Below are 57,671 nucleotides of genomic sequence, written 5' to 3' on the forward strand. Positions count from 1 at the left end.
TTCGTCGTCGACGAGGACGTCGTCGTCGAACGCATGCTCGCGCGTGGACGCGAGGACGACAAGGAAGACGTCATTCGGAACCGACTCAAGGTGTATCGGGACGAGACCGCGCCACTGCTCGATTACTACGAGGGCCAACTCGTGACGGTCGACGCGATCGGTGAGGTGGACGAGGTCAACGCTCGCGCGCTGAAGTCCATCGAGGACCACGGCAAGTAATGGCATTCGGCCGTAAACGGAAGGTCGTGCCGTTTCGCAGTGCCGGCGAACTCGACGCCATGGCTGCGGCCGGCGCGGTCGTCGGCGCTGCTCTGGTGGCAGTGCGGGCAGCGGCGGTTCCCGGTGTCTCGACGCTCGAGCTCGACAGAGTTGCCGAGGCCGTCATCCGTGACGCCGGTGCGGTGCCGTCGTTCCTCGGTTACCACGGCTTCACCGGCAGTATCTGTTCGTCGGTCAACGACCGTGTGGTGCACGGCATTCCGTCGGCGGACGAGCTCCTGGTCGCAGGCGATCTGGTGTCCATCGACTGTGGGGCGGTTCTCGACGGTTGGCACGGAGACTCGGCGTGGACATTCGGTGTCGGCGACATCATCGAAGCCGATGCGATGCTGAGCGAGGCGACGAGGCTGTCGATGGAGGCAGGTATCGCCGCGATGCTTCCCGGCAATCGGCTCACCGACGTCTCGCACGCCATCGAATCCGGAACCCACGCGGCCGAGCAGGCGCACGGCCGCAAGTACGGGATCGTCGACGGATACGGCGGTCATGGCATCGGTCGTGAGATGCACATGGACCCGTTCCTCGCGAACGAGGGTGCGCCGGGTAAGGGACCGGAGTTGGTCGTCGGATCCACTCTGGCAATCGAGCCCATGCTGACCCTCGGCACGTACGACACCGACATTCTCGACGACGGCTGGACGGTCGTGACCACCGACGGATCCCGATCGGCGCACTGGGAACACACCGTTGCCGTCACCGAGGACGGGCCGCGGATCCTGACACTACGACCCAGCTAGGGTCACCAGGCCAGTGATCCGTAGCGTCGGCCGCCGCGGACCAGTCCGAGATGCGCAGCCACCAGACGAAGCCAGAGTCGAGTCGGCATCCTGGTCACTGCAGTGGGAAGCAATGGGTTTCGTACGCCGAGCATCAGCAGGGCGACGGAGATCGTGCGAGCCCGGAAGGGCGGGCAGCCGTGTGCTCGGTGGAGTCCGCGTACGTGAGCCGATCCGTACCCGAGCGCGCCTGCCTGCTTCCAGTTCTCCCGACGTCCGGTGCGAAGTCGGTACGACACCAGTGGTTCGGCGATGAAATGCAGTCGATACCCCGCGTGCTGTGCGCGCCACGAGAACTCCATGTCCTCGCTGGCGTGAACGTACTCGAGCATGCCGTCGAGCTCGACGTAGGTCGATCTGCGGCACGCCATGCTGGCACCGATGGCGAACGGTAGGAATGTCGACTTGCCCTGATCCGAGGGCGGTGCGAACGGTGTCGATGCGCGCGTGGCAGCGGAGTTCAGGGTCTCCGTCTCCAGGCCGGTACCCACGATGTCGTACTCGTCGAGGCCGGCGACGATGCGCCGGAGCCAGTTCGGGTGGACCGCGTCGTCGGCGTCGCAGAAGGCGAGCAGGTCGCTGGGGGCGGCGTCTGCACCTCTGTTACGTGCGAACGATGCGCCCGGGGATCCTGCAGCGTCGACGTACTGCAGGTCGAGCGCTCCACGGAGGCAATGGTTCTCGATGTGTTCGCGAAGGCCGTCGGTCGAGCCGTTGTCGCTGACGATCACCGTGAAGGGATGCTCGTAATCCTGTCGAGCGAGAGCTCGCAGTTGATCGTCGAGAACATCCTTGGAGTTGTGAACCGGAATGATGACGGATACGCCCGGGTTGCCGGCGCGCGTGTCTGAGCTCAAGAGGGGTGCCTCGTGGTCGTCGTCGCGGACACGGCCGCCGCTGCGAGGGCAGGCGGGACGGCCCGTGTTGTGCGGCTGGGATACAGCCGGGCAGAACGCTAGCTCAGGAAATCGAACTGGGGCAACCGTTGACCCGGAGCATGGATGCGGAACGCATTTGGCCAGACGTGCATTACCCGGTAACATGGATCGACGGTGCGCCCTGCGTACCGGATGTTCGCGTGCCCTGGTGGCCTGCGAACCGTTCCGGCGACACGTCGGCCCGTCGATTCGGGTCGGTCAGTGGGCACCACGGTAACGGAAACAGATGCAATCAACCAGGTGTGAGAGCCAGGATCGCGGAGGATATGGCCAAGAAAGACGGTGCTATCGAGGTAGAGGGCCGAGTTGTCGAACCGCTGCCCAATGCGATGTTTCGCATTGAGCTCGAAAACGGCCACAAGGTACTCGCTCACATCAGCGGAAAGATGCGTCAGCACTACATTCGCATCCTTCCCGAGGATCGCGTCGTGGTAGAGCTCTCGCCCTACGACCTCACGCGTGGACGCATCGTTTACCGCTACAAGTAAGAGCTTCCCCGGCCACGTCCGGTCGGGGGGAACCATGCTCGGAGCCGCTGCCTGCAGTGGGGCCGAGCTACACACAGGAGATCAACGACGTGAAGGTTCAGCCGAGCGTCAAGAAGATCTGCGAAAAGTGCAAGGTGATTCGTCGTAACGGGCGCGTCATGGTGATCTGCGACAACCTGCGTCACAAGCAGCGTCAGGGATAACCACCGAGCATTTCGCACGTCGGCTTGGCAACAGCTAGAAGATGACCTCCCAGCACCAACCGCGACACACGCGTTGCGGCATACCCCCGGCACGGAGGCCGGGGCCCCACTGAGTTTGTTGAAAGACGCTTCACACCCCAGCGGTGAGAAGGACACAGGGGACGGACTGGGAGCAGACCTCCGGACAAGAAAAGGAAATGCCACATGGCACGTCTCGCAGGTGTGGATCTGCCGCGCGAAAAGCGCATGGAGATCGCACTGACTTACATCTACGGCGTCGGCCGTACCCGCTCGAAGGAAATCCTCACAGCGACGGGCGTCAGCCCCGACCTGCGAAGCAAGGATCTCGGCGACGACGATCTGCGCAAGCTCAGCGATTACATCAACGAGTCCCTCAAGGTCGAGGGCGACCTGCGCCGCGAGGTTCAGGCCGACATCCGCCGCAAGATCGAAATCGGCTGCTACCAGGGTCTTCGCCACCGTCGTGGTCTGCCCGTCCGTGGACAGCGCACCAAGACCAATGCGCGTACCCGTAAGGGACCCAAGCGCACCATTGCCGGCAAGAAGAAGGCGAAGTAATGCCCCCCAAAGCACGCGGTACCGGTCCGAAGAAGGCGCAGAAGACGCGTCGCAGGGACAAGAAGAACGTCCCGCACGGATCTGCGCACATCAAGAGCACGTTCAACAACACGATCGTGTCGATCACCGACCCCGCCGGAAACGTCATCTCGTGGGCGTCCTCGGGACACGTGGGCTTCAAGGGCTCGCGCAAGTCGACTCCGTTCGCCGCACAGCTCGCAGCCGAGAACGCTGCGCGCAAGGCACAGGAGCACGGCGTCAAGAAGGTCGACGTGTTCGTCAAGGGTCCCGGCTCCGGCCGTGAGACCGCGATCCGCTCGCTTCAGGCCGCTGGCCTCGAGGTCGGCACCATCTCCGATGTCACCCCTCAGCCGCACAACGGCTGCCGTCCGCCCAAGCGGCGTCGGGTCTAGCGGGAAGGAAAGGTTTAGAAAATGGCACGTTATACCGGTCCTATCACCCGCAAGTCGCGTCGTCTGCGCGTCGACCTCGTCGGAGGCGACCAGGCGTTCGAGCGTCGTCCCTACCCGCCCGGCCAGCACGGCCGCGCGCGGATCAAGGAGAGCGAGTACCTGCTCCAGCTGCAGGAGAAGCAGAAGGCTCGCTTCACCTACGGCGTCATGGAGAAGCAGTTCCGTCTGTACTACAAGGAAGCCAACAGGACCGTCGGCAAGACCGGCGAGAACCTGCTGACCATCCTCGAGAGTCGTCTCGACAACGTCGTCTACCGCGCCGGACTGGCACGTACGCGTCGTCAGGCCCGTCAGCTGGTCACGCACGGTCACTTCCTGGTGAACAACAAGCGCGTCGACATCCCCAGCTACCGCGTCTCGCAGTACGACATCATCGACGTCCGTGAGAAGTCGGCTCAGACACTGCCGATCCAGATCGCCCGCGAAAGCTACGGCGACCGTCCCGTCGCCCCGTGGCTGCAGGTCGTTCCCAACCGTCTTCGCATCCTGGTTCACAGGTTGCCGGAGCGCGCACAGATCGACGTGCCGCTCCAGGAGCAGCTCATCGTCGAGTACTACTCGAAGTAAGGCGCGGCACGCATGTGAGTCTCCCCGCGAGGCTCACATGCGTCTTCGCCTCCACACGTGGGCGTCAAATAGCGGACGCCCGTACAGGAGGAACACACAATGCTCATTTCACAGCGCCCGACGCTGACCGAAGAGGTCATCGCCGACAACCGCTCGAAATTCGTCATCGAGCCGCTCGAGCCCGGCTTCGGTTACACACTCGGCAACTCGCTCCGCCGCACCCTGCTGTCGTCGATCCCCGGCGCTGCTGTCACCAGCATCCGTATCGACGGCGTCCTCCACGAATTCACCACCGTCCCCGGAGTCAAGGAAGATGTCACCGACATCATCCTGAACCTCAAGGGCCTCGTGGTGAGCTCCGAAGAAGACGAACCGGTCACCATGTACGTCCGCAAGCAGGGCCCAGGCGCCGTGACCGCAGGCGACATCGTGCCTCCGGCCGGCGTCACGGTGAACAACCCCGATCTGCACATCGCGACCCTGAACGACAAGGGCAAGTTGGAGATCGAGCTCGTCGTCGAGCGCGGTCGCGGCTACGTCCCCGCCGTTCAGAACAAGGCATCGGGTGCCGAGATCGGCCGTATTCCGGTCGACTCGATCTACTCGCCCGTGCTCAAGGTCACCTACAAGGTGGAGGCCACCCGCGTCGAACAGCGCACCGACTTCGATCGGCTCGTTCTCGATGTGGAGACCAAGAATTCCATCACCGCGCGGGACGCGCTCGCTTCGGCGGGCAAGACCCTGGTTGAGCTCTTCGGCCTCGCCCGTGAGCTGAACGTCGAAGCAGAAGGCATCGAGATCGGACCCTCGCCCGCCGAGGCCGATCACATCGCTTCCTTCGGACTCCCCATCGAGGATCTGGACCTCACCGTCCGGTCCTACAACTGCCTCAAGCGCGAGGGTGTTCACACCGTCGGCGAGCTGGTTGGTCGTACCGAGTCCGATCTGCTCGACATCCGTAACTTCGGGCAGAAGTCCATCGACGAGGTGAAGGTCAAGCTGCATTCGCTCGGCCTCTCCCTCAAGGACAGCCCCGCGTCGTTCGATCCGAGCACCGTGCCTGGCTACGACGCCACCACGGGCACGTGGAGTGACACCGACGCCGGCTCCTTCAGCGACACCGAAGGTGCCGAGCAGGACTACGCCGAGACAGAACAGCTGTAATCAGCTCGCTGGAGCTCTTACTAGGAGATTCATCATGCCCAAGCCCACCAAGGGCCGCCGTCTCGGCGGGTCGGCGTCGCACCAGAAGGCCATCCTGGCCAACCTGGCGACGTCACTCTTCGAGCACGGCCGCATCACCACCACCGAGTCGAAGGCCAAGCGCCTTCGTCCGCACGCCGAGAAGCTCGTCACCCACGCCAAAAAGGGTGACCTGGCGCATCGTCGTGAGGTTCTCAAGACGATCAACAACAAAGATGTCGTGCACAAGCTGTTCGCCGAGATCGGGCCTTTCTTCGCCGATCGCGACGGTGGCTACACACGCATCATCAAGACCGTCCCCCGCAAGGGTGACAACTCGCCGATGGCCATCATCGAGCTCGTCAACGAGCAGACGGTGTCCAACGAGGCAGATCGCGCACGCCGCGTGAAGGCTTCGCAGGCTGCTCCCGCCGCAACCGAGGCTCCGGCCGAGGACGCGACCGACGAGAACGTCGTCGAGGCTGTCGAAGCCGACGCGACCGACGCCGAGGTGGCCAACGCCGACGCAGTCATCGACGGCATCGAGGACAACGACGCACACGCGTCGGACGCCCCCGAGGCCGAGGAAGCAAAGAAGGACTAGTCCTTTTGAGCTCCGAGCACGATCGAAGCGGGCCCGCCATTCCCTCAGGGGAAGGCGGGCCCGCTTTTTCGGTACCGACCAGATTTCGGCTCGACATCTCCTACGACGGCACGCACTTCTCCGGGTGGGCGCGTCAACCGGGCATCCGCACCGTCTGCGGAGTGCTCGAGGAAGCCTTCACCACGGTGTTGCGGCAGCCGATCGAGCTGACCGTGGCGGGCCGAACCGACGCGGGAGTCCACGCAACGGGTCAGGTGGCGCACTTCGATGCCGTCGACGTTTCGGACGATCACGACAGGCTGGTCCGGCGAATGGCCCGGTTTCTGCCCACCGATGTTCGAGTGCGAGCCATCAGCACCGTCTCCTCTGATTTCGACGCGCGGTTCTCGGCGTACCGCAGGCACTACGAGTACCGATTCGGCACGGCGCTCTACGGCGTCGACCCCCTCGACGTGGCCGGTGTCGTCTCGTGGCCGAGGCCCATCGATCTCGGTGCGGTGCAGGAGGCATCCGCGAGATTGATCGGTCTGCACGATTTCGCCGCGTTCTGCAAGCGACGTGACGGGGCGACCACCGTTCGAGAACTGCAGCGGTTCGACTGGGAGCGCGACGGCGATCGACTCACCGCGTACGTCAGTGCCGACGCATTCTGCTGGTCGATGGTCCGCAGTCTCGTCGGTGCCATGCAGGCCGTGGGGGAAGGTCGGCGAACTCCCGACTGGGCGCAGTCGCTGTTGACGCGCCGCGAGAGAGCGAGCGAGGTGGCCGTGGCTCCGGCGCACGGCTTGTCCTTGGTTCGAGTCGACTATCCACCGGCCGACGAACTGGCCGCCCGGAACGCGGCCACCCGCGAGGTGAGATCGGCGATCACCGGTTGCTGTGGGGGAGAGGGCTGACCGAACGCCCCCGGGTCTACTGTCGGAGCGATGAAGCCGATACAGCTCGCCGTCGTCGTCGGTAGTGTGCGCGCCGGTCGAGTGGGCCCGACCGTCGCTTCCTGGGTTCGAGGTGTTGCCGCCGAACGCGCCACCGTCGAGGTGGTCGAGGTCGACTTGGCCGATTTCGATCTGCCGAACTCGCTCGTTCCGTGCGAGGACTCCGAGCGCTTCACCAGGACCGTCGGCGGCGCCGACGCCTTCGTGTTCGTCACCCCCGAGTACAACCACGGCGTGCCCGGTGCGTTGAAGACCGCCCTGGACACGGTGAAGTACGAGTGGCGTGGCAAGCCGGTGGGATTCGTCTCGTACGGTGGGCTCGGCGGGGGAATTCGAGCCACCGAACAGCTACGCCAGATCACCGCCGAACTGCACATGGTCTCCGTCCGAGACGTCGTGTCGCTGCATCGGGTGCGCAAGCGGTTCGACGAGTCGGGACGGATCGACGACGCAGCCGCCGTCGACGGCCTCGGGCGTCTTCTCGACCAGCTCGAGTGGTGGGCGGACGCGGTGGCAGGCGCTCGTGGGCGGGCCGACTACCCCGGTTGAGAATCGGTCAAGCACGCACGGCGGGGCGCAGGCTCCGGGGCCGGCCGATGAACGCCGTCTCCTGAGGAATCGTGACAAGCGTCAACTCGACGTCGAGTGGACCGGACCGGACTCGAATTCGATCACCCGACGCATGGGGCTGGACGATCGTCAGATCCGGTTCCGGTCGCGGGGTGCTTCGCTCCTGCTCGGTGTGGCCGATCCGCGGCACGTGCTCGGACAACGAGATCACGGTGACGCCCGAAAGTTCCTGTTGCGCAAGGGGTGCCGAACCGTCGGCGAAGTCGGTGAGGATTACGTCGTACGACGGGCGGGAACGGAACGTGGTGCCGTCGACCAGTAGTCGATCGGGAGCACCGATGGCGTCGAGGAGCGCTCGCCAGGCATGGGGGCGGTCGGTGCGGACGAGGATTCTGGCGCCGGTGGCGATGGCGCGGAAGAGCAGTTGCTGAGCGAGGTAGAGCTCTCCGACGACCCGAACCCGACTCAGACCCGGTCCGAACAGCCGGACCGCGACGCCGTGTCCGCCGGCGTCGGATCCCAGCAGCTGGCCGCAGCCACTCACCGGTAGCAACAACTCGTCGACCGACGAGATATCGAGAACTCGGCTGGGAGACAACGACTTCGGTACGGGTATGGCCAACGGAAGCTGTGCGAGGATGCCGTCGCGTTGACTTGCGCTCATCGAGGTCAACGCGTGTACACGAGGCTTCGTGATCGGTGTCCGGGCGGAGAAACTGCACGACCCACGCACGCGCACCTTCCCGGTGTCGCGGGTCGGCTGCAGGTGGAACGACATCGTCGTTCCGAGTGACGGTGTTGCCCACAGGGTGGCGATGTCCTCGGCAGTGATTGCGCTGCAATCGATTCCGAACACCGTGCTCGACGCACCCGGCAGGGGTGCTGTCGACCATGTCTGGGTCAGATCGTCGATACCGACCCCTCGGCACAGGTGCAACACGGCCGACCGAAGCTCGGAACCCGTCAACAGTCGCGAGGACAGACCGTGGGCGTGCAGAGCGCGAAGGACCCGCGTGGTCGCAACGACAGCGGTACGGGCGGCTCCGGCTCTCCCTCCACCTCTGACCTCGATCGCCCGAGCATTCGCGCGCAGGTCGAGAGTCACTGCGACCCAGACGGTTCGCACCGCTACCGCAGGCAGCGGACCGACGAGTCCCTCGTAGACCTCGGTGGCGACCGAACCTGCCGAGCTGCGGCAGCCGAGTGCGACGACGTCGATCGCGCGGACCTCGATGTCGTGCTGCCGCAGACACGACGCCAAAGCATCGACGGGAAGTGCGTGCTGCGTAGCGGCGCTCGCCCTGCCGAGGACCGTGGTGGAGTGCCGGGGCGGGACGATCTCGAGGGTGCAGGTGACGGTGTCGCGCTGCCAATGGACCCCGACCGGGCCGTCTGCGGTGCCGGTGTGTTCCGTGGTGACGCCGACAGCGGGGGAACGATCGGCGAGGAGCCGCCAGATGGACCGAACCCAGTCGACGACCGATCTGCGCCGGATCGCCACGAACGGAACGAGCGCCACCGCCGCAGCGACGAGCAGCACCGCCCAGGGCCGCATCTGCGCCGCGAACAGCGGCAGACCGATCGCCACGGCCGCGGTCTCGGCCACGATCACCCGCCGAACCGTCGGTGCGACGAAAGGAACGGCGGCTCGCCTACGCCCTGCCGAATCGGTACGCCTCATCGAAACCCTCCCCCCGAAGGTCACAGAGCCATCGACGACCGCAACACGGTCGCCGAGGTGTGCGGACGAACTGTACTGTGTCGCGTGACCCGAATGGGGATCGGGTCGTCTGCACAGTCCTGGGGAGGAATCGTGGCGTCGACGCCGACAACGAAGTGGCAGGTCGGCGGTTACCGCTTCCTCGTTCGCAGGATGGAACACGCGTTGATCAGGCGCGACGCTCGAATGCTGCACGATCCGATGAGGTCGCAGACGCGAGCGCTGCTGGTGGGTGTCGTCATCGCCTGCATCGGTTTGGCGGGATGCGCTGCCCTGGCACTGTTTCGGCCACAGGACAAGATCGGCGACGCATCGATCGTGGTCGGCAAGGACTCGGGCGCGATGTTCGTGAAAGTGGACGACGTGTTCCATCCGGTGCTCAATCTCGCATCGGCTCGATTGATCGTCGGCAAGCCGGACGATCCGTCGACGGTCCAGGAATCCGAGTTGTCGTCACGACCTCGCGGCGCACTGGTGGGTATTCCCGGTGCACCGTCTGCGCTGCCGCACGACGGCGACGGCAACGCGCAGTCGTGGACCGTCTGCGACACCGTCGACCCGATCGCAGGAGTCACCTCGACGACGGTGCTGGTGGGCGATCCTCGCTACGGTGACAGCACAGCTGCGCTCGCCGAGTCCGAGGCGTTCCTCTGGACATCCAACGGCACTGCGTATCTCGTGCACGACGGCACCAGATCGCCGGTCGACCTGAACAACAGGGCGGTGGTCCGCGCACTCGGACTCGAGGACGCGACACCGTCCCCGGTCAGTACGGGTCTGCTCAACTCCGTGCCCGAATCACCACCCATCGCAGCACCGTTCGTTCCCCGAGCAGGTGAGGCTCCCGCGTTCCCGTTCGACGGGCGGACGATCGGTTCGGTCGTCAAGGTCGCCGGGCGCGACGTCCAGTACTACGTGGTACTCGAGGACGGAATCCAGGCGATCGACGAAACAGCGGCCCTGCTCATCAAATTCACCGATTCGCAGGGCAGTCCGGATATCGCAGCCGTCAATCCCGACCTGCTCGCTGACGCACCCACAACCTCGTCCGGACTGGAGGTGTCGACGTTCCCGGCGACCACTCCCGAGATAGTCGATACCGGTGAGCGTCCTGTGGGCTGCCTGACGTGGGAGCCGCTCGCAGTGGCGGACGGCGGACCGTCTGCTCGACTGGTCGAGTCCGCCGGCCGTGGGTTGCCGCTCGAGACCGGTGCACTACCGGTTGCGTTGGCTCAGGCCGATGGGGGCGGTGACGCCGTCGACCAGGTCTATCTGGCACCCGGTAGCGGCGGGTTCGTACGCAGTACCGGCATCTCGACGTCGAGTACACGCCAGGGCAGCGTCTTCTTCGTGGCCGACACCGGAGTGCGCTACGGCGTCGATGGTCCCGAGGCCGCGTCGGCGCTGGGGTTCGGACCGCCGGCACCCGCACCATGGCAGATCCTCCAATTGCTCGGCAGCGGGCCCACTCTGGGGCGCGGACAGGCATTGACGATGCACGACGGAGTCGGCCCCGACCCGCGGGCCGCCGCACTTCCGACGAAGTAGCGCCGGTTCAATCGGATCCACCGCGGCGCAGTGGCACCGACAGGGCGAGCCCGAGCGCCAGGATCACCGCCACCAGCACCGAACCGGTGACCGCTGCGGTCCGCGGGCGATTATCCGGCGCAGGCGGTGGCAACGGAGCAGTCATCGCGACACTGTCCGCAGGCACCGACAGGGGAGCAGGCGTCACCGAATCGGTCACCGCGGCAAGCGGATCGACGATGCCGTGGCCGACGAGGGGGTTCCACCCCTCGGCCGGCGCATGCGCCGTTCGTTGGATCCGGTCCACCACCTCCAGCGCCGACAACTCGGGGCGGTAGGCGCGCACCAGCGCCGCCACCGCAGCAACGAGCGGTGCGGCAAAGCTCGTTCCGGTCATGGGAACGACGCCATCGGTGCCCCGGGTGCCGTTCGCCAGTCCGCTGCCCGTCGGCGACAGTGAGGTCATATTCGAACCAGGAGCCGCGACGTCGACCCATGGACCGCCCAGACTGAACGAAGACGGTGTGCCATCCGATTCGACCGAACCGACGGTCAACACGTCGTCGAACCACGCCGGAGTCGCGATGGTCGCGAAGGAGGCCCACGGGTCCGCGGCGGGCCGAAGCGGGTCCGTCATCGGGTTCTGGGCCCGGCAGGCCGCGCTGCCGAGATTACCGGCTGCTGCAACGACGACGACGTTCTTCTCTCGGACGGCGTACTGCACGGCCGCACCGAGCGGACCGTCGGGCACACCGCCTCCGGCGGGCACGCAGGCGACCTCGGAGATGTTGATGACCGAGGCCCCCGCGTCCACCGCAGTTCGGATGGCCATGGCCATCGTGCGTACGTTGCCGTAGCCGGCGGCGTTCTCCGGCTCGCCCGCCTGCTCCTCCTCCGACCTGTTGTCGACGATCTGAAAGACATTGCTGGACTGACGAATCGACAGAATTCGTGCATCGGGTGCGCCTCCGGCGAATCCGCTGCCCGGTGCGGTCTGTGCGGCGATCAGGCCGGCGACCATCGTCCCGTGCGCATCGCAGTCGAACAACCCGTCACCTGCGCTGACGTAGTCACCGCCGGCGATCAGACCCGGTAGGCGTGGATGAGCGGTGACTCCGGTGTCGATGACGGCGACCACTTGACCTGCCCCACGGGTGATCGGCCAGACCGATGCGAAGTCGAGCGCCTCCAGCGCGGTCGGCACGTCCTGGGCGTCGATCGCCGCGGACGGAAGGGCGCAGGCATTCTTCTGTTCCGTGGGTTCGAGAGGGCCGGGAGGACTCGGCGGAGGCAGCTGGAACGGGTCGATCACCGGACGTTCGGCACCTGCCGGATACACCCCGATGACCGCGTTCGAAAACAGGGCGAGAGCAGTGAACGTCGCGATGACGATCGTTCGCTGCCGGCGCGGTGTCACAGCCCGCGGACGACGCTGTACAGACCGCACACCCACACTGCGATCGGAATGACCAGGGCGATGGCCGCGTATTCCAGCAGTTCGGCCGACCGCCGCATCACCGGCGAGTACGTGCGTGTGGGCACGAAAGCTCCGAAGATCGATGCCGTCACCGCGCCGGCCAGTGCCGCACCGAACAGGGCGAGCGCGTGTTCGGGCAACGCAACGAGCGCACCGATCGACAGCGCCAGCAGAATCGTCGTTCCCCCTGCAACCAACGGAACTGCGTGCGTCACCACCGCATAGGTGCGTCCGCGCAGAAGCAGGACGAGCGCACACAATGCCGCGAGCGCGACCCCCGGCCACCGCACGCCGCCGTCGGAATCGGCTGCTGCCGCAACCAGCACGCCCGCCACGACAGCGACAGTGAACGCCGACAGCAGGCCGGACAGACAGCTACGCGCCACAGCTGCGGAGGCCTGCAGATCCGCGAACGAGATCGCGTCGAGCTCGGCTTCCTCGACCGTGTCCAGCGGTGCTCCCGCGGTGGGAACCGGTGGAAGCGGCAACTTGGCCTGCATCATCGACACCCGGGCAGAGAGCGCAATTCCCGCCAGGCCGGTGAGAGCGACCGCGGTGCCGATCGACGGTTGGGGCACGGTGGTGAAAAGCGCGCACACCGACGCGGCGAACGTCAGAACTGCGAGCACGATCGCAGCGGTGAACAGTGCGAACCCGGTCCCGCCGATGCGAAGGGACAGCAGAGCCACAGCGCCCGCCATGGCCGAACCCAGCATCAGCTGAGCCGCACCGAACTGCCCGGGTACCAGCACAGTTCCGCCGGTGAAGATCAGCGCTACGGCACATCCGCCGAAGACGACAGCGACGGCGTACTGGTCGTACACCCGCCCCAGAATCACCCCCGCGATCGCGAAGAGAATCGACGCAGTGACGGCAGCGAATCCCTCGACGACACTGCCGACATGCTCGGCTCCCGCACGGATCGGCTCCCGCACCAGGACCGCGCATGCCACCAACACCGACAGACCGGTGACGACCGAACCCACCGTGCGCGCCGTACGCGCAGTCCACTGCCGAACATCGTCACTACCCGACCGTGCAACCGAATACATGAGGTCGTCGAACAGGGGAACCGGAGCGGGCCGCTCGGCCACACCCAGCACGAGCAACTCCCCGTCGCGCACCGACAGCTCGGCCAACGTCGCAGTCGGCGACAACGGTGGAAACCCGATCCGCGCAAGCGTCCACGCCACCGGCAACCCGTCCGACACGGGATCCCCGTCGCTCGGCACACCGCCTCCCGAACCAGGCCGCACTCCCGCTCTCCCGGGTCGTTCCGCAGGCTCCACTCCCGCTCTCCCGGGTCGTTCCGCGGGCTCCACTCCTGCTCTCCCGGGTCGTTCCGCGGGCTCCACTCCCGCTCTCCCGGGTCGTTCCGCAGGCTCCACTCCCGCCGCCGCAATCATGTCGACGATTCCCGGAACGAGAAGGGAGACAGGAACGTCGATCGGCAGCGCCATGTCCACCTGCGTGGACCTGGCCAACACCGTCACCCGACAGACGTCCTGCGCGAAGACGGACTGTGCGCCCGATGCCCGCCGACTCGCGTCCGGCGCGGTGGGCGATTGTGTCGGATCGGCAGGTGCCGTGCGCGGTGGCACAATGCCGGCCGATGGACGGCTGTCGGCGTGTGTCATGAAGATCCCCCCGGATACGTACGATTCGCGTGCCGATGCCCGCCCCAGTGGGCATCGGTGTCCAAACCTTACGACATCGCTGCGACAATCAACCGGTCGTCGGAATCCACCTGCGACGTGCGCAGCTCTCAGGCAGGAACCAGATCGCTGACCTGTGCGAGCAACTCGAACGAGCGAAGCCACGACGCGCGGTCGGACACACCGGACGCGACGATCAGCTCGTCCGCCCCTGTGCGTTCGGCGAATCGATCGAGATAGTCCTTCACCATGTCAGGAGTGCCCACCGCCGAGTACTTGGTCATGTTCGCGATCTGTTGGCCCGCAGGCGCTTCGAGGACCATGTCGGCTTCCTCGTCGGTGAAGGTTCGGCCGCGGCCGAGCAGCAGGCTGACGCGACTGCGCTTGGTGCGCAGGAACTGAGCCTGTGCCTCGGCCATCGAATCGGCCGCGATCACGTTCACACCCACGATCAGGTGCGGCTCCGACAGTTGCGCGGACGGTCGGAAGTCTCGCCGATAGATCTCGACGGCCTGCTCGAGGGCGTCGGGTGCGAAGTGCGACGCGAAAGCATAGGGCAGGCCGAGTGCGGCCGCGAGCTGCGCGCCGAACAGCGAGGACCCGAGGATGTACAGCGGTACCTCGGTACCCGCGCCGGGAGTCGCGCTCACTCCGGGAATCAGGGACTCCGCCGACAGGTAGCCCTGCAGTTCCTGGACATCCTGGGGAAAGCGATCTGCCGACGCGGGATCTCGCCGCATCGCCCGCATCGTCACCTGGTCGCTGCCGGGGGCGCGGCCGAGACCCAGATCGATCCGTCCCGGGTGCAGCGTCGCCAGAGTGCCGAACTGCTCGGCGATGGTCAGCGGCGCGTGGTTGGGAAGCATGATCCCGCCGGATCCGAGCCGGATTCGCTCGGTGTTGGCAGCGACATGCGCGATGAGCACCGACGTGGCCGACGACGCGATCGTCTTCATGTTGTGGTGCTCGGCGTACCAGATGCGTCGGTATCCCCAGTTCTCGGCATGCTGAGCGAGAGTGACGCTTGCATCGAAGCTGTCGCGGACTGTTTCGCCCTCGCCCACATGAGCGAGATCGAGGATGGACAAGGGTACGGACACGGTTGGGGCCAGCCTTTCGTTCGTCGAGCACGCGGCAGAAGAGCCACATCGATGTGCAACGGCGTCGGGCAGCGTTCTATTTCTCGACTGTCCGACGGGCGTGACGGCAGCTGTGGACCGGCCGGTCTTCGATGCGTTAGCCTGTCGTCCTGCGGCCTCGGGGGGAGGCCGCCGCGATGGGGTTCTGGGGGCGTGGCCGTGGGGGCGGATCGATGAGTACCGTGCGCTTCGTTCGCGGTGCCAGACGGGAAGTGCCTCGATCTCCCGGCGGTGAAGTCACCCTGCAGTCGCCACCCGAGATCCCGCGCGCGGTGCCGGGCAATCTGCTGATGAAGCTGATGCCGCTGGTGATGGTGGCCGCGATGGTGGGGATGGTCGCGCTGATGTTCACCTCCGGGGCAGCGGCGAACCCGATGATGTTGATGTTCCCGGCCATGATGTTGATGTCCATGGTGGGGATGTTGGCAGGCGGCGGGAAGTCGGGCGGAGCGCGTGCGGCCGAGGCGAACGAGGATCGCAAGGACTACCTCCGCTATCTGGATCAGCTCCGCCGCGACGTCGCCGAGACCGAGCGCGCACAACGCAGAGCCCTCGAATGGAGTCACCCGGCACCCGAGACGTTGTGGTCGATCGCCGGAACCGAGCGCATGTGGGAACGGCGACTGTCGGATCCGGATTTCGCGCACGTACGAGTCGGCTGTGGGGATCAGCGGCTCGCCACTCGACTGGTTCCGCCGGAGACCGGGCCGGTGGAAGAACTCGAACCCGTCTCGGCAGTGTCTCTGCGCCGCTTCGTGCGAGCTCGTTCGGTGGTGGCCGCGCTGCCGACCGCGGTGTCACTGAGAGGATTCGCGGCGCTGTCCGTATCGGGAGATCGCGACGCGGCCCGGGCGATGGTGCGCGCGATGTTGGCCTCGCTGTGCAGCTTTCACGGACCCGACCATGTCGCTGTCGCGATCGTCTGCGGGCCGGACACCGTGCAGCAATGGGAGTGGGCCAAGTGGCTCCCGCACACTCAGCACGACGCTCTGCGCGACGGTGCCGGGTCCGCTCGGATGATCTTCGGCAGCTTCCTCGAACTCGAGGGAGCGCTCGGCGACGTGCTGTCCATGCGCAATCGGTTTGCGCGCGGAGCTGTTCCCGTCGCAGGCGTCGTGCAGTTGGTGATCGTGGTGGACGGCGGGCTTCTGGACAACCGATCGACCGATCTCACCGACACGGGCCTCGATTCCGTCACGATCATCGATCTGTCCGGCCTGTGTCCCGGACTCGCCGCATCGCGTGGCCTTCGGCTGTTCGCCGAGAACGGATCCATCGGAGCGGTCAGCGGAACCACGGTCGAGGTGTTCGCCGTCGCGGATTCGATGAGCACCACCCAGGCGCACACCGTGGCTCGACGCCTGTCGCCGTATCGTGCGCCGTCGTCCTCGTCCGTCGTCGATGTCGTCGACGACGGCGGAGTCCCGATCTCGGGATGGAACAGCCTGGTCGGTATCGCCGATGTCGGTGCACTCGACACGGACCGAGCGTGGACGACGCGGCGCGGACGCGAGAGGCTGCGGGTACCGATCGGTGTCGCCCCCGACGGCAGCGCCGTCGAGATCGATCTGAAGGAATCCGCCGAGAACGGTATGGGACCTCACGGATTGTGCATCGGGGCAACGGGTTCGGGAAAATCGGAGTTCCTACGCACGCTCGTGCTGGGCTTGGTGTCGACTCACTCGCCGGACCAGCTGAACCTGGTGCTCGTCGACTTCAAAGGCGGTGCGACGTTCGCAGGCCTGGAGTCGGCACCGCACGTGGCCGCGGTCATCACCAACCTGTCCGAGGACCTGGCGTTGGTGGATCGAATGCGCGATGCGCTGGCCGGTGAGATGAACCGTCGGCAGGAATCGCTGCGTTCGGCCGGCAACTTCGCGAACGTCTCCGACTACGATAGGGCACGAGCCGCGGGAGCGGATCTGGCACCGATGCCCGCCTTGTTCGTGGTGGTCGACGAATTCTCGGAATTGCTCAGCCAGCAACCGGAATTCGCCGAGTTGTTCGTCGCGATCGGTCGGCTCGGACGTTCTCTGCACATGCATCTGCTGCTCGCCAGTCAGCGCCTCGAAGAAGGAAAGTTACGCGGTCTCGACAGTCACCTGTCCTACCGAATAGGCCTGAAGACGTTCTCCGCGAACGAGTCTCGATCGGTGCTCGGAGTTCCCGACGCCTATCATCTGCCTGCACAACCGGGTGCGGGCTACCTCAAGTGCGATTCGGCCGAGATCGTCAGGTTTGCCGCGGCGTACGTCTCCGGCCCGTACTCGCCGCCGCGTTCCGGTCCTGGCGTTCGGCCCTCGCTCGGAGGCGACATCGGGCCGAAACCCTTCACCGCCTACGCCGTACCGCTCGACTCGGTCGATCTCGGCCGCATCGAGGCTGCCACTGCGCCCGAGGCAGAACCGGATCCGGTCGACTCCCGGAGCACCGGCCCGACGGTGCTGGATGTGGTCGTCGGACGAATTCGGGGTCGCGGAACGCCGGCCCACGAGGTGTGGTTGCCGCCGCTGGACACCGCACCGACGTTGAACCGGTTGCTGCCCGACTCGGTTCTGACCGAGCGCATCGGTCCGCTCGCCGCCCTGCGTGCCCCGATCGGCATCATCGACCGGCCTTTCGATCAGCGCCGTGATCTGCTGACCGTCGATCTGTCCGGTGCTGCGGGCCACGTCGCCATCGTCGGTGCCCCGCAATCGGGTAAGTCGACGGCGCTTCGGTCGTTGATCCTGGCGCTCGCGATGACGCATTCGCCGGCGCAGGTCCAGTTCTACTGCCTGGATTTCGGCGGCGGAACGCTGGCCGGGCTGGCCGATCTGCCGCACGTCGGATCGGTGGCCAACCGGCTCGATGTCGACCGGGTTCGGCGGACCGTGGCCGAGGTCGCCGGCGTCGTTCGGCAGCGAGAGAAGACCTTCCGTGATCGCGGGATCGACTCGATGGCGGAGTTCCGACGGCGTCGTGCAGCGCACCCCGTCGACCCCGAGGATCGGTTCGGTGACGTCTTTCTCGTCATCGACGGCTGGCCGTCCATCAGGTCCGATTTCGAGAGTCTCGAACAGCAGATCGCAACCTTGACGACGCAGGGCCTCGCCTTCGGTCTGCATCTGATCCTCACCGCCTCTCGGTGGGCGGAAGTTCGGCCCGCGACCAAGGACCTGATCGGTACTCGACTGGAACTGCGGCTGGGAGATCCGTCGGATTCGGACATGGGCCGAGCCAAGGCCGCGAGCGTTCCCGAGGGGCGTCCGGGCCGGGGTATGACCAGGGACGGACTGCATCTGCTGATCGCACTTCCACGAGTGGACGACGTCTGTTCCGTCGACGGACTCTCTCGCGCGGTCGGTGAGTCGGTCGCCGCGATCTCGGCTGCATCTGCGGGAACCCCGGCACCGCCGGTGCGCATGCTGCCCGAGCTGCTCGAACGATCCGCGATCGTCGATCGGCTCGGTGATACGTGGCCACGAATCCGCGGCGGTATCCCCGAGCTCGGAGTTCCCATCGGCATCGACGAAGCCGAGTTGGCACCGGTCGTGGTCGATTTCGCGGAGAATCCACACTTCGTCGTGTTCGGCGACAGCGAGTGCGGCAAGACCTCTCTGTTGCGCGGAATCTGTCGATCGCTCGTCGAGGCCAACTCGTCCGACACCGTCAAACTCGTCGTCGCGGACTACCGCCGAACTCTTCTCGGCGCAGTCGATTCCGAGCATCTGGCCGGGTACGCGGCCTCCCAGGCGACGCTGACGGCCATGCTCGTCGACCTCGCGGGCCGCATGGCCGACCGCATGCCGGGGGCGGACGTGACCCAGCAGCAGCTTCGCGAGCGGTCGTGGTGGAACGGCCCCGAGGTGTTCGTCGTCGTCGACGATTACGATCTGGTCGCCACGTCGTCGAGAAATCCGTTGGCCCCGTTGGTGGAACACCTTCCCCATGCACGAGACATCGGGCTGCATCTCATCGTGGCGCGTCGTTCCGGCGGGGCAGGCCGGGCGCTGTTCGACCCGGTGATCGGACGGTTGCGCGATCTGGTCACGCCGGGACTGGTCATGAGCGGAAGCCGCGACGAAGGGAATCTGCTCGGGACGGTACGTCCCAGTGCCATGCCGCCCGGACGTGGGGTGTTCGTCGACCGCTCGGGCCAGGCACTCGTTCAGCTCGGACTTTCGAGTTGACGAGCCCCTCGTGGCGTTATGCCGCAGTGCATCTGGGCTACACGCAGATCTCCGTCGTCGCCACGGCCGGAGCCTTCGAGGGTCCGAGAGAGAGCGTCGGATCGGCGTTCGCCACGGCCGAGGGTGGTCGTCTTGTGTTCGGCCGGGGCACGGAGGGAGACGAGATTTCGCCCCTGCTCTGTATCGACGATGCGTCGGTCCCGGTGGGGAGCTCGGTGTGGGACCGGGAGGCGGTACTGCACGGAATCGTGTGGTCGGCCCTGAACGGTGCCGGGGTGCACGACCGACTCGATGTGCTCGAGATCGCGTATCCGTCGACCTGGGGCGAGCAACGGACGAGCATCCTTCGTGCACTGTTTGCGACCTCGGCGAACGAGGTGGTGCTCGTGGAGACGGCCGAGGCGGCCCTGTCGTGGTCGGGTGAACGCGCTCCGTCCGCCGCGGTCGTCGTCGAAGTCGGGCCTCTCGACACGTCCGTCGTCGTTCTCGACGAATCGGGGGCGCACGGCGGAGACACCGGCGCGATCCTGCCCTTCGGTACGGGTGACGACGACGGTTGGCGACGAGCGGTCGGGGAGTACGTCCGGTCGTCGGTCACGAACTGCCCCGACGAGGTGTACGTGGTGGCGGCGCCCCGCGCCGGAGAGGATCCCGTCGTCGATCACCCCACTCGATGGTTGACCGGACTCGATGTCGCCCGGTCGCTGTATCGGCGAGCCGGGGCGGATCTCGTCCCCGCGCCATCGGTCCGTGCTGCGACGACACGATCGGCGGCATGGCTCGACGACGTGGCCGCCCCGCCGCGGCCGCGGGACAAGCGGCGTCCCCAGCTGCTCGCGGCCGTGAGTGCGGCAGCAGCGGTCATCGTATTCGTCTGCGCAGCTGTGTATTTCACCGGACGTCCTCCCGTTGCTTCCGATAGCGTTGCAGCGCAACCGTTGTCGCCTACCGAGGCCCCGAGTGCTGTGTCGTCCCTCGTCGAACCGCTACCGACCACGACGACCGACCCGCCGACGCCGGTCGAGACGGTGACGTTCGTGTCCGGGCGGGTGTCGATGCGGTTGCCGGACACCTGGACGAAGGTGGACGAAGCGGACCGCATGGTGCTGATTCCGCCGACCCCACCCGAGCGTCGGATCGTCGTCACCGTGGCAGAGCTGTCACCGGGTTCGACGCAGCAGCAGGTCGCCGACGAGCTTCGATCGGCCATCGATGCCCGTGGGCCGGATTCCACCATCGGATCCCTCGAATCCACCCGCGATTTCGGCGGCCGCGTCGGGATCGCCTACACCGAGAGGCCGATCGACGACTCGACGGTGCTGTGGCGCGTGTTCGTCGAGTCCGACCTTCAGGTCAGCATCGGCTGCCAGTTCGAGGGAGACGACGCGACGGTGATCGACGCCGAATGCGGTCAGGCAACGCAGACGTTGGACATCGTTGCGCCGTCGTGAGAGCGGCCCACAGTTTTTCGTGCACGGCCGGAACCGAATCGAGGGGTCGTTGCGTCCAAGGAGATGTAGGGGAGTGAGCGGGCCGACAGTGGCCTCTCGGTCGATCGGCACGTGCGCCGCGGGTGCATGTGAATCGAGTATCGGAGACAAGGAGTCGAAGTGGGATATCCAGGGGGACCGGAAGTTACGGGTTCGTCGAACGGCGTCACGGTCACACCGCAGGAGCTCGTGGCCGCCGGTGCCACGATCGAAGGCCTGAGTGTGTCGATCAACGCGTCCAATTCGGCCGTTCGGTCGATCGTCGAGCAGACCGCCGAGGCGTGGGTCGGCAAGGCAGGCAAGTCTTTTCAGGACGTCATGGCTCAGTGGGACACCAGTGCGCAGAAGATGCGGAGCGCGCTCGAGCAAATCTCCGCGGACATCAAGACGAACGGCCACGGCTACTCGGACGCCGACGACGACAACGTGTCGGCCGTGAACCAGGTGGCCGGATCGCTGAATTCGGGACTGTCCTCGTTCAGGTGAACGTGCATCCGGTGACCACACGACAATCCACACGACCACGCTCGACCAAGGAGACCGATCCGACATGAAATACGACTTCGCGCAGATCGCGGCGCTGACCGAGGCGATGAACAAGCAGGCGAACGTGACCAAGGACCTTCTCGGGGACGTGGACAGCACCGGGAAGCGGCTCTACCAGTCGTGGGAGGGCGACGCGATGACGTCCTACTACGAGCTGCAGCGTCAGTGGAGCTCTGCATCCGACGAGCTCAACCTCATTCTGTCGAGCCTCGTCGCGGCCGCCCGCACCGGTGGCGAGACGATGCACGGCGTCGAGATGGCCAACAAGGCGCGGATGGCTCGCTGACCCGTCGTCACGAAGAGCGGAAGCCCCGACCGAGACCTCGGTCGGGGCTTCCGTCTTCCTCCAGCTCGGTTCTCGTGAGCCGGAGACACTGGTCACGACGGCGGTCCGGGTGTCTACTGGTTCGGTGACGGACGTCGGAGCAGTACTGGGGGCCGAGCGGTCTCGTGCCGACCGTCGACTGGCGTCGCTTCGGGCCGAACTGGCGTCGGTGATCGAAGGATCGCGGCTGACCACCGACGACGACGAGCACGATCCCGAGGGGTCGACGATCGCGTTCGAGCGAGCGAAGATCGCCGCGCTGATCACCGACACCGAGTCGGAGATCCGCGAGATCGACGCGGCGGTCTCGCGGCTCACGGCCGGGACCTACGGTTCCTGCGAGCGGTGCGGAAGCGAGATCCCGGCGATCAGGCTCGAGGCTCTTCCCGCTGCCCGTCGATGCATGCAGTGTGTGCGCCTGCGCTGACGAGGTCGACGAGTCGAGGCGTCGACGAGCGGAGGTGTTTTGACCTGGGCGTCCGCTCCCGGTATCGTTCCCCGTTGGCGTGTATGGGCTCGCCGCGTACTTCTGTGCGTATCGAGCTCTTGTCCTCGGGTCTCAACTGGCCGCCGAGGGCATCCACTCGTCTTGGCCAGCAGCGACATCATGAAGACAGGAATTTTCTGTGTCTACTTACGCCCCGAAGGCCGGGGACACCACCCGGACGTGGCATGTGATCGACGCCACGGACGTCGTGCTCGGACGCCTCGCCGTCCAGGCCGCGACTCTGCTCCGCGGTAAGCACAAGCCCACCTACGCACCCAACGTCGACGGTGGCGACTTCGTCGTCATCATCAACGCCGAGAAGGTTGCCATCAGCGGCAACAAGCTCGACGGCAAGTTCCACCACCACCACTCCGGCCATCCGGGCGGTCTGAAGTCGCGCTCGACCCGTCAGGTCCTCGAGAGCAACCCCGATCGTCTCGTGGAGAAGGCCGTCGTCGGCATGATCCCCAAGAACAAGCTCGGTAATGCCATCGCGAGCAAGCTGAAGGTCTACGCGGGACCGAACCACCCGCATGCCGCTCAGCAGCCCGTTCCGTTCGAGATCAAGCAGGTGTCCCAGTGACGGCGCCGGAGGGAAATGACGTGACGTCGCAGGAGAACATCGAAGAGATCGCCGCCGACGAGTTCGTGGCAGTCGAAGATCCCGAGGTCGTCTCGGACATCGAAGCCGCAGCCGCTCCGGCCCCGATCGTGTTCGATCGCCCGATCCAGACCGTCGGTCGCCGTAAGGAAGCCGTCGCTCGCGTTCGGCTGTCCTCGGGCACCGGCGGATTCAAGCTCAACGGCCGCACCCTCGAGGATTACTTCCCCAACAAGGTGCACCAGCAGCTGATCAAGGCTCCGCTCGTTCTGGTGGACCGCGCAGAGTCCTTCGACATCGTCGCGCTGCTGCACGGCGGCGGACCGTCGGGACAGGCAGGCGCACTGCGTCTGGCCATCTCGCGTGCACTGATCGAGCTCGCACCCGACGATCGCCCGCCGCTCAAGGCCGCGGGCTACCTCACGCGTGACGCGCGTGCAGTCGAGCGCAAGAAGTACGGCCTGAAGAAGGCCCGTAAGGCGTCGCAGTACTCCAAGCGCTGACGCGTCTTACCCGTTTCATCCTCGAGGGCAGGCATCCAGCAGTATCGGACGCCTGCCCTCGAGGCATTTTCCACCACATTCTCTCCGCTCGAAGGGGTCTTGGTTCATGGCGCGATTGTTCGGCACCGACGGAGTTCGGGGACTTGCGGGCGGGGTTCTGACCGCTGAGCTGGCGTTGAGGATCGCGCGAGCCGCAGCCGCCGTGTTGGCACCGAACGTCGACGGCGTCAGGGCCGTCGCAGTGGTCGGTCGTGATCCGCGGGTGAGTGGGGCGATGCTGAGCGCAGCCGTGTCCGCCGGACTCACCGCATCGGGTGTCGACGTGATCGACGTCGGCGTACTGCCCACACCCGCAGTCGCCTACCTCACCGCCGAATACGACGCGGCGCTCGGCGTGATGATCTCGGCGTCCCACAATGCGATGCCCGACAACGGAATCAAGATCTTCGCTGCCGGTGGACACAAGCTGGACGACGACGTCGAAGACCGGATAGAAGCTGCCCTCGATCCCGAGGGGCGCTCCCGGAACGACGAACAGCCCTACGACGCCACCGGTGCAGCGATCGGCCGTATCGAACTCGCGCACGACGCCGCGGCGCGCTACATCGAACATCTGGCCGGATCGGTATCGCATCGACTCGACGGCGTGACCGTCGTGGTCGATTGCTCGCACGGTGCCGCCTCGCTCGTCGGGCCCGAGATCTACCGGCGGGCCGGTGCGACGGTCGTGGCGATCAATGCAGAACCCGACGGTCTGAACATCAACGACGGGTGCGGATCGACGCACCTGGAGGGCTTGCAGAAGGCCGTCGTCGAGCACGGAGCCGACCTCGGGATCGCGCACGACGGCGACGCGGACCGATGCCTCGCCGTCGATGCGTCGGGTTCCGTGGTGGACGGCGACGCGATCATGACGGTACTGGCCATCGCGATGCACGACGCGGGCCACTTGACCGACGACACGTTGGTCGCGACGGTGATGAGCAACCTCGGTCTGCACATTGCGATGGGCGAGGCCGGAATCACGTTGCGCACCACCGCGGTCGGAGATCGGTACGTGCTCGAGGAGTTGCGCCGCGGCGGCTTCGCGCTCGGTGGCGAGCAGAGTGGACACGTGGTGCTGCCCGCGGTCGGAACGACCGGAGACGGGATCGCCACGGCGCTGCGACTGATGGAGCGGATGGCGGAGACCGGGCGTTCGCTCGCGGATCTGGCGTCGGCCATGCGGACCCTGCCGCAGGTGCTGATCAACGTGCGCGTGTCCGACAAAGCAGCGGTGGCGTCGGCACCGTCGGTGTCGGACGCGGTGGCGTCGGCCGAACGGGAACTCGGGGAATCGGGTCGAGTTCTGTTGCGCCCCAGCGGTACCGAGCAGTTGGTGCGTGTGATGGTCGAAGCGTCCGAACTCGACGTCGCGACCCGGCTCGCCGAAGAGCTGGCGGGCCGGGTCGCGTCGGTCTGACGTCTCAGGCGGTGAGTTCGCGCAGTGCGGTCAGCTGCGCGACGCGTCCTGCGGTGTTCTCGGCGAGCGGCGCGACGTTGAGAGTGCTCACACCGGCCTCGGCGAAAGCTGCCACTCGCTCCTTGACGAAGCTTTCCGGGCCGATGAGGTTGACCGCGCGAGCGAGCTCGTCGGGCACTGCCGCGGCGGCCTCCTCCTTCTTGCCTGCCAGGTACAGGTCCTGGATCTTCTCGGCCTCGGCCTCGTACCCGTATCGCTGGGCCAAGGAGTTGTAGAAGTTCTTGCCCTTGGCTCCCATGCCGCCGATGTACAGCGCCAGGTGTGGCTTGACCCAGGGGAGATACTTCTCTGCATCCTCGCCGATGGCGAGGGTGGGACTTGCGAAGACCTGCAGTTCGCCGAGTGACGGGTCACGCTTGGCCTTGCCTGCGGCGAGCGAATCGCCCCACACGTCGGCGGCCTTCTCCGGGAAGTAGAAGATGGGCTGCCAACCTTCGGCGATCTCGGCGGTGAGCTCGACATTCTTGGGTCCGAGTGCGGCGATGACGACCGGAATGCGATCGCGCACAGGGTGATTGATCAGCTTCAGGGGCTTGCCCAGGCCGGTTCCCCGGTCGGCGGGCAATGGAATCTGGTAGTACTTGCCCTGGTGCTGCACCTTCTCGCGGCGCCAGACCTGGCGGCAGATCTCGATGACCTCGCGGGTTCGGGCGATGGGTGCGTCGTACTTGACGCCGTGGAAGCCCTCGACGACCTGCGGTCCCGACGCGCCCAGTCCGAGTACGAACCGGCCGTCGGAGACGTAGTCGAGACCGGCGGCGGTCATGGCGGTCAGTGACGGAGTCCTGGTGTAGATCTGGAAGATGCCGGAGGCGATCTTGATCGTGCTCGTCTTGGCCGCGAGGAACCCGAGCTGGCTGACGGCGTCGAACGAGTAGGCCTCGGGCACGAAAATGATGTCGAGACCCGCCTTCTCGAGCTCGGCCACCTCGGCGACGGTCTCGTTGAAACCACCGCTGTAGTTCAGCATCGTTCCGATGTGCATGGGACTCCTCGTTCGGTGAGCAGCTGGTGCAGCCACTTCAGGTACCTGTTACTGACATTTCACATCGGGACGTTACCGCTCTCTGCGGAACCGATGTGAGTCGGCGCACGTCATAGTGAGATAGGGGCACTGCGAGGGGGGACGGGAACGTATGAGCGATGGGGTTCGGGTGGACGTGGACCGAGTTCGCGGCGTGGCGGATGCATTGGCGTTGTCGGCGGAGGCGCTCGGCGACGCCGCCGATACCGTGGCGGACGCAGGCTTCGGTACCGCGGGGGCAGGACGGATCTACGGTGACCTCGGCGCTGCCTATTCCCAGGCGCACCTCGGGCTCGGGCGTGCAGTCAGGGCCTGGAGGTCCTCGGTCGAGGACATTTCCGAAGCCCTCACCACCGCGATGAACGAGTACGAGCAACAGGACGACGCCGCCTCGTACGCGATCGAGTCACACCGGTGACACTTCCGTCGGCCTCGTCCGGTGACGGGGCGTCCATCGACGACATTCTCGATGCCAACGCACAAGGACTGCTGTACTTCGAGCGCTTCCTGCCGCTGGCGAGCCGCGTTCCGGGCGTCGACATCCCGCGATATCAGGACGTGTGCGCCAGGTACGACGAGCAGCGCGGACTGAACCTGGGCGCGCTCGGAGCCGATGCCGACGCCGTCGGGACGGTGTCCGCCGTACTCACCGATCAACTCGAGGAGCAGGTGCAACTTCGCAGGGTCCTTCAGTTGCGCTGGCACGGTGATGCGGGGGAGGCGGTTCGGACCTACCTCTCGGCCGAACAGGAGAAGGCTTCTCAGTTCCTGGCGTCGATCGAGGACTCTCATCAAACGATGTGTGCGGCCGTCGACGTTCTCCGTGACGCCGTGACCGACAAGGCCGAGCTCGTCGGCGGCATCGACATCGAGCTGGTGGACGGCAAAGATGTCGACCAGATCGACGCGATCGTCGTTGCGTCGGGAATCGAGTGCCTCCCGGTAGATCGAGAGGCGGTGTTCCCGCGATTGGCGTCTGCGTTCGAGGATCTGAAGGACAGGGCGCTCGGCGGTGATGTCTCCGACGAGTTCGCCGCCGAGGTGACCGAACGCTGCAGGCGATGGATCGACACCGAGTTCGTACCGCGGGTGCAGGGTACGTGCGAGGCAGTCCTCGCAGCATGTACTGCCACGGACATCGCCGTCGAAAGATGTCTGGCATTGGTGGTGGACGTTCTGGGAAGTGTTCACGAGCCATCGTTCGGCGAAGTCGACGAGAGCAGTTGGGCGATGGAACCCGGGGCGTCGGCGCTGTGGCCGCGGCCCGACGGCTCGTCCGTCGACCTGGGTCCGGCCGAGATCGGTTCTGCACCGGCCGTTTCCGGAGCCGAACTTGCAGCCGTCGGTTCGGCCGCGGTCGGACCTGCGGCGGTCGGACCTGCTGCGGTCGGACCTGCGGCGGTCGGACCTGCGGCGGTCGGACCTGCTGCGGTCGGACCGGCGGCGTCACTGCCGGGCGGCCACGGACCGGCCGGCGCAGACACCGTGCTTTCGGCCGGATATACGACCGCTGACAACCCCGCCGGTGACGAGGTGGGGGATTCTCTGGACGGGCTCGTGGATCGAGTCGTCGCCGGCATCGTCGACCGGATCGACGATGCTCTGACCGAGACGATCGACGGTCGAGATCTCGACGGTTCCGGCGACACCGCAGTCGAGAGCCGGGCCGGTGAGAACGACACGAAGGACGCTGCTCCGGACGGGACTGGCGACCGGCGACCCGAGCCGGCTCCGCTGCCGCCGCCCGGGCAGGCGTCGCCCACGCCCGGCGACGAGCGTGGTCATCTCGAGGCCGAGCTCGATGGGCATCGGGCCCGCATCGCGCTCGAACACGACGGTGTGGTGTCCCTCGAACTCGAGACTCCCGGACTCGGAACACGCTCGTTCGAGATCAGAATAGGACCGTTCGGCCTACCCGAGATCGTCGAGATTCCCGGAGTCGCCGACGCGGTGGACGTACCGGCTCCGGCTTCGGCGTTGCCGTCCGAACCCGTGCTCTCGTCCGAACCGGTGCCTGCGACCGAGCCGGTCCCTGCGGCGGAATCGGTGCTCCCATCCGAGCCGGTGCCCGCGACCGAGCCGGTGCCCAACCCCGAGCCGGTCCCTGCGACCGAGCCGGTGCTTCCGTCCGAGGCCGATTCGGATGTGCAGGCGCAGTGCTCACCCGAATCGCCCGACCTCGAGCAGCCCGCCGAACAACACCCGGTGGCTGCCGACAGACCAGGGGCCGATGCACAGCCCGCCGCCCCGAGCACGGGTGCGGGCCTGAGCGAAGCAGGGGCGCTGTGAGCACCGACACTGGGTGGCGACCGGAGCTGCATCGAATACGCGACGAGCACCGGGCCGCGATGTCGCGGGCGGCCGAGGCGTTGAGCCGGGCGCAGGCTCCTTCAGTCGACCGAGACGACCGACGTTCGGCCGAGGTGAGCGGAGCGGACTCCGACGTCGAGCCGAGGTCGGGCTCGGTGCTGCAACCGGCTCACCTGGACCGGCGAGAACCCCCACCGCGTGTCGAGACCGACCCCGACGACGGGCCGCGATCGTGGCTGGTGTGACACCGTTCGGTGACGATGGGGGCTAGCCCCGTCCGAGCAACGCCTTGATCGAAGCCGTGGCCTTGGGCTTGGGCTGCTCGTCCAGTGGTGCATGTGGATCGACCGCTCGGGTGCCGTCGATGTCTCCTGCGGTTCCGGCCAGTTCTTCGTAGTCGGAGTCGCCGGTCAGATGAAACAGCAGGAAGGCGGTCAGGACGGCGCGGGTGCGTTGCTGAGTCTTGCGGTCGGGCTTGTTGATGCCGAGTGCGCCGAGGATCCGGCGGCCTTCGACGAATCCGTCCGCCGTCGAGCCGTCGACTCGCCGCAGAATGGACGGTCCGTTCCAGGCCTGGGCGAGCGCGAGTGAGTTGTCGGTGAGCGAGTCGGCGTTCGAATTGTCTCCGACGACGAGTCCCGGCACGGTGAGGCCCGCGGCGGCGTCCTCGGACGAGGGTGCCGTCGGAGCGGGGAACAGCGCGGCGACGGCCTTGATGTCGGATCGCCGGGAGGCGGCGAGAACTGCGGTGCCTGCACCCATCGCGTGACCGGCCGTGGCGAGTTTGTCCGGATGCACGCTGATGTTGCCCGGGCCCAATCGGACGCCCGTCATGATGTCGAGCACAGTGCCCAGATCGGTGGCAAGACCGCGATGGGACGGTACGAGCCCGCGCTCGGTATCCGGTGCCGCAACCACGATGCCCCAGGACGCGAGATGCTTCAGGGTGTCGGTGTAGTGCTGGGGGCGCAGCATCCAGCCGTGTGCGAAGGCCACGCCGGGCAGGCCGAAGCCCTCGGCGGGGGTATAGACGACACCGGGTTGCCCGGCGAGGGCCAGGTCGCCTCGGAGCACCTTGTGCGGGCCGCGCTTGGAGAGAGCAGATGCCAGCTTCTTCGGTTTCGCCACGAGAGATGACGCTACCGAACCGCGGCGCGTCAGGTGACGGGGACACGTCCACCCGAGCGAATGGGTCGTGCGCGCCCCGCCGAGTACCCTGATTGTCCATGTGCGGAATCGTGGGTTACGTCGGCCACCGCCCAGCTCTGGGTGTGGTGGTCGAGGCGCTTCGGCGTATGGAATATCGGGGTTACGACTCTGCGGGCATAGCAATTCTCGACGGCGCGGGAGCGACGGCAGTCGAGCGCAAGGCCGGTCGCCTGGCCAATCTCGAAGCGGAACTGGACGACATCGGCACCGACACGTTCGTCGGCACCACCGGAATGGGACACACCCGTTGGGCGACGCACGGCCGTCCCACCGACCGCAACGCGCACCCGCATCGGGACGCGTCCGGCACCGTCGCGGTGGTGCACAACGGCATCATCGAGAACTTCGGTCCGCTGCGTGCGGAACTGGAAGCAGTCGGAATCGAGTTCCTGTCCGACACCGACACCGAGGTGGCCGTCCATCTCGTCTCGCGGGCCTACGCCGACGGCCCGACGGCCGGCGATTTCGTGGCCAGCGCGAAAGCAGTTCTGCGTCGCCTCGAGGGTGCGTTCACCCTGGTGTTCACCCATTCCGATCACGCGGACACGATCGTCGCGGCTCGTCGCTCGACGCCCCTGGTACTCGGTGTCGGCGAGGGTGAGATGTTCCTCGGGTCCGACGTCGCTGCGTTCATCGAGCACACCCGCGACGCCGTCGAACTCGGGCAGGATCAGGTCGTCGTCATCACCGCCGACGGCTACGACATCAGCGATTTCGAGGGCAACGAGGCGCAGGGACGTCCGTTCCGAATCGACTGGGACCTGGCAGCCGCCGAGAAGGGCGGCCACGACTACTTCATGCTCAAGGAGATCCAGGAGCAGCCCGCCGCTGTGGCGGATACGTTGCTCGGTCACTTCGACAACGGTCGAATCGTGCTCGACGAGCAGCGACTGTCCGACCAGGAGCTGCGCGACGTCGACAAGGTGTTCGTCGTGGCCTGCGGTAGCGCGTACCACTCCGGCCTGCTGGCCAAGTACGCGATCGAGCACTGGACCCGGCTGCCGGTCGAGGTGGAACTGGCCAGCGAATTCCGGTACCGCGACCCGGTTCTCGACCGTTCGACCCTCGTCGTGGCCATCTCGCAGTCCGGTGAAACTGCGGACACACTCGAAGCCGTTCGGCACGCCAAGGACCAGAAGGCGCGGGTTCTCGCGGTGTGCAACACCAACGGCTCGCAGATTCCACGTGAGGCCGACGCCGTGCTCTACACGCGGGCCGGTCCGGAGATCGGCGTCGCGTCGACCAAGGCCTTCCTCGCCCAGGTGACCGCGAACTATCTCGTCGGACTGGCGTTGGCGCAGGCTCGCGGCACCAAGTACCCCGACGAGGTCGCGCGCGAATTCGCCGAACTCGAAGCGATGCCCGAGTTGGTGCAGCGGGTGCTCGAGACGGTCGAACCGGTTCGGGCGCTCGCGCGCGAGCTCTCGACGGCCACGACCATTCTGTTCCTCGGCCGACACGTCGGATACCCCGTTGCTCTCGAGGGCGCGCTCAAGCTCAAGGAACTCGCGTACATGCACGCCGAGGGTTTCGCGGCGGGCGAGCTCAAGCACGGTCCCATCGCGCTCATCGAGGACGGTGTCCCGGTGATCGTCGTGATGCCTTCGCCCAAGGGTCGGGCAGTGTTGCACTCGAAGATGCTGAGCAACATTCGCGAGATCCAGGCGCGTGGGGCGAGAACGGTCGTCATCGCCGAAGAAGGCGACGAGGCAGTGCGGCCCTTCGCGGACAACTTGATCGAGATCCCGGCGGCCTCGACGCTGTTGCAGCCGCTGTTGTCGACGATCCCGCTTCAGGTCTTCGCCGCCGAGGTCGCCCAGGCACGCGGCTACGACGTGGACAAGCCTCGCAACCTGGCCAAGTCCGTCACCGTCGAGTAGCGATCGGCATGCGCGGCTACTACACACCCGAGCAGATTCGGAACGCGGAAGCGCCGCTGCTGGATTCCCTGCCGAACGGCGTGCTGATGCGCCGCGCCGCGTACGGATTGGCCGCGGTCGTGGCAGGCGAGCTGACCGTGCGTACGGGCGGCGTCGTGGGGCGGCGGGTGACGATTCTGGTCGGTACCGGCGACAACGGCGGCGACGGTCTGTGGGCAGGGGCGTTCCTGCGTCGGCGCGGCGTCTCGGTGTCGGCACTCCTTCTCGATCCGACGCGGGTGCACCCCGAGGGTCTCGCGGCCCTGCGATCGTCGGGTGGACGCGTGGTGACCAGGTGCGGACCTGCCGATCTCGTGGTCGACGCCATCGTGGGCATTTCCGGCAAGGGCCCGTTGCGGCCCGATGCTGCTGCGGTGGTCGAGCAGATCACTGCTCCGATCGTGGCCGTGGACGTGCCCAGTGGAGTCGACGCGGAGACCGGTGCGGCACCGGGGCCTGCCGTGTCGGCCGCTGTGACGGTGACGTTCGGTGCGCGCAAGCCGGTTCACGCGTTGGCCGTACCTCGTTGCGGCCGAATCGAACTCGTGGACATCGGCTTGAAGCTGCCGGCTCCGGCGATGACGTCCTTCGAGCCGGTCGACGTGGGACGGATATGGCCGATCCCGACAGCTACCGACGACAAGTACTCGCAGGGGGTTGTGGGTGTTCTGGCCGGCAGCGACACGTTCCCCGGTGCCGCGCTGCTCTGTGTGGGAGCGGCGGTCGCGGCGACCTCCGGAATGGTCCGCTACGTGGGTAGCGCAGGCGCAGAGGTTGTCTCGCACTACCCGGAGGTCGTGTCCGCACCGAATCTCGACGCGGCAGGGAAGGTGCAGGCGTGGGTGGTCGGTCCCGGATTCGGCACCGACGAGGAGTCGGCGGAGATCGTGCGTCGAGTTCTGGACACGGATCTGCCCGTCGTCGTCGACGCGGACGCGCTCACGGTCCTCGCCCGCAACGAGCGCTGGGTCGCCGGACGTGCGGCACCGACTCTGCTGACCCCGCATGCCGGGGAGTTCGCCCGCCTGACCGGATCCGACCCGGCACCCGACCGAGTGGGATCGGTCCGAGATCTCGCCGCGCGCTGGGGCGTCACCGTGCTCCTCAAGGGACGAGCGACGATCGTCGCCGATGCGGACGGCACCACGTTCGTCAGCGACGCCGGAGGGTCGGCGGCGTCGACCGCGGGCTCGGGCGACGTACTGTCGGGCATCCTCGGGGCCCTGCTCGCGTCGGGGATGGCACCGTCCACTGCGGCTGCCTGCGGCGCGAAGGTCCACGCACTGGCCGCGGCCCGTGCGGCTCACGGGTCGGACGGAGAGTTCGCGGCACCCATTTCTGCGAGCCCACTGTGCGAGTCCATCCGCGACGCCATCCGAACCGTGCGCTCGCTCACGATGTGACCCCGGTCGTGCGTGGCCCACGTTCGATGTCGGATGTGTCACGGGTTGTGGCACCCTGATCCGTCGTATTCGCGGCTCGGATGGCACTATCGAATGTTGTGAGTATCGGTTGTGGCGACGAGGAGACCGATCCTCGGACGGGTTCGGGTGCCGTCGCGACCGTCGACCTCGACGCAGTTGCGCACAACGTCCGCGTGTTGCAGCAGTTCGCCGGGGACGCCGCCGTGATGGCGGTCGTCAAGGCCGACGGATACAACCACGGTGCCGTCGAGGTAGCACGCGCCGCGGTCGCCGCGGGGGCGCAGGAGCTCGGCGTCACCACCATCGGTGAGGCCCTCGAGCTCCGTGCTGCTGGTGTGACCGTCCCGGTGTTGGCGTGGCTGCACCGAACGGACTCCGATTTCGCGGCGGCGATAGCCGGGCAGGTCGGGATCGGGGTATCCACGGCTGCCCAGCTCGACGCTGTGGTCGACGCTGCACGCAGGGTCGGTTCCACCGCTGATCTCTCGCTCAAGATCGATACCGGGCTCAATCGCAACGGGGTCGCGGAACCGGATCTCGACGCCGTTCTCGACGCTACTGCCGTCGCGGTCGCGGAGGGCGCTGTGCGATTGACCGGAATGTTCTCGCATCTGGCCTGCTCCGACGAACCGGCTCACCCCGCCAACGACGCCCAGGCCGAGCGGCTTCGCGACGCGGTGCGGCGCGCCACCCGGCGCGGAACCCCTCCCGCCGTCGTGCACCTGTCCAACTCGGCAGCGGCGCTGACCAGACCCGATCTCGGTTTCGACATGGTCCGCCCGGGTATTGCTCTGTACGGCCTGTCCCCGGTGCCCGAACTGGGAACGTTCGACTTGCACCCGGTCATGACTCTCACGGCGCAGGTGGCGAACATCAAGAAGGTGAGCGAAGGTGAATCTGTGTCCTACGGCTACACCTGGACCGCTCCCGCCGACACCGTGGTCGCCCTCGTCGCTCTCGGATACGCCGACGGGGTCGTCCGTCGCCTCAGCGGGCGGTTCGAGGTGACCATCGCAGGTCGTCGCTATCCCTCCGTCGGGCGCGTGTGCATGGATCAGTTCGTCGTCGACCTCGGCGGCAGTGACTCGGGTGTCGCAGTCGGCGACGAGGCGTTACTGTTCGGACCGGGGGACAGGGGAGAGGCGCACGCCCAGGATTGGGCAGACGCGCTCGAGACCATCAGCTACGAAGTCGTGATCGGCGTTCGTGGACGTGTTCGGCGACGGTTCGTCGGCGCTCGCTCAGGGGAGGCGACGATCTAGATCATGCTCGGATTGCTGGAGAGTATTGCAATTGTGGTGCGCGAGACGGCGTTCCGGTCCAACAAGGACCCGCTGGCCACCGAGAACCTCGACCTGATGGACGCAGACCGGGGCAGCATCGTCACGGCGGACGACGGTGTACCCCTCGCGGTGCGCGAGGTGGGTCCGGCGGACGCCGAGACCACCGTGATCTTCGTCCACGGTTACTGCCTGCGCATGTCGTCCTGGCATTTCCAACGGCGGGCGCTCGAACAGCAGTGGGGTTCGACAGTGCGCATGGTCTTCTACGACCAGCGCGGTCACGGGCGTTCCGGGGTACCGAGCCCGGAGAGCTGCACCATCGGCCAGCTCGGCCTCGATCTCGATGCGGTGATCCGCTCGGTGGTACCACGCGGACGCATCGTTCTGGTCGGGCACTCGATGGGCGGCATGTCGATCCTGTCCATGGCGCGGCAACGGTCGGAGGTTCTGCGGCAGCGAGTCATCGGAGCGGTCCTGATCTCGACGACTGCTGCCGGTCTCGCGCAGTCCGGGGTGGGTCGTAGTCTGCAGAACCCGGCGGTCGATGCGTTCCGCGCGGCAGTGCGGACGTCACCGGGCCTGGTGCAGTTCGGCCGCGGCGCGGTACGTGCGCTCATCTCGCCGGTCCTGCGCGCGGCGTCGTACGGCACCCGGGTCTCGCCGCGGTTGGTGGCGTTCTCGCAGTCGATGATCGACGACACCTCCGTCGTCACGATCGTCAACTTCCTCGAGACGCTCGAGTTGCACGACGAGTCCGAAGCGCTGCTGGAATTCGAGAACATTCCGGTGTCGGTGGTGTGCGGGGACGAGGATTGGATCATTCCGTTCGCCAGCTCGGAGGCTCTCGCTCAGGCCCTGCCGCGTTCGGAGATGGTGCGGGTGCGCCAGGGTGGGCACCTGGTTCAACTCGAATTCCCCGAACAGGTCAACGGCGCGATACAGCGGCTCGTGGCACGGGCGACGGAGGCCGCGGGCAAGAAGCGACGGTGGGGCGTTGTCTGACGAGCCGCTGACCTTGCCGGTGGACGTCGAATTGGTCACTGCCGCAGACACCGCCGAGTTCGGTGCGCGACTGGCGGACGTTCTGGTCGCAGGCGATCTGGTGATCCTCGACGGCCCGCTCGGGGCCGGAAAGACCGCCATGACCAAGGGGATCGCGGCCGGACTCGGTGTGCAGGGCCGCGTCACCTCGCCGACGTTCGTCATCGCGCGAGAGCATCGGCCCGGCCCACGGCCCCGTGGGCTACCGCCGGTTGCGCTGGTCCACGTCGATGCTTATCGGCTCGGGATGACGGGGCAGTCGGCCGTCGACGAACTCGATGCACTCGACCTCGATACCGACCTCACCGACGCCGTCGTCGTGGTCGAGTGGGGCGAGGGATTGGTCGAGAAGCTGACGGACGGCCATGTGTCGGTTCGTCTGACGCGTGATCCGGACTCCGATGTTCGCCGCGCGATTGTGAGTCGGGTGCCCGGCGGGGCGGATCCGCGAGATCGATCCTGACCGGGTACCGGGTGTGCGGCCGAATCCCCAGTGACGGGTAATCTGAAATATCGTGCTTGTACTTGCCGTCGACACCTCGACCCCCGCCGTCACCGCAGGTGTGGTGAGCCTGACCGAGTCCACGGCCGGTGCAGCGACCACGACGCTCGCCACCCGGGTTCGAGTGGACGCGCGATCGCACGCTGAAATCCTGACGCCCAACATCGTCGAGTGCCTGGCCGAGGCCGACATCACCGCAGCCGAACTGGGTGCCGTCGTCGTGGGCGTGGGCCCCGGGCCCTACACCGGCCTACGGGTGGGAATGGCGACGGCTGCGGCGTTCGGGGACGCGCTCGGTCTTCCGGTATACGGCGTGTGCAGTCTCGACGCCATCGCCGCAGATGTCTCCGAGCCCGGGTCGCTTCTGGTGGTGACCGATGCGCGCCGACGCGAAATCTACTGGGCGCGTTACGAAGCCGGCGTGCGGGTGGCGGGACCCGACGTTGTCGCCCCGGCCGAGCTCGATAGTGTCGGAGTCGACGCGGTCGCTGGATCGGCCCCGCATGCTGCGGCATTCGAGCTTCCGATTCGTGATGTGCAGGCACCGTCCGCAGCCGGATTGGTTGCGGTTGCTGCCGCCGATATCGGCAGCGGTATCGTTCCGGGCCCGCTCGTCCCGTTGTACCTGCGCCGCCCCGACGCCAAGACGCTCGACGAGCGCGCCGCAGCGAAGGCTGCGAAGTGACGGTGTCGATCGAGTCGATGACGGCGGCGGACGCTGCTCGGTGCGCGTACCTCGAGACCGTGCTGTTCCCGGGTGACGACCCGTGGGCCGAGGATGCATTCATCGCGGAACTGGCGGCACCACACAATCATTACGTCACGGCGCGGGAGAACGGTGAGGTCGTCGGCTACGCAGGCATCTCTCTGTTGGGGCAGCCGAGCCGCGGAGCGTTCGTCGTCGGAGAGTCCGAGGTGCACACCATCGGTGTCGATCCGGCGCATCACCGCAGAGGAATCGGCGGGCGACTGCTCGACGAACTGCTGCGCGTGGCCGACGAGCACGGTGGGCCGGTCTTTCTCGAGGTCCGCACCGACAACGAGCCCGCCATCGAGTTGTACCGACGCGAAGGGTTCGAGATCGTGGGCACCAGGGCGAAGTACTACCAACCGAGCGGGGCCGATGCCTTCACCATGCGTCGGTTCGAGAAGACGGAAGGACCGGCCCGATGATCGTCATGGGTATCGAAAGTTCCTGCGACGAAACAGGAGTCGGGATCGTCCGGTGGGGCGGGGCAGGCACGTGCGAGCTGATGGCCGACGAGGTGGCCTCGAGTGTCGACGAACACGCGCGGTACGGCGGAGTGGTGCCCGAGGTGGCGTCGCGCGCGCACCTCGAGGCCATCGTGCCGACCATGCGGCGGGCTCTGGCAGCCGCGGACATCGAGCGTCCCGACGCCGTCGCGGTGACGATCGGACCGGGGTTGGCAGGGGCCTTGCTGGTCGGGGTTGCCGCCGCCAAGGCCTACGCCGCGGCCTGGGGTGTGCCCTTCTACGCCGTGAACCACCTCGGTGGGCACGTCGCGGTCGACACGCTCGAGCACGGGCCGATGCCGTCGTGCGTGGCACTGTTGGTCTCGGGTGGTCACACTCATCTGCTGCACGTGGACGATCTGTCTCGGCCGATCGCCGAGCTCGGGACCACCGTCGACGACGCAGCCGGGGAGGCCTTCGACAAGGTTGCACGGCTGCTGGGATTGGGCTATCCGGGTGGTCCGGCCCTCGATGATGCTGCGCGCGAAGGTGATCCGGCCGCGATCGCGTTTCCCCGAGGAATGACCGGCCCACGCGACGCCCGCTACGACTTCTCGTTCTCCGGGGTCAAGACGGCTGTCGCCCGGTTCGTCGAGGCCCGGCAGCGCGCGGGAGATCCGATTCCGGTCGCGGACATCGCCGCGTCCTTCCAGGAATCCGTCGCCGATGTCCTGACGATGAAGGCCGTCCGTGCGGCAACCGACGTCGACGTCGACACGATAGTTCTGGGTGGGGGTGCCACCGCCAACTCTCGCATCCGTTCGCTGATCGAAAGCCGTTGTGCCGAGCAGGGTTTGACGCTCAGAATTCCGAAGCCGCGATTGTGTACCGACAACGGGGTGATGATCGCGGCACTGGGCGCGCACCTCGTCGCGGGCGGAGCACAGCCTTCGGCCTTGACCGCAGTGACCGATCCCGGCCTGTCGGTCGCGATCAGTCAGGTGCCCGGCTGAGGGGCCTGCGCGGACGCGGCGGTGGTCTCGGACGAACGGGTTGTCGACGGCACGGCTGCGGACAGAGGCTCACTCGAGGGGGCCGGTGCAGGCGGCGACCACACCGTCGGTGGTGCCGTCAGTTCCGGCGTGGGCTCCGAACCGCTGACATCGGTGGTCGGCGCGCCGATCGACTCGGTCGGCACCGGCGTGACCTCGGTCGTCGGTACCGGCACGATCTCGGTCGTATCGCTCGGGTCCGAAGACTCGATCGGTTCGGAAGGCTCTACCGGAATCGTGGTGACCGAGGTCGGCGGTTCGATGGGAACTGCGGTGGTGACATCGGGGGACGCAGGATTCGACGTGGGATCGATCGGCCATTCGATCTGCGGGAGATCGGGGGCCGGCCGCAGCGTCGGGGTGCTGGTCGGCACAGCGGTGGTCGTGAACCGAGCCGACGATCCGTCGCCGTCGACGGAGGTTGCCGTCGGGTCGGACCGATCGCCCGGGGTGAGCCCGGCGGTGGGGCGGTTCTCGTCGGGGGACCAGCCCTCGGTGACCGGCGTACCGGCGTCGCTCGATTCGGTCGCGTCGCGGCCGGTACTTCCGGCCGGTGAGACGTTGGGGTCTTCGGCCGGTGCCATTGTCTGCACACCGTAGGCGAGTACCAGTCCGCCCGCGACGACGGCAGCCGCGATCGCACCGGAGTATCGGCTCATCCGGCTCGCGGTGTTGCGCGTGGCCGAGACGAGTTGGTACCCACCACCGACGGCCGATGCGGCGACGGCAGCAGCGCCGACGGCAAGAACGGCGTCGGGTTCCGGCAGTCGAAGGACCGGGGCGTGGAACATGTCGGTGAGCGTGGACGCGAGCAGGGGAATGTGCGCCCCTCCGCCGATCAGCACGATGACCTCGGGTTCGTGAGTGCTCTCGTCGAACACCTGCCGGACGAACCGAGCTGCGGTGTCGAAGGTGGGGGTCGCGGCGGCTTCGAACGCGTCACGGGTGACCGTCAGCGGGATTCCGCTGTAACGCTCGATGCGGACCTCGTCCTCCTGGGAGAGGCGTTCCTTGATCGATCGGTACCGCGCGGAGCCGATTCCTCGGTTGTCGCGGATGTCGTCCCGAAGATTGTCACGGGTCATGTCCTGCACGAGGTTCTTGACGAGCACGTCGAGTGCGTCGCCGGCGACGGCGTCCGACCGGCCGTGCGCCAGTACCGTCTCGGCGGTCCGATCGGTGACGGTGACCGACATGCCCGAGGCTCCGAGATCGACCAGCGCGATCGTGTCGTACCGGTCGATCAGGCCGGTGGTCGCCAGGTGCGCGGATGCGGCTGCGGACTCCGGCACCAGTCGAACGTCACGAGTGGTGTGGGCCAGCGCCGCGCGAATGCCCGCAGCGTGCTCCTCCGTGCGGTAGGTAACGGCGATCGCGTCGGGGGACCGGTGGCCGGGGATCAGGGAGGCCATGAGTTCTATGGACGAGGTGACCAGATCGCCGATGTCGGTGTTGGCTTGACGGTCGGCCGAGACCGTTCGGTACTCGACCGTGCGAGAACCGTCGGTGTCGACGGTGACGAGGGCTGCGCACACGACCTCGGATCCGGTGGATATGCCCACTCCTACCCGCATGCTTCACCTCCCGCCCCTGTGTATCTGTCGGAAATCGACTGCCCTGAGTGCCTTGTCGCGGCACAGCTGCCGATCGTTATCGTTCGTACAGCTCCGTTATCGTAACGTTACTTCGGGCTCCGGCGCGAGTGTAATAGGCCGCTCGGTCCGTTACCCGATGACTGTTCATGGCCTCCTACCTGGCCTTTCGGAGACTTCACGGAGTCCGGGAAAACAGCGAGAAACGACGTGGGTGTTCGGCGTTTCGGGCCCCGATTCAGCAGTCGTCGGATGTGCGTGGTTGCGCGAAGCGGTGGGCGATCGCCCTCGTGCCCACCCGTGCGACCACCGCGCCGCGAACCTGGCGAACCCAGCCCTTGAGTGCTGGCACTCTCGTGTATAGAGTGCTAGTTGGCACCGAGCGAAGTCCCGGCACCCGCGACGACGGGAACGAGTTCAGGCCGTGATTGTCAGAACCGCACGAGAAGTACATACACACAGCTGTCCGGGGATCCGACCCCGGGCGCGTACCCCATAACTTTGGAGGGCTCAACGTGGCGAGCGTGAAAATCAAGCCGCTCGAGGACAAGATCCTCGTCCAGGCCAACGAGGCCGAGACGACGACCGCCTCCGGTCTGGTCATCCCCGACACAGCCAAGGAGAAGCCCCAGGAGGGCACCGTCGTCGCCGTGGGCGAAGGCCGTGTCACCGAGAAGGGCAACCGCATCCCGGTCGACGTCAAAGAAGGTGACACCGTCATCTACAGCAAGTACGGCGGCACCGAGATCAAGTACGCCGGCGAGGAGTACCTGATTCTGTCGGCACGCGACGTGCTGGCTGTCATCGCCAAGTAGGCCACAACGCATCCGCCCCGGTATCCGATTTTCGTGTCGGTCCCGGGGCGGTGTGCGTTCGATCGAGTTTCTTTGCTCGAAGGAGTAACACCGAAACATGGCAAAGCAAATCCAATTCAACGAGGAAGCGCGCCGCGCACTCGAACGCGGCGTCGACAAGTTGGCCGACGCAGTCAAGGTGACGCTCGGGCCACGGGGACGCCACGTCGTCCTGTCCAAGGCATTCGGCGGTCCGACCGTCACGAACGACGGTGTCTCCATCGCTCGTGAGATCGACCTGGAGGATCCGTTCGAGAACCTCGGCGCGCAGCTGGTCAAGAGCGTCGCCACCAAGACCAACGACGTTGCAGGCGACGGAACCACCACCGCGACGGTCCTCGCGCAGGCGCTCGTGCGCGGCGGTCTGAAGAACATCGCCGCGGGCGCGAACCCGATCGCGCTCGGTACCGGCATCTCCAAGGCGGCCGACAAGGTCGCCGAGGCCCTGCTCGCCGCCGCAACCCCGGTCGAGGGCAAGCAGGCGATCGCTCAGGTCGCCACCGTGTCCTCGCGTGACCCCGAGATCGGTGAGCTCGTCGGCGAGGCGCTCACTCGCGTCGGCGCAGACGGCGTCGTCACCGTCGAGGAGTCCTCGACGCTGCTGACCGAGCTGTCGGTCACCGAAGGCGTGCAGTTCGACAAGGGCTACCTGTCGCCGTACTTCGTCACCGACGTCGACGCGCAGGAAGCAGTTCTCGAGGACGCGTACGTCCTGCTGTACCGCGAGAAGATCACATCGCTTCCGGACTTTCTGCCTCTGCTGGAGAAGGTTGCCGAGAGCGGCAAGCCGTTGCTCATCATCGCCGAGGACACCGAGGGTGAAGTTCTCTCGACGCTGGTCGTCAACTCCATCCGCAAGACGATCAAGGCCGTGGCGGTCAAGGCACCGTTCTTCGGTGATCGCCGCAAGGCATTCCTCGACGATCTCGCGGTCGTGACGGCCGGTCAGGTCATCACCGCCGATGTGGGTCTGAGTCTCAAGGAAGCCGGCCTCGAGCTGCTCGGTCGCGCTCGTCGCGTCGTCGTCACCAAGGACGACACGACCATCGTCGACGGTGCGGGCACGCAGGACGACATCGATGCGCGCGTCGGTCAGCTCCGTCGTGAGATCGAGAGCACCGATTCGGAGTGGGATCGCGAGAAGCTCGAAGAGCGTCTGGCGAAGCTCTCGGGCGGCATCGCGGTCATCAAGGTCGGCGCAGCCACCGAGACCGAGCTCAAGGAACGCAAGTTCCGCGTCGACGACGCCGTGGCTGCGGCCAAGGCTGCGGTCGAAGAGGGAATCGTCCCCGGCGGCGGCTCGGCTCTGACTCAGGCAGCGTTGGCTCTGGCCGACGACCTGGGCCTGACCGGTGACGAAGCTACCGGCGTGGCCGTGGTGCGCACCGCGCTCAACGCACCGCTGTTCTGGATCGCCTCCAACGCGGGCATCGACGGCTCCGTCGTCGTCAGCAAGGTGGCAGAACTGCCGAAGGGTCACGGATTCAACGCCGCGACGCTGACGTACGGCGACCTGCTGGCCGACGGCGTCGTCGATCCGGTCAAGGTGACTCGCTCCGCAGTGGTCAACGCCGCGTCGGTTGCACGCATGATCCTGACGACCGAGAGTGCGATCGTGGAGAAGCCGGAAGAGGCTTCCGAGCCTGCTGCCGGACACGGACACGCTCACTGACGTTCGGTGACACCGAGAAAGCCCCCCAACCCGAACGGGTTGGGGGGCTTTCTCGGTGTTGGGGTGACTACACCGCGATGCGGCGGCGATTGTGACGAGCGTGCAGTTCCCGCTCGGTCTCGGACATCCCGCCCCAGATCCCGTAGGGCTCGCTGACGTTGAGAGCGTGTGTACGGCATTGAGCGAGTACGGGGCAGCTGCGGCACATTTCCTTGGCTCGCATCTCGCGCTGTGCTCGTGCCCGGCCCCGCTCGCCGTCCGGGTGGAAGAACATGGACGAATCGACGCCACGGCACAGGCCGTGCATCTGCCAATCCCAAATGTCGGCGTTCGGCCCAGGGAGGTGATTCGGCTGCGGCATGGAAACTCCTAGGGTGGTGTGGCTTCTCGGATTCGTGATCCGAATGTCGACAACGTTATGTGGATCGACGAAATCGAGTCAATAGTTCTCTGTCGTGGGCAAATGCATAGTTATGGGGCAAAGAATTAACACGGGCGATATTTACTTCGACTCACCCGCATGCGTGTCCTTCCTGTTGAAGAATCCGCCGACACGCGAGACGATGAGAGTGCACAGGCTGTGCGGCTGCCGATGCGGTGCGCTCCGACGCAGACGTCCCGCGGCGGTTCGACGAGACTCCAGCTGGATCCGACCGGACCCTTGTTGTCGGTATTTCTGCTGATCACAGCAGTGTCGGTGGTGCCGAGCGTAGTCCGGATCAACACCTCGGGCTCGACGTCGGTTCCCTCGACCGAGCCCGCACGGAGTGTCCGAGACGATCGCGTGGATCGCGGGGCGACGTTCGAGTGGGCGCGGATTCGGCAGGCTGTGCGTCGTGAGCCGAATGAGCGATCGAGTGTGCCGATTAACCTATTCGCCACACAGCGTTCAGATTCTCGTCTTCGAATCGGCCCGTGTTCACATTGTTAATTCCTTGAAAACTGCTTTCTGCGCACAGGAAACGATGCGCCGATGCCCCTTTCGGTCCGATAGCGAATTCGCCCCACGTAATAACGTCGCCACGAATCGGTAGGACTCGGGCGCGGTTCGGCGCAGGCTCAGGCCCTACCCTTGCGTCCGTGCCATCAGAGCAGAGCTCGCTGTTCACCGCGACGCAGTCCGAACTCTTCGACGCTGCCTTCGGCAGCAACCCCGGCCGATTTCCGCTCCCGGCCGCCACCGATTCGCGAGAGAGCTGGTTTCGCAGTGTCGCGTTGGCGGGCCAGGGTCGATACAGCGCCGCCGAAATCGAGCTTCGGAGGCATCGGCCCCGTGGCCCGGAACTTCGGTCGCTGCACGCCTCGACCAGAGCGTCGTGGCTGCGTCAGGTGGGCGAACACGAGCGAGCCCGCCGATTCGACGGCATGGCTGTCATTCTCGTCGGTCTCGTAGGGCCGTCGGAATCCGAGGACTCCGTTCAGGCCCGTAGCGATGCGCTGACCGGCCTGGCCGCAGATGCATTGGGAAGCGGACGGTTTCACCTCGCGGACACCCTCCTGGCCCGCAGTGCGGGCCAGCGGCACGGCCACGTCGGTCGGGGATCGTGGCGCCCGGCACTGCGGGCGGCGTGGGTGGCGGCCGAGTTGGCGATGATGCGCGGCGACGGACCCGAGGCAGTCCGACACGCCGAGGCCGCTCGAGCTCTCGCCGAAGATGCCGATTCGTTACGGCACATCGTCAAGACCGACCTGGTGGTTGCGGCCGCACTGAGTTGTGCCGGTGAGACCTCCCGTGCCCGTGAGTCGGCCGTCCAGGTGGCCTGTGCTGCGGAGATGGCAGGTCTGCTACCCCTGCGCTGGGCCGCCACGATGCTCTTCGAGGGAACAGGCGGGGTCGATGCCGGGATGATCGCCTCCGGCGACTTGGCTGCCGCCATCGATCGCCTGGGTGGTTCGACGGTCGGTTGACCAGGACCTGGGTCGGAGTCGGACCGATTGGTTCGGTTGTGACCGGGTGGTGTCGCTATCCTTGGTCTCGTTCCACCACCACGTGGAAGCGCTCCCAGGCGGGTGCGTACCTGTAACGCGGGGAAATTTGTCGACGATGAACAGTGCGGGTGAGGAGCTTGACTCTTTCGTCGTTGCCGCAGCGCAAGGCGATCGACTGGCTCTGTCCCGGGTCTTGGAGTTCATCCGACCACTCGTCGTTCGGTACTGCCGGGCACGGGTCGGTTCGGCCGAACGCGGTCAGCTTTCGGCCGACGACGTGGCGCAGGAGGTCTGTTTGGCAGTCATGACCGCCTTGCCGCGATACCAGGACCAAGGTCGTCCGTTCATGGCATTCGTGTACGGCATCGCGGCTCACAAGGTCGCCGACGCCCATCGCAGCGCCTCGCGTAACAAATCGGACCCGGCCGCCGAAGTACCAGATGTCGTGTCGATGGAGCACGGACCGGAGCAACGCGCTCTCGAATCCGAGTCGAGTCGACAGATGACTGCACTGCTGGACACCTTGCCCGCCAAGCACCGCGAGATTCTGGTGCTCCGACTGATAGTCGGATTGTCGGCCGAGGAAACAGCAGCCGCCGTCGGCAGCACTGCAGGCGCTATCCGCGTGGCTCAGCACCGAGCTATCGCAAAACTGAAGAACGAAGTTGTGAGAGCAGGTGAAATGTATGGCTAGGGACAATGGTCACGGTGGCCCCGGTGAGACCCCGCGTCGCGGAATCTCGCGTATCGGTGAGCACGTGAACTCCACTGGACCGAAGCAGAACGATCCCTATGCCGACATCGGCGCAGACGGTGGTCCAGTGGACCTCGTCGCCGTACGTCGTGACGATGCGTTCATCGACGCGATCAGTGGTGACGGACCGATTGCCACCGATGACGCAGACGAGTACCAACTCGCCCTACTGTTGGCCAACTGGCGAGCAGACGTGGTCACGCCGGCGATGCCGTCCGGACCCTCCCTCGACGTGGTCGTCGCGTCGGTCGAACGCGAGAAGCTCGCCGCCGACATGGCTCGCTCGAGCTCGGCCAACCGCAGTGGACGGATGCGTTTGTTGCGTCCCATCGCCGGTGCCGCAGCCGCGATCGCCGTCGTGATGGGTGGCCTGGTGGTCATCTCGTACAACTCGACACCGGACGATCCGCTGTGGAGCGTCAAGTCGGTCGTCTTCTCCGAGCAGGCCGATTCGACCGTGGCGCAGATCGATACGACGTCCAAACTGCAGGAGGCGGAAAATCTTCTGTCCTCCGGGGACACCACTGCCGCTCGCGCACTGCTCGACGGTGCGTCGAACAGCAGTTCCGCTGTGCTCGACGACGCGCAGCGCGCCGAGCTCGATCAGTGGCTGGCGCGTCTGCTGCAGGAACTGCAGGCTCTGACGCTGCCCGCGCCCGTCCCGCCGCCTGCCGATGTGATCCCGGCTCCGGTGCCCAGCTCGGAGGTCGTGTTGCCACAGGCTCCGGTGGATCAGGTCGCACCCGACACCACGGGTGTGCCGATCACTCCGGCTCCGACGACGACACCCGTGGTTCCGCCCACCACGACGACCCCGAGTCCGACGACGACCACCGATGTCACGCCGACGGTGGTTCAGGAGCCCGATCAGCCGACAGCGACCGCTGGAGGCAGTTCGTCGGAGAACCGCGACCGCATGTCGGTTCCGTCCGGCGGCAGCTGACCGGGTTTCGATTCCCCACCGAACGACGAAGAAGCCCGACACGATGATCGTGTCGGGCTTCTTCGTGTGAAGATGCGGAAAGGGTCAGCTGTCGAATCCGTCGCCGTGCAACGCGTCGTTCATCGAAGCGTCGGCGAACCCGCGGCAGTAATCCCAGGTCACGTAGGCGTCGGGGACGGGGTCGTAGGCGGGCTCGTGCGGACGGACGGTTCCGTCGACCAGAAGCTGCAGAAGGTTCGCCCGCAACATGTCCCAGTCGTGGTAGTGGTCCTGCTGGCAGTCCTCGCAGCACACGACCAGTCCGCGGATGCCGCGGTGGCCGAGCAGTGCCTCGTAGACAGCCAGGTCCGCCAGGTCTTCCTCGACGGCCAGGCGCTCCTGAGGATCGAGAGGCTGGCCTGGCTCGATGGCGTCGAGGGCGGCCGACGGGTCGGCTGGGTCTCCGGCGAACGGATCCGGGGGTAGACCGGGAGGCAGTTGATCGCGCACGCCTCCACGGTACGCAGGACTTGTGGGTCTGCGCCAGCCGTTCGAATACGACATGCCGGACGCGGTGGCCGCCGACACTGGTGCAGACCGCGATTTCGGTGCTCGAAGCCACTCACAGCGGGAGGCATTCGCACTGGTTGTGCCCTAGCCGATACCATGGTTCACGGCGCTGAACAGATGAGTGCAAGTGCCGAAACTCCATCCGTTCTCCAACACCGCATTGCGGTGCGCCTGCGAGCTCTCACCGGCCGCACGCCGCGCCGAAGTGCAACCAGGCTCTAGGGAGGGCCAGATTCGTATGAGTAGTCCCGGAGCCCACGTCCGCACAGGCGGCGACGATCCCAACAAGGTCGCGATGCTCGGCCTCACGTTCGACGACGTCCTGCTGCTGCCGGCCGCTTCGGATCTGATTCCCAGCTCGGTCGACACCTCGAGCCAGATCACCCGCGAGATCCGCCTGCGGGTACCGCTGGTCAGCTCCGCCATGGACACCGTCACCGAGGCGCGGATGGCCATCGCCATGGCCCGCGCCGGCGGAATGGGTGTGCTGCACCGCAACCTGTCGCTGCAGGATCAGGCGTCGCAGGTCGAGACGGTCAAGCGCTCGGAGGCCGGGATGGTCACCGACCCCGTCACCTGCAAGCCCACCGACTCGTTGGCCGAGGTCGACGCCATGTGTGCGCGCTTCCGGATCTCCGGTCTTCCGGTCACCGACGAGACCGGTGCGCTGGTCGGCATCATCACCAACCGCGACATGCGGTTCGAGGTCGATCAGAACCGCCGCGTCGCCGACGTCATGACCAAGGCGCCGTTGATCACCGCGCAGGAGGGCGTCACCGCGGAAGCGGCGCTCGGTCTGTTGCGTCGCCACAAGATCGAGAAGCTGCCGATCGTGGACGGCAAGGGCGCGCTCACCGGCCTGATCACCGTGAAGGACTTCGTCAAGACCGAGCAGCACCCCGATGCCACCAAGGACCGTGACGGTCGCCTGCTGGTCGGTGCCGCGGTGGGCGTCGGGCAGGACGCCTGGGCTCGATCGATGGCTCTGACCGACGCCGGGGTGGACGTCATCATCGTCGACACCGCGCACGGCCACAATTCGCAGGTACTCGAGATGGTCAGCAAACTCAAGGCCGAGGTGGGCGACCGCGTACAGGTCGTCGGCGGCAACGTGGCCACCCGAGCGGGCGCACTCGCCCTCGTCGAGGCGGGTGCGGACGCGGTCAAGGTCGGCGTCGGGCCGGGATCGATCTGCACCACCCGCGTTGTCGCAGGCGTCGGCGCTCCGCAGATCACCGCCATCCTCGAAGCCGTCGCGGCGTGCAAGCCACACGGTGTGCCGGTCATCGCCGACGGCGGTCTGCAGTTCTCCGGCGACATCGCCAAGGCGCTCGCTGCGGGTGCTTCGACCGCCATGCTCGGATCGTTGCTGGCCGGAACCGCAGAGTCGCCGGGCGAGCTGATTCTGGTGGGCGGCAAGCAGTTCAAGAGCTACCGCGGCATGGGTTCGCTCGGCGCGATGCAGGGGCGAGGGGGAGCGAAGTCGTTCTCCAAGGACCGCTACTTCCAGGACGACGTGCTGGCCGAGGACAAATTGGTGCCCGAGGGCATCGAGGGTCGCGTCCCGTACCGCGGTCCGTTGACCCAGGTCATCCACCAGCTCACCGGTGGTCTGCGCGCTGCGATGGGGTACACCGGTTCCACCTCGATCGAGGACCTGCAGAAGGCTCAGTTCGTGCAGATCACTGCGGCCGGGCTCAAGGAGAGCCACCCGCACGACATCACGATGACCGCAGAGGCCCCGAACTACACCACCCGATAGTCGCCTCGGCCCTTCCTCGGCCGATTCGATTCGCTCTCGAAGTAGAAAGGTGCGCGCGTGCGCGACCTCGTTGAAATCGGCATGGGCAGAGAAGCCCGCCGCACCTACCAGCTGGACGACATCGACATCGTGCCGTCCCGTCGTACCCGGTCGTCGAAGGAGGTGTCGACGGCATGGCAGCTCGACGCGTACCGCTTCGACATTCCCGTTCTGGCGCATCCGACCGATGCTCTGGTCTCGCCCGAGTTCGCGATCGAGCTGGGTCGCCAGGGTGGGCTGGGTGTCATCAACGGTGAAGGACTCTGGGCGCGCCACGCGGACGTGCAGGCGAAGCTCGATCAGCTGATCCACATCGCCGAGACCGATCTCGATCCGGACGCACCTATCGCCTTCCTGCAGGAACTGCACGCGGCACCGCTTCGGCCGGATCTGCTGGCCGCGGCCGTCGGTCAGGTCCGTGACTCCGGGGTGACCGTCGCCGTTCGGGTGAGCCCGCAGAACGCTCGCTCGCTCACCCCCGCCCTGGTGGCGTCGGGTCTCGATCTGCTGGTCATCCAGGGCACGATCATCTCCGCCGAGCACGTGGCTCACGGTGAGGACGAGCCGCTGAACCTCAAGACCTTCATCGCGGAGCTGGATGTTCCCGTCATCGCAGGCGGCGTGAGCGATCACCGCACGGCGCTGCACCTGATGCGCACCGGCGCGGCAGGCGTCATCGTCGGTTACGGCTCGGTCGAAGGTGGCACGACCACCGGTGAGGTGCTCGGCATCGGCGTTCCGATGGCCACCGCCATCGCCGATGCGGCCGCGGCACGTCGGGACTACCTGGACGAAACCGGCGGGCGCTACGTGCACGTCATCGCCGACGGCGACATCACCACCTCCGGTGCCCTCGCCAAGGCCATCGCCTGTGGGGCCGATGCTGCGGTTCTCGGTGCTCCGCTTGCCGTCGCCGCGGAGGCTCCCGGCGGAGGTTGGTACTGGCCGTCGGCCGCGGCGCATCCGTCCATGCCGCGCGGGGCGCTGCTGCCGATGTCGGCGGGGGAGCGGCCGAGCCTGGATCAGGTGCTCAACGGACCGTCGCGTGAGTCGTACGGCTCGATCAACCTCGTCGGCGGGCTGCGTCGGTCGATGGCGAAGTCCGGGTACTCCGATCTCAAGGAATTCCAGAAGGTGGGCCTGAACGTCAGGGCTTGATCGACACTGCTCCGACAGGGCGCGTACTCCTTTCACTCAGGGGTGCGCGCCCTTTCTGCTGCATGTCGTCCACGTAAGCCGACCCTGTGTTGGTGATACCTCTCGTAACAGCTAGAATCGGTTGTGGCGGTAGTCACATGGGGGTGTGCATACTGTTCGACAGCATCGGATGTAGCGGAGGTCACCATGGGTTCAGCTGTTCGCGCAACGGATTACGACGTCTTGATCGTCGGTTCGGGCTTCGGCGGAAGCGTCACCGCGCTTCGGTTGGTGGAGAAGGGATACCGCGTCGGCATCCTGGAAGCCGGACAACGCTTCGAGGACAAGGACTTCGCGAAGAACAGCTGGGATCTCAAGCGCTTCCTGTGGGCACCGAAGCTCGGCCTCTACGGCATCCAGCGGGTGCACCTGCTGCGCGACTGCCTCATCCTCGCCGGTGCCGGAGTCGGCGGCGGTTCGCTGAACTACGCGAACACCCTCTACAAGCCCCAGGCACCGTTCTTCGAGGACAAGCAGTGGGCGCACATCACCGACTGGAGCAGTGAGCTCTCCCCGTTCTACGACCAGGCCACCCGCATGCTCGGTGTCGTCCGCAACCCGCACATGACCCCCGCCGACGAGGTGATGAAGTCGGTCGCCGAGGACATGGGTGTCGCCGATACCTTCATCCAGACACCGGTGGGAGTGTTCTTCGGCGAAGAACCGGGCAAGACGGTCCCGGACCCGTACTTCGGCGGAGCAGGCCCCGAGCGCACCGGATGCATCGAATGCGGCGAGTGCATGACCGGTTGCCGCCACGGAGCCAAGAACACCCTGCTCAAGAACTACCTGGGCCTGGCCGAGCGCGCAGGAGCCGAGATCGTTCCGATGACGACCGTCACCGGTCTCGTTCCCCGATCCGACGGGACCTGGGACGTCGACACCGAACGAACCGGTGCCCGGCTGCGCAAGGGCCGCAAGACCTACAGTGCGGCCAACGTGGTTCTCGCTGCGGGCACCTGGGGTACGCAGAACCTGCTGCACAAGATGAAGGACACGGGTGCGCTGCCCCGTCTGTCGGACACGCTCGGGGAACTGACCCGCACCAATTCCGAGTCGATCGTCGGGGCCGCGAAGCTGGCGGTCGATCCGAACATGGACCTCACGCACGGTGTGGCCATCACGTCCTCGTTCCACCCCAGTCCCAGCACGCACATCGAACCGGTCCGGTACGGCAAGGGCTCGAACGCGATGGGCATGCTGCAGACACTGATGACCGACGGCGGCGGAAGGATTCCGCGGTGGCTCAAGTTCGTGTTCGCCATGATCGCTCATCCGATTCAGTTCGTCCGCGTCGTCAACGTCCGGCACTGGAGCGAGCGCACCATCATCGCGCTCGTCATGCAGAACCTGGACAACTCGATCACCACGTTCACCAAGCGCGGAGCCTTCGGTCGCAAGATCTCGAGCAAACAGGGGCACGGTGAGCCCAACCCGACGTGGATCCCGGAGGGCAACGACGCCACCCGACGCATCGCCAAGAAGATCGGTGGTGTGGCAGGCGGTACGTGGGGAGAGTTGTTCAACATTCCGCTCACGGCCCACTTCCTCGGTGGCTGCGCGATCGCCTCGGATCCCGAGCACGGCGTCATCGATCCGTACCACCGCGTCCACGGCTACCCGACGCTCAGTGTGGTCGACGGCGCTGCCGTATCGGCCAACCTCGGAGTCAACCCGTCGCTGACGATCAGCGCGCAGGCCGAGCGTTCGGCCGCGCTGTGGCCGAACAAGGGCGAGCTGGATCTCCGTCCGGCGCAGGGGTTGCCGTACCAGCGCCTCGATCCGATCGCCCCGAACTCCCCGGTCGTGCCGGTGGATGCTCCGGGTGGTCTGCGACTGCCGATCGTCGAGATCCGGTCGGGTTCGTCGGCGATGCCCGTCGAGCATTCGGGTGTTGCATGACCACTGCGGCAGTCCCACTAGACTGACCCGGTGACCGACTCCTCTGCACACGATCCCGCACACGCACGCCCGGTTCTCGTCGTCGATTTCGGCGCCCAGTACGCGCAGTTGATCGCCCGCCGTGTGCGCGAGGCCAATGTGTACTCCGAGGTGATCTCGCATACCGCCACTGCCGAGGAGATCGCGGCGAAGGACCCTGTCGCGCTCGTTCTGTCCGGCGGACCCTCCAGCGTCTACGCAGAGGGTGCGCCCGAGCTCGATTCCGCGCTCCTCGACCTCGGCATCCCCGTGTTCGGCATCTGCTACGGATTCCAGGCCATGGCCCAGGCCCTCGGCGGAACCGTCGAACACACCGGAACGCGGGAATACGGCCGCACCCAACTCAGCGTGGACGGCGGTCGTCTGCACGACGGTCTGCCCGCCACGCAGCCGGTCTGGATGAGTCACGGTGATGCCGTCACCGCGGCCCCGGAGGGCTTCACCGTCACCGCCACCAGCGCAGGCGCGCCGGTCGCCGCCTTCGAGAACGAGGGCAAGCGTATGGCGGGCGTGCAGTATCACCCCGAGGTTCTGCACTCCCCGCACGGGCAGCAGGTGCTCAGCCGATTCCTGCACGAGACGGCGGGTATCGCGCCGGACTGGACTGCAGCCAACATCGCCGACGCTCTGGTCGACGCCGTGCAGGAGCAGGTCGGCCCGACGGGCAAGGCCATCTGCGGCCTCTCGGGCGGCGTCGACTCCGCAGTGGCGGCGGCGCTGGTGCAGCGGGCGATCGGTGACCGTCTGACCTGTGTCTTCGTCGACCACGGACTACTGCGCGCCGGCGAGCGTGAGCAGGTGCAGCAGGATTTCGTCGCCGCGACGGGTGCCAAGTTGGTCACCGTCGATGCGGTCGACACCTTCCTCGGCGCACTCGAGGGTGTCTCGGACCCCGAGGAGAAGCGCAAGATCATCGGCCGCGAGTTCATCCGAAGCTTCGAAGGCGCGGTGGCCGAGGTGCTGGGCGAGAACGCCGAGCACGGCGACGCAGTCGAGTTTCTGGTGCAGGGCACGTTGTACCCGGATGTCGTCGAGTCCGGCGGCGGGTCCGGTACTGCCAACATCAAGAGCCACCACAACGTCGGCGGCCTGCCGGACGATCTTCAGTTCGCCCTGGTCGAGCCGCTTCGCGCACTGTTCAAGGACGAGGTGCGTGCCGTCGGACGAGAACTGGGATTGCCCGAGGACATCGTCGGCAGGCAGCCGTTCCCAGGACCGGGTCTGGCGATTCGCATCGTCGGTGAGATCACCCGCGACCGTCTGAACACGCTCCGTCATGCCGATTCGATTGTCCGAGAAGAACTTACGGTCGCGGGCTTGGATCAACAGATCTGGCAGTGCCCGGTGGTGCTGTTGGCCGACGTACGCAGTGTCGGGGTGCAGGGCGACGGCCGTACCTACGGCCATCCGATCGTGCTCCGTCCGGTCTCGAGCGAGGACGCCATGACGGCGGACTGGACTCGTTTGCCCTACGACGTGCTCGAAACGATCTCGACTCGGGTGACCAACGAGGTTCCTGAGGTCAACCGAGTCGTTCTCGACGTCACGAGCAAGCCGCCGGGCACCATCGAGTGGGAGTAGCGGACTCAGCTCTTCTTGCTGGGTCCCAGCAGTAGCGCGAAGCCGACCACCACCGCGACGACGACGAACACCCAGCGGAACTGGACGTCGCCCAGTGCCGCTATCGCTCCCTGGCCGATGAGTGCTGCGACCGAGACGACCATGGTGGCCAGCCCGGCGAGCAGCAGCAGTGCCGAGGGGCCGCGTCGGCTCGAAGTGCGATTCTCGCCGGAGGGATCGTCGTAGTCGCCGACACGGTCGGTCTCGTTCTTCTTCACCGGTTCCCCACTTTCAGTTCGCCGAGTGCCAGATCGCCGACGATCGTCAGTACCGGATCATCGCTGCTCGTTCCCGGGCCGAACCGTGTGTCGGTGGGGCACGAACCCAACGCCGCCTCGCACTGCACGATCACGTTCATCGAATCGGGCACGGTCACCGACGCACTGCCCAGCGCCACGTCGATCTCGACGGTGCGGTTCTCGGTGAGGGCGAGGCCCGTGAGGTCGAGGTCCAGTTCACCCATACCGACGTCGTAGGTGTCCGCGAGATCGGCAACGGCGGTCGGTGCGATGCGCTGGGTTCCCGACGCACTCTCGCCCATGTCCATCGGACCGACCGCTGAGGCCAGGACGACGAAGCCGGCCAGAGGTGCCGCGATCACCAGCAATCCGTAGCCCTTGCGGAGGAATGCGCCGACCACGAGTCCGACAGAGACGACGGCGAGAGCGACGGCTCCGACGCGGCCCGGCGAGGCCCAGTCGCCACCGGTTGCGGCACCGACCGCCGCGGTGATGCCGGCAGCGAGCAGGGCCAGGCCGAGAAAGCTTGCCGTCCACCGTGATCGACGCTTCCGTTCGATCGCCGCGGGCGGGAATGTCCCGGTCGGTTCGGGAAGATCCCAGGCGAACGGTGCCACCCCGAGCGGGTCCCACGACGGCGGAGTCACGGTGTGCATGTCGGTCGGCGTCTCGGTCGGCTTCTCGACGGGTGCGGTTGCCTTGCTCAGGTTCACGGTGTGCGCGTCTGTGCCGGTGCCGGAGCCGGAGTGCTCGACGGTCTTCGGAGTCGGAACGTAGCTCTTCGGCAGAGTCGTGTACGGCGTGTATCGCTCGTACTGGAACTGCGGCGGACGATACTGCGCGGCCGTCCACTGTTCTGCCGACGTGTTGGAGCCGAAAGGCATGGGGGCGTAGCGGTTACGGGAGAACTCCGCCGTCCGCATGTACGGCGGCGGCTCCGGGCACCGTTGGTGCAGCAACCACAGTCCACCGAGCATCGCCACCAGAGAGATCAGCCCCGAACCTCCGAGTCCGACACCCACAGGGCCGATCGTCGACACCGCGATGACCAATGCCACCGCCACGACCACCATCTTGGTCGTCGAATCGGAGCTGTTGCCACGCCCGACGAGCGACTCCGCACCCGACGCCGTGTCACCGGCGCGGCTGAGCACCAGCCACGCCGCCAGATACAGCACGATGCCGGTACCGCCGAACAATGTGGAGACGACGAACGCGATCCGAATCAGAACGGGGTCGACGTCGTAGCGATAGCCGATACCGGCCGCAACACCCGCCACATGCCCGCGTTGCGGCAAGCGGTGCGGACGGGTGCGCCACATCTGCTGAAGTTGATCCGAGACGGTCACGTTGCTCATGCCAACCATCGTGTCCGCCACGACCACCGAACACATCAGGGATACCCCTGATCTTCGTCCCCGACATCGGGCCCACCTCGACAAAGCCACGAAAAACATCAGGGCGAACCCTGATGCGACCACCACCGCATCCGTGCCAGGATCGAGGGCGTGCACCCTGTCGACAATCCACCCGTCGACGCCGCCAGGAACACACCGTCCCCGGCAGGCGACGCGACGGCCACCCACACCACGTCAGCCGTGCCCGTCACCCCTGTTCCCCCCATCGCTCCTGCAGGCTCCGCGCCTGTTCCCCCCATCGCTCCTGCAGGCTCCGCTCCTGCTTTTCCTGTCGCTTCTGCAGGCTCCGCTCCTGCTTTTCCTGTCGCTTCTGCAGGCTCCGCTCCTGCTTTTCCTGTCGCTTCTGCAGGCTCCGCTCCTGCCCCCTACCAACGCCGCGGCGGCGGACGCATCGTCGGCGGCGTGGCAGGCGGGCTCGCCGACCATCTCGGCGTCGACGTATTCAAGGTTCGGGTGGCGTTCGCGCTGCTCGCCGCATCCGCCGGTGCCGGAATCGCCGCATACGGATTGATCTGGATGTTCACGCCCGCGGGCGAGGACACTGCGCATCCGAGTGCCGCCGAACGCCAGCGTGCGCTCGGGTTGGCTGCCATCGGGCTCGGCCTCGCCGTCGGGCTCGCCTGGCTGCTCAGCGGTACCGCTGCATCGGTCATCGTGCCGGTCATCGTCGTGGTGATCGGTGCAGCCCTGGTCTGGCGTGAGTTCGACTCCGAGGGCCCACGAACTGCGCTCGGCCTGCCCAAGCATCCGAGCGTGTTGAGTTGGGCGAGGGTCGTCGGCGGAGCGACGTTGATCGTGCTCGGCCTCGCCGTGGTGGTGCTCGCCCGCGTCGATCTGGCCGCGCTGCGCTCGTCACTGCTGGCGGTGGTGGTCACTCTCGTCGGCGTCGGCCTGTTGACGGTTCCCATCTGGTTGCGCACCTGGCGCGCGCTCGGTGCCGAGCGGTCTGCACGCATCCGCAACGACGAGCGCGAGGAAATCGCGTCGCACCTGCACGATTCGGTGCTCCAGACACTGGCCCTGATCCAGAAACAGTCCGATCAGCCGCACGAGGTGATGCGGTTGGCGCGCGGGCAGGAGCGCGAACTCCGCAAATGGCTGTTCGACGGCGGAGATACCGACAACTCCAGCTTGGCCGACGCACTCAAGACCATCTCCGGTGAGGTCGAGGATCAGCACGGCGTGACGGTTCGACCCATCACTGTCGGCGACGTGCACCTACTGCCCGACGACATCGAGTCGGGCCTGTCCCGTGAGAGCTTCACCGCGCTGCTGGGTGCCACGCGAGAGGCTCTCGTCAACGCGGCCAAGCATTCCGGTGAGACCAATATCGATCTGTTCGCCGAGACCGAACCGGAACAGGTCAGCGTTTTCGTCCGCGATCGCGGTACCGGGTTCGACGAATCCGAGGTACCCGAGGATCGACAGGGACTGGCGAAGTCCATTCGGGGACGCATCGAGCGCCGCGGTGGCACGGTGCAGGTACGGTCGACCGTCGGCAAGGGAACCGAAGTGCGAATCTTCATGCCTCGCAACGGAGCCTCCGTCACCACCGAATCGTCCGAATCCACCCAGCAGGAGCAGTCGACGTGACCGAACCTTTCCGCGTTTTCCTCGTCGACGACCACGCGGTGTTCCGTTCCGGTGTGCGAGCCGAACTCGCTCGCGAGGCGGACATCGACGTCGTCGGGGAAGCCGGAGGCGTCTCCGAGGCGGTCTCGGGCATCGAATCGACGAAGCCGGACGTGGTGTTGCTCGACGTGCACATGCCCGACGGCGGCGGCGTCGCGGTGTTGAACCGCATCTCCGAGGGGCCGGTCTGTCTCGCCCTGAGTGTGTCCGACGCTGCCGAGGACGTCATCGCCGTCATCCGTGCCGGGGCGAGGGGGTACGTCACCAAGACGATCTCCGGCTCGGAGCTCGCCGACGGTGTTCGACGCGTCGCCGGGGGAGATGCCGTCTTCAGCCCCCGTCTGGCCGGGTTCGTCCTCGACTCGTTCACCGGTCGCAGCGCTGCCCCGGAGCCCCCGCTGGATCCGGAACTGGATTCGCTGACGCCCCGTGAACTGGAGGTGTTGCGGTTGTTGGCACGCGGGTACACCTATCGTGAGATCGCCGAGGATCTGTTCATCTCCGTCAAGACCGTCGAGACCCATGCCTCGAACGTTCTCCGAAAGACTCAGCAGTCCAACAGGAATGCGCTCACGCGATGGGCGCACAAGCGTCGAATCGACTAGGCACCCGACGTCCGGACACGGGATCACGCTTGACCTTCGACCAACCCGAAGCCTCAGGATTTCACCATGACTGATTCGGCGGAAGAATTCCTGACCATCGGTGCGTTCGCTCGCGCGAGCGGACTCACCCCCAGTGCTCTACGGTTCTACGACGACTGTGCGTTGCTCGTCCCGGCTTTCATCGACGCCAAGTCCAGCTATCGCTACTATTCCCGTGCACAGTTCGAGAGAGCGAACATCATTCGACAGTTGCGCGACATCGGCATGCCACTGGACAAGGTGGCCTCCGCACTCGCCGGCGACGGAGCTGCAGCGGTCGACATCGTGGATCGGCACGTCGACGAGCTCGTCGCACGCGCGCGGGCAGCCGCCGAGGCCGCGATCTCGATCCGCCGATTGTTCGACGAAAGATATTGCACAGCAGCGCTTTCTGCCGTCGAGTTCGCGTCGGCGGTCGAGCAGGTCGCGTCTGCAGCCGGAACGAGCGAGGAGTTTCCGGTGCTGCGGGGTGTGCTGGTCGAGGTGGACGGTGGCACTGTCACCCTCACCGCGACGGATCGGTATCGACTCACCACCCGAAGCCTCGTGGCACAGAGCTCACCCGGCGCAGCCTGGTCCCGTATCGCATCGGTCGGCTCTCTCGGGACGCTACCCGCGTCGGGAAACTGTGTGCTGACGGCAACCGACGACGCGATGGTGTTCGAGTCCGAAGGCGTCCAGCACACTGTGGATCTGGTCGACGGCGACTTTCCCGACTGGCGCACGATCATCGACGGTCTGGCTCCGACCGCGACGAGGGTTGTGGTGCAACGAGATTTCGTTCCTCTCGACAGCGGTACGCTGCGAATCGACGCCGGCCAGGACGGCCTGACGGTCGAGGGTGTCGCGGTCCCCGCTCGGGTGACCGGTTCCGAGATGACGGTGTTCTTCGACGCGGCCGTCCTGCAGGCTGCGGTCGCATCGGCCGTCGGACCGGACCTGATGCTCGATATCGCCGCTCCTGACCGTCCGATGCTGGTGCGGTCGGCGGTCGACGGCGCTCTGACGACACTGGTGATGCCCGTCCTCGGCTGATCGACGGTCGGCGGTCGTTCGGAAGTCGGTGCAGAAGTATCGACTTTCGATGACTGGGTACTTGCTCCCACTCTCGATACCGTGAGGGTATGGACGACAAGATGCTCGGGGAGACGCCACCGGCGGTGCTGTGGT

General features: G+C 66.4%; 57 protein-coding genes (2 of these 57 running past the window's edge). 44 read left to right on the top strand and 13 right to left on the bottom strand.

Features of this window, described 5'->3' with window-relative positions:
• Together CH249_RS27060 and map are read left to right on the top strand one after the other, a co-directional pair.
• Positions 1-219, top strand: partial view of an adenylate kinase gene (locus CH249_RS27060; RefSeq protein WP_032397530.1) — the 3' portion only. The gene continues 336 nt to the left of window position 1, outside the view; only the last 219 of its 555 coding nucleotides appear in the window; its start codon lies beyond the left edge, outside the window; the stop codon is at positions 217-219.
• Positions 219-1,016: a type I methionyl aminopeptidase gene (map, locus tag CH249_RS27065; RefSeq protein ID WP_032397529.1), complete on the top strand. Its 798-nt coding sequence runs from the start codon at positions 219-221 to the stop codon at positions 1,014-1,016. Before CH249_RS27060 ends, map begins: the two co-directional genes overlap by 1 nt.
• A gap of 2 nt (positions 1,017-1,018) precedes the next feature.
• On the opposite strand, the gene CH249_RS27070 is transcribed toward map, so the two are convergent.
• Positions 1,019-1,912, bottom strand: coding sequence for a glycosyltransferase family 2 protein (locus CH249_RS27070; RefSeq protein ID WP_179272929.1), 894 nt, complete (start codon positions 1,910-1,912; stop codon positions 1,019-1,021).
• A 347-nt stretch (positions 1,913-2,259) separates the two neighbouring features.
• On the opposite strand from CH249_RS27070, the gene infA reads away from it, so the two are divergent.
• From infA to CH249_RS27115, 9 genes are all read left to right on the top strand, one after another.
• Positions 2,260-2,481 (top strand): translation initiation factor IF-1, encoded by a 222-nt coding sequence (gene infA / locus CH249_RS27075; RefSeq protein ID WP_005140011.1) that lies wholly within the window; start codon positions 2,260-2,262, stop codon positions 2,479-2,481.
• Between the two features lie 89 nt (positions 2,482-2,570).
• Positions 2,571-2,684 (top strand): 50S ribosomal protein L36, encoded by a 114-nt coding sequence (gene rpmJ, locus CH249_RS27080; protein WP_025347279.1) that lies wholly within the window; start codon positions 2,571-2,573, stop codon positions 2,682-2,684.
• A 204-nt stretch (positions 2,685-2,888) separates the two neighbouring features.
• Positions 2,889-3,263 carry a 30S ribosomal protein S13 gene (rpsM, locus tag CH249_RS27085; protein WP_008718227.1) on the top strand — a complete coding sequence of 125 codons (375 nt, stop codon included), beginning with the start codon at positions 2,889-2,891 and terminating at the stop codon, positions 3,261-3,263.
• A complete protein-coding gene (gene rpsK, locus CH249_RS27090) occupies positions 3,263-3,676 on the top strand; it encodes a 30S ribosomal protein S11 (RefSeq protein WP_027496331.1) in 414 nt (137 codons plus the stop codon). The genes rpsM and rpsK overlap by 1 nt, the downstream gene beginning before the upstream one ends.
• 21 nt (positions 3,677-3,697) lie before the next feature.
• The gene (gene rpsD, locus CH249_RS27095) at positions 3,698-4,303 is read left to right on the top strand and encodes a 30S ribosomal protein S4 (RefSeq protein ID WP_032397528.1); all 606 of its coding nucleotides are present in this window, start codon (positions 3,698-3,700) and stop codon (positions 4,301-4,303) included.
• A 99-nt stretch (positions 4,304-4,402) separates the two neighbouring features.
• A complete protein-coding gene (locus CH249_RS27100; RefSeq protein ID WP_008718222.1) occupies positions 4,403-5,467 on the top strand; it encodes a DNA-directed RNA polymerase subunit alpha in 1,065 nt (354 codons plus the stop codon).
• Between the two features lie 34 nt (positions 5,468-5,501).
• Positions 5,502-6,089, top strand: a complete 588-nt coding sequence (gene rplQ / locus CH249_RS27105) for a 50S ribosomal protein L17 (RefSeq protein WP_032397527.1) — start codon at positions 5,502-5,504, stop codon at positions 6,087-6,089.
• A 5-nt stretch (positions 6,090-6,094) separates the two neighbouring features.
• Positions 6,095-6,985, top strand: a complete 891-nt coding sequence (gene truA / locus CH249_RS27110; protein WP_094683658.1) for a tRNA pseudouridine(38-40) synthase TruA — start codon at positions 6,095-6,097, stop codon at positions 6,983-6,985.
• A gap of 30 nt (positions 6,986-7,015) precedes the next feature.
• A complete protein-coding gene (locus CH249_RS27115; protein WP_032397525.1) occupies positions 7,016-7,573 on the top strand; it encodes an NADPH-dependent FMN reductase in 558 nt (185 codons plus the stop codon).
• Between the two features lie 7 nt (positions 7,574-7,580).
• On the opposite strand, the gene eccE is transcribed toward CH249_RS27115, so the two are convergent.
• Positions 7,581-9,275: a type VII secretion protein EccE gene (gene eccE / locus CH249_RS27120; protein WP_094683659.1), complete on the bottom strand. Its 1,695-nt coding sequence runs from the start codon at positions 9,273-9,275 to the stop codon at positions 7,581-7,583.
• Positions 9,276-9,368: 93 nt separating this feature from the next.
• Between eccE and eccB the strand changes: the two genes are divergently transcribed.
• Positions 9,369-10,862: a type VII secretion protein EccB gene (gene eccB, locus CH249_RS27125; RefSeq protein WP_230597029.1), complete on the top strand. Its 1,494-nt coding sequence runs from the start codon at positions 9,369-9,371 to the stop codon at positions 10,860-10,862.
• A gap of 7 nt (positions 10,863-10,869) precedes the next feature.
• On the opposite strand, the gene mycP is transcribed toward eccB, so the two are convergent.
• The 3 genes from mycP to CH249_RS27140 form a co-directional block, all read right to left on the bottom strand.
• Positions 10,870-12,204 carry a type VII secretion-associated serine protease mycosin gene (gene mycP, locus CH249_RS27130; protein WP_094683680.1) on the bottom strand — a complete coding sequence of 445 codons (1,335 nt, stop codon included), beginning with the start codon at positions 12,202-12,204 and terminating at the stop codon, positions 10,870-10,872.
• A gap of 50 nt (positions 12,205-12,254) precedes the next feature.
• Positions 12,255-13,955, bottom strand: a complete 1,701-nt coding sequence (gene eccD / locus CH249_RS27135; RefSeq protein WP_094683660.1) for a type VII secretion integral membrane protein EccD — start codon at positions 13,953-13,955, stop codon at positions 12,255-12,257.
• A 128-nt stretch (positions 13,956-14,083) separates the two neighbouring features.
• Positions 14,084-15,073, bottom strand: coding sequence for an LLM class flavin-dependent oxidoreductase (locus CH249_RS27140; RefSeq protein WP_032397521.1), 990 nt, complete (start codon positions 15,071-15,073; stop codon positions 14,084-14,086).
• A 212-nt stretch (positions 15,074-15,285) separates the two neighbouring features.
• Between CH249_RS27140 and eccCa the strand changes: the two genes are divergently transcribed.
• The 8 genes from eccCa (at position 15,286) to glmM (ending at position 24,698) form a co-directional block, all read left to right on the top strand.
• Positions 15,286-19,284, top strand: coding sequence for a type VII secretion protein EccCa (gene eccCa, locus CH249_RS27145; RefSeq protein ID WP_094683661.1), 3,999 nt, complete (start codon positions 15,286-15,288; stop codon positions 19,282-19,284).
• Complete coding sequence (locus CH249_RS27150) at positions 19,281-20,735, top strand: type VII secretion-associated protein (protein ID WP_094683662.1); 1,455 nt, start codon at positions 19,281-19,283, stop codon at positions 20,733-20,735. The genes eccCa and CH249_RS27150 overlap by 4 nt, the downstream gene beginning before the upstream one ends.
• A gap of 159 nt (positions 20,736-20,894) precedes the next feature.
• On the top strand, positions 20,895-21,260 hold the full coding sequence (locus CH249_RS27155; RefSeq protein ID WP_176459470.1) for a WXG100 family type VII secretion target: 366 nt from the start codon (positions 20,895-20,897) through the stop codon (positions 21,258-21,260).
• 64 nt (positions 21,261-21,324) lie between these two features.
• Positions 21,325-21,606: a WXG100 family type VII secretion target gene (locus CH249_RS27160; RefSeq protein WP_094683663.1), complete on the top strand. Its 282-nt coding sequence runs from the start codon at positions 21,325-21,327 to the stop codon at positions 21,604-21,606.
• Positions 21,607-21,730: 124 nt separating this feature from the next.
• Positions 21,731-22,072, top strand: a complete 342-nt coding sequence (locus tag CH249_RS27165) for a TraR/DksA C4-type zinc finger protein (protein WP_052050160.1) — start codon at positions 21,731-21,733, stop codon at positions 22,070-22,072.
• 199 nt (positions 22,073-22,271) lie between these two features.
• Positions 22,272-22,715 (top strand): 50S ribosomal protein L13, encoded by a 444-nt coding sequence (gene rplM, locus CH249_RS27170; RefSeq protein WP_032397517.1) that lies wholly within the window; start codon positions 22,272-22,274, stop codon positions 22,713-22,715.
• The gene (gene rpsI / locus CH249_RS27175) at positions 22,712-23,236 is read left to right on the top strand and encodes a 30S ribosomal protein S9 (protein WP_032397516.1); all 525 of its coding nucleotides are present in this window, start codon (positions 22,712-22,714) and stop codon (positions 23,234-23,236) included. Before rplM ends, rpsI begins: the two co-directional genes overlap by 4 nt.
• Positions 23,237-23,342: 106 nt before the next feature.
• Entirely contained in the window at positions 23,343-24,698 is a 1,356-nt protein-coding gene (gene glmM / locus CH249_RS27180; protein ID WP_094683664.1) for a phosphoglucosamine mutase, read from the top strand.
• A gap of 4 nt (positions 24,699-24,702) precedes the next feature.
• On the opposite strand, the gene CH249_RS27185 is transcribed toward glmM, so the two are convergent.
• A complete protein-coding gene (locus tag CH249_RS27185) occupies positions 24,703-25,743 on the bottom strand; it encodes an LLM class F420-dependent oxidoreductase (RefSeq protein ID WP_094683665.1) in 1,041 nt (346 codons plus the stop codon).
• A gap of 151 nt (positions 25,744-25,894) precedes the next feature.
• Between CH249_RS27185 and CH249_RS27190 the strand changes: the two genes are divergently transcribed.
• The 3 genes from CH249_RS27190 to CH249_RS27200 are packed head-to-tail and all read left to right on the top strand — an operon-like array spanning position 25,895 to position 28,337.
• Positions 25,895-26,200 carry a type VII secretion target gene (locus tag CH249_RS27190; RefSeq protein ID WP_094683666.1) on the top strand — a complete coding sequence of 102 codons (306 nt, stop codon included), beginning with the start codon at positions 25,895-25,897 and terminating at the stop codon, positions 26,198-26,200.
• The gene (locus tag CH249_RS27195) at positions 26,197-28,071 is read left to right on the top strand and encodes a hypothetical protein (protein ID WP_094683667.1); all 1,875 of its coding nucleotides are present in this window, start codon (positions 26,197-26,199) and stop codon (positions 28,069-28,071) included. Before CH249_RS27190 ends, CH249_RS27195 begins: the two co-directional genes overlap by 4 nt.
• Positions 28,068-28,337, top strand: coding sequence for a hypothetical protein (locus tag CH249_RS27200; RefSeq protein ID WP_143544600.1), 270 nt, complete (start codon positions 28,068-28,070; stop codon positions 28,335-28,337). Before CH249_RS27195 ends, CH249_RS27200 begins: the two co-directional genes overlap by 4 nt.
• A gap of 22 nt (positions 28,338-28,359) precedes the next feature.
• Here the strand turns inward: CH249_RS27200 and CH249_RS27205 are convergent, their stop codons facing one another.
• Positions 28,360-29,220 (bottom strand): dienelactone hydrolase family protein, encoded by an 861-nt coding sequence (locus CH249_RS27205; RefSeq protein WP_032397510.1) that lies wholly within the window; start codon positions 29,218-29,220, stop codon positions 28,360-28,362.
• A gap of 98 nt (positions 29,221-29,318) precedes the next feature.
• Between CH249_RS27205 and glmS the strand changes: the two genes are divergently transcribed.
• The 8 genes from glmS to tsaD all read left to right on the top strand — a co-directional run bounded on the left by glmS (position 29,319) and on the right by tsaD (position 37,677).
• The gene (glmS, locus tag CH249_RS27210) at positions 29,319-31,181 is read left to right on the top strand and encodes a glutamine--fructose-6-phosphate transaminase (isomerizing) (RefSeq protein WP_032397509.1); all 1,863 of its coding nucleotides are present in this window, start codon (positions 29,319-29,321) and stop codon (positions 31,179-31,181) included.
• 8 nt (positions 31,182-31,189) lie between these two features.
• Positions 31,190-32,623 (top strand): NAD(P)H-hydrate dehydratase, encoded by a 1,434-nt coding sequence (locus tag CH249_RS27215; RefSeq protein ID WP_094683668.1) that lies wholly within the window; start codon positions 31,190-31,192, stop codon positions 32,621-32,623.
• Between the two features lie 80 nt (positions 32,624-32,703).
• The gene (gene alr / locus CH249_RS27220) at positions 32,704-33,906 is read left to right on the top strand and encodes an alanine racemase (RefSeq protein WP_094683669.1); all 1,203 of its coding nucleotides are present in this window, start codon (positions 32,704-32,706) and stop codon (positions 33,904-33,906) included.
• Positions 33,907-33,909: 3 nt separating this feature from the next.
• Positions 33,910-34,929: an alpha/beta fold hydrolase gene (locus tag CH249_RS27225; RefSeq protein ID WP_032397507.1), complete on the top strand. Its 1,020-nt coding sequence runs from the start codon at positions 33,910-33,912 to the stop codon at positions 34,927-34,929.
• Positions 34,922-35,431 carry a tRNA (adenosine(37)-N6)-threonylcarbamoyltransferase complex ATPase subunit type 1 TsaE gene (tsaE, locus tag CH249_RS27230; RefSeq protein ID WP_094632423.1) on the top strand — a complete coding sequence of 170 codons (510 nt, stop codon included), beginning with the start codon at positions 34,922-34,924 and terminating at the stop codon, positions 35,429-35,431. The genes CH249_RS27225 and tsaE overlap by 8 nt, the downstream gene beginning before the upstream one ends.
• 52 nt (positions 35,432-35,483) lie before the next feature.
• On the top strand, positions 35,484-36,155 hold the full coding sequence (gene tsaB / locus CH249_RS27235) for a tRNA (adenosine(37)-N6)-threonylcarbamoyltransferase complex dimerization subunit type 1 TsaB (RefSeq protein WP_032397505.1): 672 nt from the start codon (positions 35,484-35,486) through the stop codon (positions 36,153-36,155).
• On the top strand, positions 36,152-36,643 hold the full coding sequence (rimI, locus tag CH249_RS27240) for a ribosomal protein S18-alanine N-acetyltransferase (protein ID WP_032397504.1): 492 nt from the start codon (positions 36,152-36,154) through the stop codon (positions 36,641-36,643). The genes tsaB and rimI overlap by 4 nt, the downstream gene beginning before the upstream one ends.
• Entirely contained in the window at positions 36,640-37,677 is a 1,038-nt protein-coding gene (gene tsaD, locus CH249_RS27245) for a tRNA (adenosine(37)-N6)-threonylcarbamoyltransferase complex transferase subunit TsaD (protein ID WP_032397503.1), read from the top strand. The genes rimI and tsaD overlap by 4 nt, the downstream gene beginning before the upstream one ends.
• Here the strand turns inward: tsaD and CH249_RS27250 are convergent.
• On the bottom strand, positions 37,662-39,290 hold the full coding sequence (locus CH249_RS27250; RefSeq protein ID WP_094683670.1) for an Hsp70 family protein: 1,629 nt from the start codon (positions 39,288-39,290) through the stop codon (positions 37,662-37,664). The two genes, tsaD and CH249_RS27250, sit on opposite strands and share 16 nt — an antisense overlap.
• Positions 39,291-39,823: 533 nt before the next feature.
• Here CH249_RS27250 and groES point away from each other — a divergent pair.
• Positions 39,824-40,123, top strand: coding sequence for a co-chaperone GroES (gene groES / locus CH249_RS27255; RefSeq protein ID WP_008718149.1), 300 nt, complete (start codon positions 39,824-39,826; stop codon positions 40,121-40,123).
• A gap of 97 nt (positions 40,124-40,220) precedes the next feature.
• Positions 40,221-41,834 carry a chaperonin GroEL gene (groL, locus tag CH249_RS27260; RefSeq protein WP_032397502.1) on the top strand — a complete coding sequence of 538 codons (1,614 nt, stop codon included), beginning with the start codon at positions 40,221-40,223 and terminating at the stop codon, positions 41,832-41,834.
• A 67-nt stretch (positions 41,835-41,901) separates the two neighbouring features.
• On the opposite strand, the gene CH249_RS27265 is transcribed toward groL, so the two are convergent.
• Positions 41,902-42,195 carry a WhiB family transcriptional regulator gene (locus tag CH249_RS27265; RefSeq protein WP_027496361.1) on the bottom strand — a complete coding sequence of 98 codons (294 nt, stop codon included), beginning with the start codon at positions 42,193-42,195 and terminating at the stop codon, positions 41,902-41,904.
• Positions 42,196-42,914: 719 nt separating this feature from the next.
• On the opposite strand from CH249_RS27265, the gene CH249_RS27275 reads away from it, so the two are divergent.
• The 3 genes from CH249_RS27275 to CH249_RS27285 all read left to right on the top strand — a co-directional run bounded on the left by CH249_RS27275 (position 42,915) and on the right by CH249_RS27285 (position 45,460).
• On the top strand, positions 42,915-43,742 hold the full coding sequence (locus CH249_RS27275) for a hypothetical protein (protein WP_254924058.1): 828 nt from the start codon (positions 42,915-42,917) through the stop codon (positions 43,740-43,742).
• Positions 43,743-43,878: 136 nt separating this feature from the next.
• Positions 43,879-44,457, top strand: a complete 579-nt coding sequence (locus CH249_RS27280; RefSeq protein ID WP_032397500.1) for a sigma-70 family RNA polymerase sigma factor — start codon at positions 43,879-43,881, stop codon at positions 44,455-44,457.
• Positions 44,450-45,460, top strand: coding sequence for an anti-sigma-D factor RsdA (locus tag CH249_RS27285; protein WP_094645367.1), 1,011 nt, complete (start codon positions 44,450-44,452; stop codon positions 45,458-45,460). The genes CH249_RS27280 and CH249_RS27285 overlap by 8 nt, the downstream gene beginning before the upstream one ends.
• Positions 45,461-45,544: 84 nt before the next feature.
• Here CH249_RS27285 and CH249_RS27290 read toward each other — a convergent pair whose 3' ends face one another.
• Positions 45,545-45,949 carry a DUF5319 domain-containing protein gene (locus tag CH249_RS27290; RefSeq protein ID WP_032378069.1) on the bottom strand — a complete coding sequence of 135 codons (405 nt, stop codon included), beginning with the start codon at positions 45,947-45,949 and terminating at the stop codon, positions 45,545-45,547.
• A 298-nt stretch (positions 45,950-46,247) separates the two neighbouring features.
• Between CH249_RS27290 and guaB the strand changes: the two genes are divergently transcribed.
• From guaB to guaA, 4 genes are all read left to right on the top strand, one after another.
• Positions 46,248-47,771: an IMP dehydrogenase gene (gene guaB / locus CH249_RS27295; RefSeq protein ID WP_176459332.1), complete on the top strand. Its 1,524-nt coding sequence runs from the start codon at positions 46,248-46,250 to the stop codon at positions 47,769-47,771.
• A gap of 57 nt (positions 47,772-47,828) precedes the next feature.
• On the top strand, positions 47,829-48,968 hold the full coding sequence (locus tag CH249_RS27300; RefSeq protein ID WP_032397499.1) for a GuaB3 family IMP dehydrogenase-related protein: 1,140 nt from the start codon (positions 47,829-47,831) through the stop codon (positions 48,966-48,968).
• A 186-nt stretch (positions 48,969-49,154) separates the two neighbouring features.
• Positions 49,155-50,909, top strand: a complete 1,755-nt coding sequence (locus CH249_RS27305) for an FAD-dependent oxidoreductase (RefSeq protein ID WP_032397498.1) — start codon at positions 49,155-49,157, stop codon at positions 50,907-50,909.
• A gap of 30 nt (positions 50,910-50,939) precedes the next feature.
• On the top strand, positions 50,940-52,529 hold the full coding sequence (gene guaA / locus CH249_RS27310) for a glutamine-hydrolyzing GMP synthase (RefSeq protein WP_032397497.1): 1,590 nt from the start codon (positions 50,940-50,942) through the stop codon (positions 52,527-52,529).
• Between the two features lie 5 nt (positions 52,530-52,534).
• Here guaA and CH249_RS27315 read toward each other — a convergent pair whose 3' ends face one another.
• The 3 genes from CH249_RS27315 to CH249_RS28595 all read right to left on the bottom strand — a co-directional run bounded on the left by CH249_RS27315 (position 52,535) and on the right by CH249_RS28595 (position 54,416).
• The gene (locus tag CH249_RS27315; protein WP_094629821.1) at positions 52,535-52,786 is read right to left on the bottom strand and encodes a hypothetical protein; all 252 of its coding nucleotides are present in this window, start codon (positions 52,784-52,786) and stop codon (positions 52,535-52,537) included.
• Positions 52,783-54,165 (bottom strand): PspC domain-containing protein, encoded by a 1,383-nt coding sequence (locus tag CH249_RS27320; protein ID WP_256988507.1) that lies wholly within the window; start codon positions 54,163-54,165, stop codon positions 52,783-52,785. Before CH249_RS27320 ends, CH249_RS27315 begins: the two co-directional genes overlap by 4 nt.
• Before the next feature lie 98 nt (positions 54,166-54,263).
• A complete protein-coding gene (locus CH249_RS28595; protein ID WP_256988511.1) occupies positions 54,264-54,416 on the bottom strand; it encodes a hypothetical protein in 153 nt (50 codons plus the stop codon).
• A gap of 46 nt (positions 54,417-54,462) precedes the next feature.
• Between CH249_RS28595 and CH249_RS27325 the strand changes: the two genes are divergently transcribed.
• The 4 genes from CH249_RS27325 to CH249_RS27340 form a co-directional block, all read left to right on the top strand.
• Positions 54,463-55,818: a sensor histidine kinase gene (locus CH249_RS27325; protein ID WP_373453512.1), complete on the top strand. Its 1,356-nt coding sequence runs from the start codon at positions 54,463-54,465 to the stop codon at positions 55,816-55,818.
• Positions 55,815-56,462 (top strand): response regulator transcription factor, encoded by a 648-nt coding sequence (locus tag CH249_RS27330; RefSeq protein WP_032397495.1) that lies wholly within the window; start codon positions 55,815-55,817, stop codon positions 56,460-56,462. Before CH249_RS27325 ends, CH249_RS27330 begins: the two co-directional genes overlap by 4 nt.
• A 66-nt stretch (positions 56,463-56,528) precedes the next feature.
• Positions 56,529-57,536: a MerR family transcriptional regulator gene (locus tag CH249_RS27335; RefSeq protein ID WP_094683674.1), complete on the top strand. Its 1,008-nt coding sequence runs from the start codon at positions 56,529-56,531 to the stop codon at positions 57,534-57,536.
• Positions 57,537-57,625: 89 nt separating this feature from the next.
• On the top strand, positions 57,626-57,671 hold the start of the coding sequence (locus tag CH249_RS27340; RefSeq protein WP_235387148.1) for a hypothetical protein. Its footprint extends 656 nt past the window's final position; only the first 46 of its 702 coding nucleotides appear in the window; its start codon is at positions 57,626-57,628; its stop codon lies beyond the right edge, outside the window.

Origin of the sequence: Rhodococcus sp. 05-2255-3B1 (genome assembly GCF_002258545.1) — a bacterium.
Lineage (GTDB): Bacteria > Actinomycetota > Actinomycetes > Mycobacteriales > Mycobacteriaceae > Rhodococcoides.

Bases quoted from the DNA above. Each gene is read 5' to 3' on its own strand.
- eccCa (WP_094683661.1), top strand. From the start codon at position 15,286: ATGAGTACCGTGCGCTTCGTTCGCGGTGCCAGACGGGAAGTGCCTCGA.
- rpsD (WP_032397528.1), top strand. From the start codon at position 3,698: ATGGCACGTTATACCGGTCCTATCACCCGCAAGTCGCGTCGTCTGCGC.
- eccD (WP_094683660.1), bottom strand. From the start codon at position 13,955: ATGACACACGCCGACAGCCGTCCATCGGCCGGCATTGTGCCACCGCGC.
- CH249_RS27225 (WP_032397507.1), top strand. From the start codon at position 33,910: ATGCTCGGATTGCTGGAGAGTATTGCAATTGTGGTGCGCGAGACGGCG.
- infA (WP_005140011.1), top strand. From the start codon at position 2,260: ATGGCCAAGAAAGACGGTGCTATCGAGGTAGAGGGCCGAGTTGTCGAA.
- CH249_RS27115 (WP_032397525.1), top strand. From the start codon at position 7,016: ATGAAGCCGATACAGCTCGCCGTCGTCGTCGGTAGTGTGCGCGCCGGT.
- rpsK (WP_027496331.1), top strand. From the start codon at position 3,263: ATGCCCCCCAAAGCACGCGGTACCGGTCCGAAGAAGGCGCAGAAGACG.
- CH249_RS27265 (WP_027496361.1), bottom strand. From the start codon at position 42,195: ATGCCGCAGCCGAATCACCTCCCTGGGCCGAACGCCGACATTTGGGAT.
- map (WP_032397529.1), top strand. From the start codon at position 219: ATGGCATTCGGCCGTAAACGGAAGGTCGTGCCGTTTCGCAGTGCCGGC.
- CH249_RS27320 (WP_256988507.1), bottom strand. From the start codon at position 54,165: ATGAGCAACGTGACCGTCTCGGATCAACTTCAGCAGATGTGGCGCACC.
- rplQ (WP_032397527.1), top strand. From the start codon at position 5,502: ATGCCCAAGCCCACCAAGGGCCGCCGTCTCGGCGGGTCGGCGTCGCAC.
- CH249_RS27100 (WP_008718222.1), top strand. From the start codon at position 4,403: ATGCTCATTTCACAGCGCCCGACGCTGACCGAAGAGGTCATCGCCGAC.
- eccE (WP_094683659.1), bottom strand. From the start codon at position 9,275: ATGAGGCGTACCGATTCGGCAGGGCGTAGGCGAGCCGCCGTTCCTTTC.
- eccB (WP_230597029.1), top strand. From the start codon at position 9,369: ATGGGGATCGGGTCGTCTGCACAGTCCTGGGGAGGAATCGTGGCGTCG.
- groL (WP_032397502.1), top strand. From the start codon at position 40,221: ATGGCAAAGCAAATCCAATTCAACGAGGAAGCGCGCCGCGCACTCGAA.
- CH249_RS27190 (WP_094683666.1), top strand. From the start codon at position 25,895: ATGAGCGATGGGGTTCGGGTGGACGTGGACCGAGTTCGCGGCGTGGCG.
- CH249_RS27160 (WP_094683663.1), top strand. From the start codon at position 21,325: ATGAAATACGACTTCGCGCAGATCGCGGCGCTGACCGAGGCGATGAAC.
- CH249_RS27305 (WP_032397498.1), top strand. From the start codon at position 49,155: ATGGGTTCAGCTGTTCGCGCAACGGATTACGACGTCTTGATCGTCGGT.
- CH249_RS27185 (WP_094683665.1), bottom strand. From the start codon at position 25,743: ATGCACATCGGAACGATGCTGAACTACAGCGGTGGTTTCAACGAGACC.
- guaB (WP_176459332.1), top strand. From the start codon at position 46,248: ATGAGTAGTCCCGGAGCCCACGTCCGCACAGGCGGCGACGATCCCAAC.
- glmM (WP_094683664.1), top strand. From the start codon at position 23,343: ATGGCGCGATTGTTCGGCACCGACGGAGTTCGGGGACTTGCGGGCGGG.
- CH249_RS27335 (WP_094683674.1), top strand. From the start codon at position 56,529: ATGACTGATTCGGCGGAAGAATTCCTGACCATCGGTGCGTTCGCTCGC.
- glmS (WP_032397509.1), top strand. From the start codon at position 29,319: ATGTGCGGAATCGTGGGTTACGTCGGCCACCGCCCAGCTCTGGGTGTG.
- CH249_RS27285 (WP_094645367.1), top strand. From the start codon at position 44,450: ATGGCTAGGGACAATGGTCACGGTGGCCCCGGTGAGACCCCGCGTCGC.
- rpsM (WP_008718227.1), top strand. From the start codon at position 2,889: ATGGCACGTCTCGCAGGTGTGGATCTGCCGCGCGAAAAGCGCATGGAG.
- CH249_RS27215 (WP_094683668.1), top strand. From the start codon at position 31,190: ATGCGCGGCTACTACACACCCGAGCAGATTCGGAACGCGGAAGCGCCG.
- CH249_RS27280 (WP_032397500.1), top strand. From the start codon at position 43,879: ATGAACAGTGCGGGTGAGGAGCTTGACTCTTTCGTCGTTGCCGCAGCG.
- tsaD (WP_032397503.1), top strand. From the start codon at position 36,640: ATGATCGTCATGGGTATCGAAAGTTCCTGCGACGAAACAGGAGTCGGG.
- CH249_RS27250 (WP_094683670.1), bottom strand. From the start codon at position 39,290: ATGCGGGTAGGAGTGGGCATATCCACCGGATCCGAGGTCGTGTGCGCA.
- alr (WP_094683669.1), top strand. From the start codon at position 32,704: ATGGCACTATCGAATGTTGTGAGTATCGGTTGTGGCGACGAGGAGACC.